The sequence below is a fragment of the Bartonella sp. AA16NXGY genome, from assembly GCF_042197325.1.
Taxonomy (GTDB): Bacteria; Pseudomonadota; Alphaproteobacteria; order Rhizobiales; family Rhizobiaceae; genus Bartonella.
Window position 1 is genome coordinate 1 of record NZ_JBHIRR010000005.1, and the last position, 57,671, is coordinate 57,671.

At 37.0% G+C, this 57,671-nt stretch carries 47 protein-coding genes, 3 tRNA genes and 8 pseudogenes (1 of these 58 running past the window's edge); 30 read left to right on the forward strand and 28 right to left on the reverse strand.

Translation table 11 applies throughout. The features are described 5' to 3' along the window. The 4 genes and pseudogenes from ACFINK_RS04095 to rpsL all read right to left on the reverse strand — a co-directional run. Window positions 1-76, reverse strand: a pseudogene (locus ACFINK_RS04095) (GTP-binding protein); the annotation flags it as partial. 62 nt (window positions 77-138) lie between these two features. Beyond that, window positions 139-2,223, reverse strand: a complete 2,085-nt coding sequence (gene fusA, locus ACFINK_RS04100; protein ID WP_375607436.1) for an elongation factor G — start codon at window positions 2,221-2,223, stop codon at window positions 139-141. A gap of 24 nt (window positions 2,224-2,247) precedes the next feature. Then, window positions 2,248-2,718, reverse strand: a complete 471-nt coding sequence (rpsG, locus tag ACFINK_RS04105; RefSeq protein ID WP_015856589.1) for a 30S ribosomal protein S7 — start codon at window positions 2,716-2,718, stop codon at window positions 2,248-2,250. An 18-nt stretch (window positions 2,719-2,736) separates the two neighbouring features. Beyond that, entirely contained in the window at window positions 2,737-3,108 is a 372-nt protein-coding gene (gene rpsL / locus ACFINK_RS04110) for a 30S ribosomal protein S12 (RefSeq protein ID WP_005773262.1), read from the reverse strand. 485 nt (window positions 3,109-3,593) lie between these two features. On the opposite strand from rpsL, the gene xth reads away from it, so the two are divergent. The 5 genes from xth (at window position 3,594) to ACFINK_RS04135 (ending at window position 7,776) form a co-directional block, all read left to right on the forward strand. Next, entirely contained in the window at window positions 3,594-4,376 is a 783-nt protein-coding gene (gene xth / locus ACFINK_RS04115; RefSeq protein ID WP_375638315.1) for an exodeoxyribonuclease III, read from the forward strand. A 123-nt stretch (window positions 4,377-4,499) separates the two neighbouring features. After that, window positions 4,500-5,405 (forward strand): transporter substrate-binding domain-containing protein, encoded by a 906-nt coding sequence (locus ACFINK_RS04120; protein WP_375621442.1) that lies wholly within the window; start codon window positions 4,500-4,502, stop codon window positions 5,403-5,405. Window positions 5,406-5,546: 141 nt separating this feature from the next. Beyond that, window positions 5,547-6,299, forward strand: a complete 753-nt coding sequence (locus ACFINK_RS04125; protein ID WP_375612442.1) for an amino acid ABC transporter permease — start codon at window positions 5,547-5,549, stop codon at window positions 6,297-6,299. A 2-nt stretch (window positions 6,300-6,301) separates the two neighbouring features. Continuing rightward, complete coding sequence (locus tag ACFINK_RS04130) at window positions 6,302-7,018, forward strand: amino acid ABC transporter permease (RefSeq protein WP_375612443.1); 717 nt, start codon at window positions 6,302-6,304, stop codon at window positions 7,016-7,018. Between the two features lie 11 nt (window positions 7,019-7,029). Next, window positions 7,030-7,776: an amino acid ABC transporter ATP-binding protein gene (locus tag ACFINK_RS04135; protein WP_273791447.1), complete on the forward strand. Its 747-nt coding sequence runs from the start codon at window positions 7,030-7,032 to the stop codon at window positions 7,774-7,776. Window positions 7,777-7,878: 102 nt separating this feature from the next. On the opposite strand, the pseudogene ACFINK_RS04140 reads toward ACFINK_RS04135, so the two are convergent. The 6 genes and pseudogenes from ACFINK_RS04140 to ACFINK_RS04165 form a co-directional block, all read right to left on the reverse strand. After that, window positions 7,879-8,669, reverse strand: a pseudogene (locus tag ACFINK_RS04140) (tetratricopeptide repeat protein). Between the two features lie 1,040 nt (window positions 8,670-9,709). Next, entirely contained in the window at window positions 9,710-12,433 is a 2,724-nt protein-coding gene (locus tag ACFINK_RS04145; RefSeq protein WP_375638316.1) for a valine--tRNA ligase, read from the reverse strand. Between the two features lie 137 nt (window positions 12,434-12,570). Further along, window positions 12,571-13,125 carry a DUF2497 domain-containing protein gene (locus ACFINK_RS04150; protein WP_375612445.1) on the reverse strand — a complete coding sequence of 185 codons (555 nt, stop codon included), beginning with the start codon at window positions 13,123-13,125 and terminating at the stop codon, window positions 12,571-12,573. Window positions 13,126-13,378: 253 nt separating this feature from the next. Next, a complete protein-coding gene (locus tag ACFINK_RS04155) occupies window positions 13,379-14,671 on the reverse strand; it encodes a TolC family outer membrane protein (RefSeq protein WP_375613721.1) in 1,293 nt (430 codons plus the stop codon). Window positions 14,672-14,737: 66 nt separating this feature from the next. Continuing rightward, on the reverse strand, window positions 14,738-15,412 hold the full coding sequence (locus ACFINK_RS04160; protein ID WP_375613722.1) for a protein-L-isoaspartate O-methyltransferase family protein: 675 nt from the start codon (window positions 15,410-15,412) through the stop codon (window positions 14,738-14,740). A gap of 220 nt (window positions 15,413-15,632) precedes the next feature. After that, window positions 15,633-15,706 (reverse strand) — tRNA-Cys (locus ACFINK_RS04165). A 184-nt stretch (window positions 15,707-15,890) separates the two neighbouring features. On the opposite strand from ACFINK_RS04165, the gene ACFINK_RS04170 reads away from it, so the two are divergent. Beyond that, a tRNA-Asn gene (locus ACFINK_RS04170) sits at window positions 15,891-15,965 on the forward strand. Window positions 15,966-17,337: 1,372 nt separating this feature from the next. On the opposite strand, the gene ACFINK_RS04175 is transcribed toward ACFINK_RS04170, so the two are convergent. The 3 genes from ACFINK_RS04175 to ilvA all read right to left on the reverse strand — a co-directional run bounded on the left by ACFINK_RS04175 (window position 17,338) and on the right by ilvA (window position 20,854). Beyond that, window positions 17,338-18,720 (reverse strand): DEAD/DEAH box helicase, encoded by a 1,383-nt coding sequence (locus ACFINK_RS04175; RefSeq protein WP_375638317.1) that lies wholly within the window; start codon window positions 18,718-18,720, stop codon window positions 17,338-17,340. A gap of 290 nt (window positions 18,721-19,010) precedes the next feature. Beyond that, window positions 19,011-19,541 (reverse strand): hypothetical protein, encoded by a 531-nt coding sequence (locus ACFINK_RS04180; RefSeq protein ID WP_375638347.1) that lies wholly within the window; start codon window positions 19,539-19,541, stop codon window positions 19,011-19,013. A 35-nt stretch (window positions 19,542-19,576) separates the two neighbouring features. Further along, entirely contained in the window at window positions 19,577-20,854 is a 1,278-nt protein-coding gene (gene ilvA / locus ACFINK_RS04185; protein ID WP_375612449.1) for a threonine ammonia-lyase IlvA, read from the reverse strand. Window positions 20,855-21,000: 146 nt separating this feature from the next. Between ilvA and ACFINK_RS04190 the strand changes: the two genes are divergently transcribed. The 11 genes and pseudogenes from ACFINK_RS04190 (at window position 21,001) to ACFINK_RS04240 (ending at window position 26,761) form a co-directional block, all read left to right on the forward strand. Next, window positions 21,001-21,086: transfer RNA gene (locus tag ACFINK_RS04190), tRNA-Leu, on the forward strand. A gap of 527 nt (window positions 21,087-21,613) precedes the next feature. After that, a pseudogene (locus ACFINK_RS04195) lies at window positions 21,614-21,928 on the forward strand (hypothetical protein). Between the two features lie 198 nt (window positions 21,929-22,126). Beyond that, the gene (locus tag ACFINK_RS04200) at window positions 22,127-22,372 is read left to right on the forward strand and encodes a hypothetical protein (RefSeq protein WP_375613727.1); all 246 of its coding nucleotides are present in this window, start codon (window positions 22,127-22,129) and stop codon (window positions 22,370-22,372) included. A 95-nt stretch (window positions 22,373-22,467) separates the two neighbouring features. After that, window positions 22,468-23,043: a hypothetical protein gene (locus ACFINK_RS04205; protein ID WP_375638318.1), complete on the forward strand. Its 576-nt coding sequence runs from the start codon at window positions 22,468-22,470 to the stop codon at window positions 23,041-23,043. Window positions 23,044-23,047: 4 nt separating this feature from the next. After that, on the forward strand, window positions 23,048-23,236 hold the full coding sequence (locus tag ACFINK_RS04210) for a hypothetical protein (protein ID WP_375613729.1): 189 nt from the start codon (window positions 23,048-23,050) through the stop codon (window positions 23,234-23,236). Window positions 23,237-23,512: 276 nt separating this feature from the next. Continuing rightward, window positions 23,513-23,858: pseudogene (locus tag ACFINK_RS04215) on the forward strand (hypothetical protein). A gap of 233 nt (window positions 23,859-24,091) precedes the next feature. Beyond that, window positions 24,092-24,310, forward strand: a complete 219-nt coding sequence (locus ACFINK_RS04220; RefSeq protein ID WP_375613730.1) for an AbrB/MazE/SpoVT family DNA-binding domain-containing protein — start codon at window positions 24,092-24,094, stop codon at window positions 24,308-24,310. A gap of 79 nt (window positions 24,311-24,389) precedes the next feature. Continuing rightward, on the forward strand, window positions 24,390-24,641 hold the full coding sequence (locus ACFINK_RS04225) for a type II toxin-antitoxin system PemK/MazF family toxin (RefSeq protein ID WP_375682744.1): 252 nt from the start codon (window positions 24,390-24,392) through the stop codon (window positions 24,639-24,641). Between the two features lie 167 nt (window positions 24,642-24,808). Beyond that, window positions 24,809-25,128: pseudogene (locus ACFINK_RS04230) on the forward strand (hypothetical protein). A 42-nt stretch (window positions 25,129-25,170) separates the two neighbouring features. After that, a pseudogene (locus tag ACFINK_RS04235) lies at window positions 25,171-25,711 on the forward strand (hypothetical protein). 592 nt (window positions 25,712-26,303) lie between these two features. Continuing rightward, window positions 26,304-26,761, forward strand: a pseudogene (locus ACFINK_RS04240) (antA/AntB antirepressor family protein). A 103-nt stretch (window positions 26,762-26,864) separates the two neighbouring features. Here the strand turns inward: ACFINK_RS04240 and ACFINK_RS04245 are convergent. The 5 genes from ACFINK_RS04245 to ACFINK_RS04265 all read right to left on the reverse strand — a co-directional run bounded on the left by ACFINK_RS04245 (window position 26,865) and on the right by ACFINK_RS04265 (window position 28,433). Next, window positions 26,865-27,146 carry a type II toxin-antitoxin system YafQ family toxin gene (locus ACFINK_RS04245; protein WP_375628908.1) on the reverse strand — a complete coding sequence of 94 codons (282 nt, stop codon included), beginning with the start codon at window positions 27,144-27,146 and terminating at the stop codon, window positions 26,865-26,867. Beyond that, window positions 27,133-27,396 carry a type II toxin-antitoxin system RelB/DinJ family antitoxin gene (locus ACFINK_RS04250; RefSeq protein ID WP_375628888.1) on the reverse strand — a complete coding sequence of 88 codons (264 nt, stop codon included), beginning with the start codon at window positions 27,394-27,396 and terminating at the stop codon, window positions 27,133-27,135. The genes ACFINK_RS04245 and ACFINK_RS04250 overlap by 14 nt, the downstream gene beginning before the upstream one ends. A gap of 124 nt (window positions 27,397-27,520) precedes the next feature. Further along, the gene (locus tag ACFINK_RS04255; protein ID WP_375628886.1) at window positions 27,521-27,730 is read right to left on the reverse strand and encodes a hypothetical protein; all 210 of its coding nucleotides are present in this window, start codon (window positions 27,728-27,730) and stop codon (window positions 27,521-27,523) included. A 75-nt stretch (window positions 27,731-27,805) separates the two neighbouring features. Further along, window positions 27,806-28,102 carry a HigA family addiction module antitoxin gene (locus ACFINK_RS04260; protein ID WP_375628884.1) on the reverse strand — a complete coding sequence of 99 codons (297 nt, stop codon included), beginning with the start codon at window positions 28,100-28,102 and terminating at the stop codon, window positions 27,806-27,808. A gap of 16 nt (window positions 28,103-28,118) precedes the next feature. Next, on the reverse strand, window positions 28,119-28,433 hold the full coding sequence (locus tag ACFINK_RS04265) for a type II toxin-antitoxin system RelE/ParE family toxin (RefSeq protein WP_375638319.1): 315 nt from the start codon (window positions 28,431-28,433) through the stop codon (window positions 28,119-28,121). A gap of 60 nt (window positions 28,434-28,493) precedes the next feature. Between ACFINK_RS04265 and ACFINK_RS04270 the strand changes: the two genes are divergently transcribed. The 7 genes and pseudogenes from ACFINK_RS04270 (at window position 28,494) to ACFINK_RS04300 (ending at window position 35,914) form a co-directional block, all read left to right on the forward strand. Next, a complete protein-coding gene (locus ACFINK_RS04270) occupies window positions 28,494-29,075 on the forward strand; it encodes a hypothetical protein (protein ID WP_375638320.1) in 582 nt (193 codons plus the stop codon). Next, window positions 29,068-29,616 (forward strand): annotated as a pseudogene (locus tag ACFINK_RS04275) (phage terminase large subunit family protein); the annotation flags it as partial. The gene ACFINK_RS04270 and the pseudogene ACFINK_RS04275, both read left to right, overlap by 8 nt. Window positions 29,617-30,132: 516 nt before the next feature. Beyond that, window positions 30,133-30,741, forward strand: coding sequence for a fumarylacetoacetate hydrolase family protein (locus ACFINK_RS04280; RefSeq protein WP_375628879.1), 609 nt, complete (start codon window positions 30,133-30,135; stop codon window positions 30,739-30,741). 62 nt (window positions 30,742-30,803) lie between these two features. Then, window positions 30,804-31,001 (forward strand): hypothetical protein, encoded by a 198-nt coding sequence (locus ACFINK_RS04285; RefSeq protein WP_375638321.1) that lies wholly within the window; start codon window positions 30,804-30,806, stop codon window positions 30,999-31,001. Further along, complete coding sequence (locus ACFINK_RS04290) at window positions 30,967-31,383, forward strand: LysE family translocator (protein ID WP_375638322.1); 417 nt, start codon at window positions 30,967-30,969, stop codon at window positions 31,381-31,383. Before ACFINK_RS04285 ends, ACFINK_RS04290 begins: the two co-directional genes overlap by 35 nt. Window positions 31,384-32,117: 734 nt before the next feature. Beyond that, the gene (locus ACFINK_RS04295; RefSeq protein ID WP_375612030.1) at window positions 32,118-33,518 is read left to right on the forward strand and encodes an amino acid permease; all 1,401 of its coding nucleotides are present in this window, start codon (window positions 32,118-32,120) and stop codon (window positions 33,516-33,518) included. A gap of 1,004 nt (window positions 33,519-34,522) precedes the next feature. Next, entirely contained in the window at window positions 34,523-35,914 is a 1,392-nt protein-coding gene (locus ACFINK_RS04300) for an amino acid permease (protein ID WP_375612029.1), read from the forward strand. Between the two features lie 115 nt (window positions 35,915-36,029). On the opposite strand, the gene ilvC is transcribed toward ACFINK_RS04300, so the two are convergent. From ilvC to ACFINK_RS04315, 3 genes are all read right to left on the reverse strand, one after another. After that, window positions 36,030-37,049: a ketol-acid reductoisomerase gene (ilvC, locus tag ACFINK_RS04305; RefSeq protein ID WP_375612028.1), complete on the reverse strand. Its 1,020-nt coding sequence runs from the start codon at window positions 37,047-37,049 to the stop codon at window positions 36,030-36,032. A 1,067-nt stretch (window positions 37,050-38,116) separates the two neighbouring features. Then, window positions 38,117-38,851, reverse strand: coding sequence for a pyridoxine 5'-phosphate synthase (locus ACFINK_RS04310; RefSeq protein ID WP_375612027.1), 735 nt, complete (start codon window positions 38,849-38,851; stop codon window positions 38,117-38,119). Window positions 38,852-38,937: 86 nt separating this feature from the next. Then, entirely contained in the window at window positions 38,938-40,059 is a 1,122-nt protein-coding gene (locus tag ACFINK_RS04315; RefSeq protein WP_375612026.1) for an ATP-dependent DNA helicase, read from the reverse strand. Between the two features lie 1,040 nt (window positions 40,060-41,099). Here ACFINK_RS04315 and ACFINK_RS04320 point away from each other — a divergent pair. The 4 genes from ACFINK_RS04320 to ACFINK_RS04335 all read left to right on the forward strand — a co-directional run bounded on the left by ACFINK_RS04320 (window position 41,100) and on the right by ACFINK_RS04335 (window position 44,478). Next, window positions 41,100-42,026, forward strand: a complete 927-nt coding sequence (locus tag ACFINK_RS04320; RefSeq protein ID WP_375612025.1) for a D-2-hydroxyacid dehydrogenase family protein — start codon at window positions 41,100-41,102, stop codon at window positions 42,024-42,026. Window positions 42,027-42,256: 230 nt separating this feature from the next. After that, window positions 42,257-42,685 (forward strand): MFS transporter, encoded by a 429-nt coding sequence (locus tag ACFINK_RS04325; RefSeq protein WP_375638323.1) that lies wholly within the window; start codon window positions 42,257-42,259, stop codon window positions 42,683-42,685. Window positions 42,686-43,645: 960 nt separating this feature from the next. Then, complete coding sequence (locus ACFINK_RS04330; protein WP_375638324.1) at window positions 43,646-43,942, forward strand: hypothetical protein; 297 nt, start codon at window positions 43,646-43,648, stop codon at window positions 43,940-43,942. 122 nt (window positions 43,943-44,064) lie between these two features. Then, complete coding sequence (locus ACFINK_RS04335) at window positions 44,065-44,478, forward strand: TauD/TfdA family dioxygenase (protein WP_375628865.1); 414 nt, start codon at window positions 44,065-44,067, stop codon at window positions 44,476-44,478. Between the two features lie 659 nt (window positions 44,479-45,137). On the opposite strand, the gene ACFINK_RS04340 is transcribed toward ACFINK_RS04335, so the two are convergent. From ACFINK_RS04340 to ACFINK_RS04370, 7 genes are all read right to left on the reverse strand, one after another. Then, window positions 45,138-46,937 (reverse strand): acetolactate synthase 3 large subunit, encoded by a 1,800-nt coding sequence (locus tag ACFINK_RS04340; protein WP_375613385.1) that lies wholly within the window; start codon window positions 46,935-46,937, stop codon window positions 45,138-45,140. A gap of 270 nt (window positions 46,938-47,207) precedes the next feature. Then, window positions 47,208-48,080, reverse strand: coding sequence for a tRNA (adenosine(37)-N6)-dimethylallyltransferase MiaA (gene miaA / locus ACFINK_RS04345; RefSeq protein WP_375613384.1), 873 nt, complete (start codon window positions 48,078-48,080; stop codon window positions 47,208-47,210). Between the two features lie 705 nt (window positions 48,081-48,785). Continuing rightward, on the reverse strand, window positions 48,786-50,309 hold the full coding sequence (locus tag ACFINK_RS04350) for a Do family serine endopeptidase (RefSeq protein WP_375638325.1): 1,524 nt from the start codon (window positions 50,307-50,309) through the stop codon (window positions 48,786-48,788). 151 nt (window positions 50,310-50,460) lie between these two features. Next, the gene (gene hflC, locus ACFINK_RS04355) at window positions 50,461-51,399 is read right to left on the reverse strand and encodes a protease modulator HflC (RefSeq protein ID WP_375638326.1); all 939 of its coding nucleotides are present in this window, start codon (window positions 51,397-51,399) and stop codon (window positions 50,461-50,463) included. A 2-nt stretch (window positions 51,400-51,401) separates the two neighbouring features. Continuing rightward, window positions 51,402-52,529, reverse strand: coding sequence for an FtsH protease activity modulator HflK (gene hflK / locus ACFINK_RS04360; protein ID WP_375613382.1), 1,128 nt, complete (start codon window positions 52,527-52,529; stop codon window positions 51,402-51,404). Window positions 52,530-52,648: 119 nt separating this feature from the next. Beyond that, the gene (locus ACFINK_RS04365) at window positions 52,649-53,158 is read right to left on the reverse strand and encodes a dihydrofolate reductase (protein WP_375628859.1); all 510 of its coding nucleotides are present in this window, start codon (window positions 53,156-53,158) and stop codon (window positions 52,649-52,651) included. Next, on the reverse strand, window positions 53,155-53,949 hold the full coding sequence (locus ACFINK_RS04370) for a thymidylate synthase (RefSeq protein ID WP_273722957.1): 795 nt from the start codon (window positions 53,947-53,949) through the stop codon (window positions 53,155-53,157). The genes ACFINK_RS04365 and ACFINK_RS04370 overlap by 4 nt, the downstream gene beginning before the upstream one ends. 213 nt (window positions 53,950-54,162) lie before the next feature. Here ACFINK_RS04370 and ACFINK_RS04375 point away from each other — a divergent pair, with 213 nt between their 5' ends. Both ACFINK_RS04375 and ACFINK_RS04380 read left to right on the forward strand, forming a co-directional pair. Beyond that, on the forward strand, window positions 54,163-55,470 hold the full coding sequence (locus tag ACFINK_RS04375; RefSeq protein ID WP_375612016.1) for an MFS family transporter: 1,308 nt from the start codon (window positions 54,163-54,165) through the stop codon (window positions 55,468-55,470). A gap of 955 nt (window positions 55,471-56,425) precedes the next feature. Further along, a protein-coding gene (locus ACFINK_RS04380) for an MFS family transporter (protein ID WP_375629940.1) crosses the window boundary here: on the forward strand, window positions 56,426-57,671 show its 5' portion. The gene runs 65 nt beyond the window's last position; the window shows 1,246 of its 1,311 coding nt (coding positions 1-1,246); the start codon lies at window positions 56,426-56,428; the stop codon falls past the right edge of the window.

Consider the following 57,671-nt stretch of genomic DNA (forward strand, 5'->3'; position numbering starts at 1 on the left):
TCTTCCCATGATCAACGTGACCAATCGTACCAATATTAACATGCGGTTTTGTTCGTTCAAACTTGCTCTTCGCCATTTGAGCTCTCCATTTTCCGTCCAAGCCAAGGACTAAGTTAAAAATTAATTACCAACCTGAAATTACGCGTATTTCTTTTGAATCTCCAAAGCAACAGCTGAAGGCACAGGCTCGTAATGATCAAACTGCATTGTATACTGCGCACGCCCCTGACTCATAGAGCGAAGAGTATTCACATAACCAAACATATTTGCCAAAGGAACCATTGCATTCACAACCGTTGCAATGCCGCGCGCTTCAGTTCCTGAAATCTGCCCCCGACGAGAATTGAGATCACCAATAACATCACCAACATAATCATCTGGAGTAACAACTTCCACCTTCATGATCGGTTCAAGAAGCTGTGCACCAGCCTTCTTTGCCCCATCACGAAAAGCCGCACGAGCAGCAATCTCAAAAGCCAAAACCGAAGAATCAACATCGTGATAGCCACCATCAATGAGAGTCGCTTTTACACCAAGCATAGGAAAGCCCGCAAGAGGACCTGACCCCATAACACTCTCAATCCCTTTTTGGACACCGGGAATATATTCTTTAGGAACAGCACCACCAACAATCTTTGACTCAAAAATAAAGTCATCACCATCATGAGGCTCAAAAACAATTTTCACACGAGCAAATTGACCTGCACCACCCGATTGTTTCTTATGCGTATAATCAATTTCCGCCATTTTAGTAATTGACTCACGATAAGCAACTTGAGGCTGCCCAACATTTGCTTCAACCTTAAACTCACGCCGCATACGATCAACAATAATATCAAGATGAAGCTCACCCATTCCAGCTATAATAGTCTGACCAGATTCCTCATCCGATTTAACACGAAATGAAGGATCTTCGGCTGCTAGACGGTTAAGAGCAATACCCATTTTTTCTTGATCTGCTTTTGTCTTCGGTTCAATTGCAATCTCAATAACAGGCTCTGGAAATTCCATCCTCTCCAAAATAACAGGTTTCAAAGGATCACAAAGAGTATCCCCTGTTGTCGTCTCCTTAAGTCCTGCAAGAGCAACAATATCACCAGCAAATGCTTCTTCAATATCCTCACGAGAATTTGAATGCATTTGAAGCATACGCCCCAAACGCTCTTTTTTCTTTTTCACAGTATTCTCAAGAGAAATACCTTTCTGAACTTTACCTGAGTAAATACGACAGAACGTCAATGAACCAACAAAAGGATCATTCATAATTTTAAAAGCAAGCATAGATAACGGAGCATCATCAGAAGATTCGCGTGTCGTCTCAGCCTCAGTCTTTACATCAATACCCTTAATCGCCGGAATATCAATTGGAGAAGGAAGATAGGAAACAACAGCATCCAAAAGTGGCTGCACCCCCTTGTTTTTAAAAGCCGTACCACAAAGAACCGGATGAAACTGAACTTCTACTGTCCCCCTACGAATGAGAGAAACAAGCTGCTCGTTGGTTGGCATAACACCTTCCAAATAAGCCTCTGTCGCAGCTTCATCAACCTCCACAGCCATCTCAATCAATTTCTCGCGATATTCTTCAGCTTTCTCCTTTAAATCAGAGGGAATTTCACTTATCACTGCCGAGGCACCAATAGAACCATCCCACTTTAAAGCCTTCATTTCTACAAGATCAACAACACCTTCAAAGTCATTTTCAGCACCAATCGGCAACTGCAAAACAAGCGCTTTAGCACCTAACCGAGAACCAACCATCTCCACACTACGATAAAAGTCAGCTCCTATTTTGTCCATTTTATTAACAAAAACCATACGAGGCACGCGATACTTCTCAGCTTGCCGCCAAACAGTTTCCGTCTGAGGCTCCACACCAGCATTTGCATCCAACAAGGCTATTGCACCATCAAGAACACGCAAAGAGCGCTCAACTTCAATCGTAAAATCAACGTGCCCTGGCGTATCAATAATATTAAAGCGACGCTTCCGACCGTCCTGCCCTTCCCAAAACGTCGTTGTCGCAGCAGATGTAATCGTAATACCGCGCTCCTGCTCCTGCTCCATCCAATCCATTGTAGAAGCACCATCATGGGTCTCGCCAATTTTATGATTCTTACCGGTATAGAACAGAATACGTTCAGTCATCGTAGTCTTACCGGCATCAATATGCGCCATAATACCAAAATTACGATAATCTTCAATTTTATATTCGCGAGCCATTATATTTGCCTTAGTTTAAAACTTCTACCAGCGATAGTGAGAAAAAGCACGATTAGCTTCAGCCATACGATGAACATCTTCACGCTTTTTCACGGCAGAACCACGATTATTAGCCGCATCCATCAATTCACCAGATAAACGCTCAATCATCGTCGTTTCATTTCGACCACGTGCCGCCGCAATCAACCAACGAATAGCAAGAGCCTGACGACGATCAGGACGAACATCAATCGGAACTTGATAAGTAGCGCCACCAACACGGCGTGAACGAACCTCAATGTGAGGAGCAACATTCTCTAAAGCTCGATGAAATAGAGCCACAGGATCTGTTTTTACTCTTTTTTCTACAGAATCGAGCGCACCATAAACAATACGCTCTGCAACTGATTTTTTACCATCAAACATAATGGCATTCATAAATTTCATAATAACCAAATCACCAAATTTTGGATCTGGATTAATCTCACGCTTTTCTGCTCTATGACGACGGGACATTGGCTTTGTCTCTCAATATTATTTTGGACGCTTTGCGCCATACTTTGAACGACGCTGTTTACGATTCTTGACACCCTGCGTATCAAGCAAACCACGAATAATGTGATAACGAACTCCTGGCAAATCTTTCACACGACCACCACGAATCATTACAACAGAGTGCTCTTGAAGATTATGTCCCTCTCCAGGAATATAACCAATCACCTCGAATCCATTCGTCAAGCGAATTTTAGCAACTTTACGAAGAGCAGAATTAGGTTTCTTCGGTGTTGTCGTATAAACACGCGTACAAACACCACGCTTCTGCGGATTCGACTGCAGAGCAGGAACCTTATTACGTTTAACTGGCGCTACACGCGGCTTGCGAATCAACTGGTTTACGGTAGGCATGCAACCTTCCTCTTTTCGATCTACATTCGTCTCACCCAATCGGGCTTTTCTATTTTCATCTCTATCTACCCCAACAAAATCGGAGCAGATATCTAAGTCTACACACAAAATCGGGCACACCTGCAAAAAACAGTTTACCCGACCACAAGCAGAGAAGGCAATAGCCTTTTGCACTAGCATTTGCTTTTAATCTTCTTAACACCTGTGAATAATCCGGTTCATATCCAAAACACCTGATTACATTCACATCGGTTATGTCCATCTCTAATAGCGAGAACACGTACATTCGTCAAGAACTAAACAGCAGAAAGTTTTTAAAAATGAAAATAAATTAAATTTTAAAGCTTTAAATTTGCTTTTACCGCTACTCTTGATAAATCAATTTACCATAAGTAATATCCCTATAAATAAAAAAGTAGCGATATGACTGTAGTAAAACATAGCAGTAAATTGAATTGCATATTTGATATCTAATGATGAGCACCATGAAAATAGCAACGTGGAATATTGCTGGAATAAAAGCGCGACATGAAACATTATGTCAATGGCTGCAGCAAAGCCAACCGGACATAGTCTGTTTACAGGAAATTAAAAGTATTGATGAAAATTTTCCACGCGATACAATTGAAAATTTAGGTTACCATATAGAAACACACGGACAAAAAAGTTTTAATGGCGTTGCGATTCTCTCTAAAAAAACACCAGATGAAGTGATCCGTCGATTACCAGGCAATGATAATGATAAACAAACACGTTACATTGAAGCTGTTTATTCAACAAACAAAGGTGTTGTTCGTGTTGCATCTCTCTATTTGCCAAATGGGAATCCTATTGAGAGTGAAAAATATTCCTATAAGATAGAATGGATGGAAAGATTATATACACATGCAAAATCATTGCTTGCGTATGAAGAACCTCTTATTCTAGCAGGTGATTATAATGTCATCCCCACTCCATTAGATGCAAAAAAACCTCAAGAATGGTATCAAGATGCCTTATTTCTTGGAGAAACAAGAAAAGCATTCCAACGTATGCTTCATTTAGGTTTTTATGATGCTATCCGGAATGTCACCGATACTCCCTCCTTCAGTTTTTGGGATTTTCAGGCAGGTGCTTGGCCTAAGAATAATGGGATTCGCATTGATCATTTATTATTATCACCAGAAGCTGTTGATCAATTAATTTGCGCTCATAGCCAAACAGAAGTAAGGGGATATCAAAAACCATCCGACCACGTTCCTGTTTGGATTCACCTTAATATCAATTAAGAAAGTAAAATCCTCATTTCATGAGACAACAAAAAAATTCCACTCAAAATAATAACTATGCTACAGCATATAAACAGTATATCTTAAGCAAATAAAATAAAAATAAATGAATGGAGGACATAAATGAAGAAATCATTATTAATGCTTATTGCAGCAACGGCCATTGGATTCTCAAGTTTCGCGCATGCTGAACATGATACTCTTGAAAAAATAAAACGAACAGGGGAAATTACTTTAGGTGTCCGTGAATCATCTGGTTTAGCCTACGCCCTTGGTAATAATAAATATGTAGGTTTTCATACAGAAATGGCAGAACGGATCATTGATGATATCTCAAAAAAAATTGGTAAACCAATTAAAATTCATTATCTTCCCATCACTTCTCAAAATAGAATTCCTCTCTTAAAAAATAAAACCTATGATTTTGAGTGCGGCTCAACAACACATGATATTGCCCGCAGTAAAGAAGCAGCATTTGCTTATACGACATACATTGAAGAGGTTCGGATTGCTGTAAAGAAAAACTCTAACATTAAATCTCTTGAGGATTTAAATGGAAAAACAGTTGCAACGACCACCGGTACAACATCTGTTCAACTTATTCGTAAAAATAAACGTGCAAAAAACATTCAGTTTAAAGTTTTAAAGGGGAAAGATCACGGAGATAGTTTTTTATTATTAGAATCTGGTAAGGCAGATGCTTTTGTCATGGACGCTTCAATTCTTGCTGGACATATTGCTAAATCAAAGAATCCATCTGATTATGTCATTCTTGATACTGTACTTTCAGTCGAACCTATTGCCTGTATGCTCAGATTAAATGACAAAAAATTTGAACAAACAATCAACGATAGTATCGTACGTCAGATTAAAGATGAATCACTGGAAAAGCTTTATAATAAGTGGTTTATGAAACCGATCCCACCTGCTAACACTGTTATGAACCTTCCCTTATCAAAACAAACAAGATATGCTTGGGATCACCCAAATAATAAGCCTCGAGAAAGCTACGCAGAAAAAGATTTATAGAGTTTAATAAAGAAGAACCACACTCTTTTGAAATTGAGTGTGGTTTATATTTTAATTCACTTTTTAATAAATCTGGACTATGTAGATGCGCGTGGTTTATTGTCCTATTTGTGAATGACTAATTTGAGGGAATATCAATTAATGGACTTTTCTTTCCTTTGTAGAGATGACCTTACTCAAACATTGGTAACAGGATGCTTGGGAACTCCCGGCGTAAGTCATACCTATTTAGATACACTTCTCGATGGCTTAAAAAATACAATTATATTGTCTATCACTTCACTTATATTAGCTGTATTGTGTGGTGTTATTATAGGAACAATGCGCACTTTACCCAAAACATCCATAATCAATTATATATTTCGCACTATCGGTACTATTTGGGTAGAGATTATGCGTAATATTCCCCTCCTTGTACAAGTGTTTTTGTGGTATTTTGTTGTTCCGAAGATTTATCCACCAGCGATGAAATTTTCCCCCATTCTCTTAATAACATGCGCATTGGGATTCTTTACATCTGCACGCATTGCTGAACAGGTTCGTTCAGGCATTGAAGCGATTCCTTCTGGACAACGCTATGCTGCTATGGCAATGGGATTTACAACTTATCAAAGTTATCGCTATATTATACTACCACGTGCTATACGTGCAATTATGCCACCTCTTACTTCAGAAGCAATGGGGATTGTGAAAAATTCATCTATAGCATTCGCCGTTTCAATAAATGAGCTCATGCAATTTCAATACCAAACAATTGAAGAAGTAAGCCATGTTTACGAAAATTATTTGCTTGTTACGATCCTTTATATTCTAATAGCCTTATTCGTATTCATTGTGATGACAGTCATTGAACAAATACTCAAAATTCCTAATTTTCAAACAAAGGGAAATTGAATATGGTGAATTTCATAAGCTCTCAGTTTGGACTTTATTTTCCTTTCAATTTTTCCGACTTTGATTTTTCCTTTTTTACCTTTGATGTATTTCGTTCTTACATTTTATCAGGTTTACTCTTTAGCGTTTTTCTAACTCTTTTTGCAACGGTATTGGGGTTTGTTTTCGGCACACTTTTAGCAATGATGCGCCTTTCTTCCATAAAACTTCTTTCTTGGTTTGCAATCAGTTACATAACAGCTATGCGTTCAATACCACTTGTGATGGTTATCTTATGGTTTTTCGTGCTTCTGCCTTTTTTAACTGGTATATCCATTGGTGCAAATAAATCAGCACTCATTACCTTTACCGCATTTGAAACGGCTTATTTTGCTGAGATTATGCGTGCTGGAATCAATTCAGTTCCGCAAGGACAAAAATATGCAGGACAAGCTCTTGGAATGACATATTGGCAAAGTATGTACATTGTCATTCTTCCTCAAGCCTTTAGAGATATGCTTCCAGTCTTTTTAACACAAGTTATTATCCTTTTTCAGGATACAACCCTTGTTTATGCCATCAGTGGTCATAGCCTTTTGAATGGTTTTGATATTGCTGCTAATAATTTTGGTGTAAAGCAAGAAGCTTATATCTTAGCAGCTATTTTCTATTTTGTTATCTGTTTTACACTGTCACAAATAGTTTTGTATTTACAAAAAAAAGTATCCATTATTCGCTAACAGGAAAAAAAATGTCTACTCATATGATCGAAATAAAAAATGTTTCTAATTGGTATGGCGAAATTAAAGTCCTTAAAAACTGTACAACCAACATTAATAAAGGAGAAGTCGTTGTCGTTTGTGGTCCATCAGGCTCAGGAAAGTCAACACTCATTAAAACTATTAACGCTCTCGTCCCTTTTCAAAAAGGTGAAATTTGGATTAATGGAATACCAGTTCATTCAAAAAAAACGAATCTGCCTAAATTGCGAAGTCAGGTAGGAATGGTGTTTCAACACTTCGAGCTTTTCCCCCATTTATCTGTCACAGAAAATTTGACAATTGCACAAATCAAAGTCCTAAAACGAAGCAAAAAAGAAGCACTTGAACGTGGATTGTTATATCTTGAACGCGTTGGACTCATTGAACACAAAGATAAATATCCTGGTCAACTTTCTGGAGGGCAACAACAACGTGTTGCTATTGCACGTGCCTTAACTATGGATCCACTTGTCATGCTTTTTGATGAACCAACATCTGCTCTAGATCCTGAAATGGTAGGTGAAGTACTCGATGTCATGATTAGCTTAGCAGAAGAAGGTATGACGATGATTTGTGTAACCCATGAAATGGGATTTGCACAAAAAGTATCGGAGCGTGTTATTTTCATAGATCAAGGAACAATTCTTGAAGACTGCTCATCTAAAGAGTTCTTTTCTGATCCGCAAGCAAGAAAACCGAGAACGCAAGAATTTTTGTCTAAAATCCTAAGTCACTAGCCGTTAGATTATCAAAAAAAGCTATCTTTACTATGAACTTGTATACAAGAAAACAGAGTTTAATATAAGATGAGAGAATGTAAAAATATTACAATCAGATGTTTAAAAACTGTTATTCTTTAAAATCTCAACAACCAGTGAAATTGCTGTACGTCTCTCAGATTCATTACAAAGAGCAAAAGCCTCTTCTTGCAAAGGGTGAATCCAATTTTCGTCTTTTACGTTAGCTTTTTATAGGCAGCAGTTAACATTGCTGCCCCACGGACAATTTTTCCTTCTTTAAGCAGTATATTTCCAAGCATTGCTTGGGCAGAAGGATTTTCTTTTTTTGCTGAAAGTTGAAACCATCGTGCTGCTTGTATAAGATTTTTCTCCCTTCCCTCTCCCTTTAAAAATATTTTTCCTAAATGATACTGAGCTTTAGGATTTCCATAGTTTACCGCAGCCTGCATATAAAGATGAGAAGCATAAGAAGGATCAGGTTTCACAGGTGATTGAGGAATACCTTTTTTTATGTATCCGGCAAGTTTAATCAATGCATCAGAAACATAACTTTCATCCTCTGAACCAAGATCAGCACCTTTTTCAACAATATATGCAAAAAAATTATATGCCTTATAATCATTTTTAGGGACACCATCACCGTTTGCATAGATAGAGCCAAGTTTCCAATTCGCACCAATATAGCCTCTCTTAGCAGCACAACGTAATGCTGCAATAGCCTGAGTTATATGCCCATTTTTATAAACAGACATGCCACGTTTTAAAAAATAAAACGAACCATCATTCGCTTCTTGCAAGCTATTGACATCTATTACATAAACAGTCGAAAAGAATCCCTCTAAAATCACAACAATCGTGACTTTTTTCCATATCTGAAACCTATTAACCATTCCCCCTACCTCAATTTTAATGATTATATCTGTTACAAATTTCTTTGTAGATATTTAAACTCTTTTTCTTAGTAAGAAGCATACGCAATTTTAAAGTAAAAATTTTAAAAGAAAAAACAAATAGATAAAAACCATCCAATAGGATTTATCGATCTTAAAATTTTATACGTATGAGCAAAAATCGTTCAATAGAATAACGTGCATTAAACAGCAACTTGAGAACGAAGAGAATACATGATGAATGGTAAACGTTTGAGTATAAAAAACAATACGAAAGATGGATAAATATAATGATGATAGTTAACTTATAACTTCACGACTGCCTTACCACCTTAAAGATGAAGTTTTTTGCCTCCGTCAATCTATAAACAATACAGCTTTTTGTTTAACGGATTGCACCTAACATCATTTCACATGGGGTTACTTCATACTTTACACACAAGTTCTACCTCAGAATACTCACCACTACATACAAAAATACCACATGTGTAATTTTACATGCCTTATATTGCTACTCTAAATGATGATATTTTACAGAAATAAAACAAGATATTGATTTATAATGATACTTTACCATTTTGCATGTTGAATGAGGACCTCGAATATCGTAAGATTCTCTCATTCCAAACCTGTTCCATGTTAAATCAATCAAAACCATCCGCTTGCACATTACAAGTAGAGAGAGCTATGTGGATAAAAACTCTGTGTAAGAAAGAACTAAAAATGCCTCTTACGAACGGTTTGAGCTAAGGGTTGTCCGGATATTGGACAGAATGGTGCCCCCAGCGCTTGTTACTTCACAAGCATAAAGAAGGGAAGCTCAATAGATTTACCGTTATACCATTCATGATCTACGTCGTGGAATAGGCTTGGATGCCTTAAAAGATGTCTCTTTAATGATAAACATAAAACAATGGATTTCAGTAGAGATTTTATGATCGTTCATGAAAAACTAACAAAAGAAAAAGTTTCCTTTTAAAGAAGATCTATACTAGCCCTACTGGTATGCAATTATCTATCAAAAAAATAAAAAGTTGAAATCAATCTAACCGCTCTAAAGCAACAAATATTTTTTTCTGCGCTGCACGCAGTTCTACAACCCTGTTCCGCTCACGCTCAACAATTTCTGCTTTTGCATTTGCTATAAATTTGGGATTGTTTAACTTAAGCGATATTTTTTCAATATCTTGTTCAATTTTACTGACATCCTTCCTCAAACGAACACGTTCAGCCTCCAAATCAATCAACTGTCCTAATGGTAAACAAAAAACAGCCTCTCCCAAAATCATTTGTGCTGATATTTCCGGAACTTTATCAGAGAAATCAATAACTTCAATACGCGCTAATTTTTTTAGAAGTGCATCATAACGCTTCACACGCTCTCGCGTTACTTCCCCTCCTTCAACAACAACAAGAGGTGCTTGTGTCGCCACTGGAATATTCATTTCAAAACGTACAGACCGAATCCCTGTGACGACATCAATAAGCCAATTAATATCATCAGCAGCTTCTTCATCTATCAATGTTTCCTCTGGCCATTTTGTCAATGCGAGCATATCCTCACGCTTGATGGCTTGCGTTTCTGTAAGATACCACAACTCTTCCGTCATATAAGGCATAAAAGGATGAAGAAGTTTATAAACTTCATCTAAAACCCAAGCAGTACAAGCTTGAGCCTCATTTTTAGCATCTTCATTTTCCCCCTGAAAAATAGGTTTGAGAAGCTCCAAATACCAATCACATAATGTATTCCAAATGAAACGGTAAAGAGTGGCAGCTGACTCATTAAATTTATAGTGTTCAATACCAGTCGTAACTGCTGAAATTGTTTTAGATAACTCTGTTAAAATCCAACGATTAAGCGCCAGTTTTGCTTGTTCTGGTTTAAAAGCTGGATCATGCTTCACACCATTCATCTGTGCAAATCGGGTAGCATTCCACAATTTCGTAGCAAAATTACGATAACCAGCAATACGGGAAACATCAAGTTTTACATCACGACCTTGTGCTGCCATAATAGCTAAAGTAAATCGAAGTGCATCAGCACTATATTGATCAATAAGCTCTAAGGGATCAATAATATTTCCCTTTGATTTTGACATCTTTGCACCCTTTTGATCCCGTACAAGAGCATGCACATAAACCGTTGGGAAAGGAACGTCACCCATAAAGTGAAGTCCCATCATCATCATACGAGCAACCCAGAAAAAAATAATATCAAATCCTGTCACAGATAAAGATGTTGGGTAAAAAGTAGATAATTCAGTCGTTTTATTTGGCCATCCTAATGTTGAAAAAGGCCAAAGAGCTGATGAAAACCAAGTATCTAAAACATCCGGATCACGGATTAATTCAACAACCTCACCATAATGAGCAAAAGCTGAATCTAAAGCCTCTTTTTCACTTTTTTCAACAAAAACCGTTCCATCAGGACCATACCAAGCAGGAATCTGATGTCCCCACCATAATTGGCGAGAAATGCACCAAGGTTGAATATTTTCCATCCAATTGAAGTACGTCTTTTTCCAGTTATCTGGAACGAACTGCGTTTTGCCTTGTTGAACAGCCTCTATCGCTGGCTTTGCTAATTCAGCAGCATGAACATACCATTGATCTGTCAAAAAAGGCTCAATAGGGACACCACTGCGATCTCCATGAGGAACCATATGGGTATGATCATCAACAGAAGCTAAATATCCCTGTTCTTCCATCAAAGAAACAATCTTCTGGCGAGCAACAAAACGATCAGATTTATCGAGATTTTCTACTAACATTTTTAATTCATCTGATAAAATCAAACCATCGAAAAATGCTTCATTTTCACGAAGAAAAATCTCGGCTTGCTGGGTAAAAATATTGATCAAGCGTAAATGATTACGCTGTCCTACTTCAAAGTCATTAAAGTCATGAGCCGGTGTGATTTTTACAGCACCACTTCCAGCCTCAGGATCAGCATGGCTATCACCAACAATTAATAACCTACGACCAACAAGCGGCAAAAGAGCATTTTTACCGATAAGATTTTTATAACGCTCATCTTCAGGATTAACAGCAATTCCTGTATCACCAAGCATTGTTTCTGGTCGTGTTGTCGCCACTGTTATATAAGTTGTCGCATCATTTGGATCAAAAATTTTACCTTCAAGTGGATATCTAAAGTGCCACAAATGTCCTTGAACTTCTTTTTGCTCAACTTCAAGATCTGAAATAGCTGTCAACAATTTAGGATCCCAATTGACGAGGCGCTTATCCCTATATATCAACCCTTGCTTATAAAGCGTGACAAAGACTTCACGAACCGCCTGCGACAACCCCTCATCCATTGTAAACCGCTCACGCGACCAATCACATGAAACCCCAAGGCGACGCAACTGGTTTGCAATAACGCCTCCAGTTTCATAACGCCATTCCCAAATACGCTCAATAAACTTTTCTCTCCCCATTTCTTGACGCGTTGGCTCTTGACGTTCTGCAAGTTGACGTTCCACAACCATTTGCGTAGCAATCCCAGCATGATCCATACCAGGCTGCCACAACACATTTTTGCCACGCATCCGCTGAAATCTAACTATTATATCTTGAATTGTCGTATTGAGCGCATGCCCCATATGAAGTGAGCCTGTAACATTAGGAGGTGGAAGCATAACGCAAAAAGGTTCTGCATCGCTTTTAGAACCAGCTCCCGCTTTAAAAGCCCCACGAGTCTCCCATCTCTTTGCAACCCGTTGCTCTATAGAGGAAGCATCATAGTTTTTTTCTAACATTCTATCCATCCATAACGCCGCTGAAAAACACAATATATGATCAAAACCTGATCAGAATCTCGTGAATCTCAGCCATTCACTAGAGAGCTCGCAAAATCGCAAACAAAATCCCCATAAAATGAAAAACATAAAAATAATTAAGACGATTTTTTAATCGCCTTCACAATCTCTTCACGCAAAATATCTTCCAGCAAAATAGGCAATTTAGACTGTAACCATTCTGCTATAGCCGGACGCAACACATCCTTTGCAATCTTTTCTGCAGAAGAAATACAATATGCAGACAATTCCACATGACCATCCCTTCCTGCGTCTGACTGTGATTTCCTTATCTCATCTTCATATTCTTTTGCTTTATAAACAGAATTCCGTTCTTCAGAAGAAAGCTTCATCTTTTGCATATCCATACCAACTGTATTATTTTCTGCCTCTATATCCTCTTTTTCTTGCGTTATCTTCCCCCCTTGATTTTCAGAAGAAAGACCAATACGATCAGCTAAAGCTTTCATAGCATCATCAACCGATAAGGTTGTATCATAAATACCCTCGGATGCAACTTCTGAAGCATTCACTGCAACATCTTCATTTAAAAAGTGATCAGATTGAACCGCATTTTCTTCGATTATTTCACGAATAGATGTTAAAATTTCATCCATACTTGGCTCACGTAACACGCTTGAACTCTGTACCATACTTTACAACCTCTCAAAGACGCAACAACAAATAGAATCATATTTTCAGTGTATGCAAAAGAATTATAAGATCAACATGCCTCCTACGATATTTTCAAATATGCTTGTCATAAAGAGGGCGCTACACACAGTTTTCTACACTTAGTAAAAATAATATCTCGCCGCAATATCTTTCAACATATTCAACTGTTGATTTACTAATCTTTTAAAAACTAAAATAATTTAATAAGATTCAAAGAGATACTTTTATGTATTATCGGATATATTTAATTGTTTTTAAACCTAAATAACTTGCAGTCAATTTACCAATAGAAGATTGAACACTATAGCTCGCCACAACAGCATTACGCTCTGCCATTGCAAGCGCAATCTGAGCATTAATCAATAGAGTACGAGAATTTAAAACATCCAGCGTCGTTGCTTGCCCTACGCGATTTTCTTGAACACGACCTTTCAGAGCAATTTCAGCAGCACGAACACTTTCACGGTAAGCAACAACAGATGAGCGTGCGCCCTCCAACTGAAACCAAGCAGAAGTAAGTGCTTGTCGCGTATTACTATGCGCCAAATCGAGTTGAAGCTGCGCCTGTCCAAGCTGTTCCCTTGATTGGCGAATTTGCGCAGACGTACGCCCTCCTTCAAAGATTGGGACACTTACTGACAACCCTATCGATTTAGAAACGCCATCTTCTCCAACCCCGCTGTAGATTCGATTATAAGATGCAGTTGCAGAAAAATCAACTTTAGGGAGCAATGCCCCTTCTTTCGCCTTTACATTATAAACACTCGCATCGACTAAATATTTAGCATAAAGGATTGCTGGATGCATCACAACGCTCATTTGGTAAGCCATATCAAGGTTGACGGGAAAATCTTTGGCTACAGGTGGGCGTTTTAACTTTTCAGGATCAGAACCAATAACTTGTCGATACACTGCCTCTGCTGCTTTTACATCAGAACGAGCAAGACTCAGCTCTGAAACCGCCACGGAACGTGCAGCTTGAGCTTGAGCAAGATCAACATGCCCTCCTTCACCCACATCAAATTTTGCTTTATTTGAACGAACTTGTTCCTCAAGAGCTGCCAAATTTTCTCTCCGAAGATCGGCAACACGACGTGCGTGATAGACATTAGCATAAGCGGTCACCGCCTCCAGAAACGTATTTTGTTCAACATTACGAAGATATTCACGCTGGGCCTGCAACTTAACTTGAGCTGAAGAAAAGATATTTTGCGTGATAAAACCATCAAATAATCTTTGATTTAATCTCACTCCTATAGATCCAGAAGTGACATAAGGACCTGTAAAAGACTTATTGCGCCCATAGTTCCCAACCCCCTCAACCTGTGGCAATAGCCCCGATCGCGCAATGACAACATCATCACTGGATATACGCACAGCTGCACGTTCACTATTCAACTTAGCATTATATTTATAAGCCTTAGAAAAGGCATCCATCAATGTTTCAGCACAAACAGCCTCTGATAGAAAAACACTCAACACCAGCAATAAACACGCCTGAAACTTCTTGTTTACTCTAAACATAATACACACAATAACAAACCCCAAATAAATTACAAAATTATCTTTTATTCACAAAACAAACAAGCACTAAAACACAAAACCAGGTGTTTTGAAAAAACAAGGAAGAGGCTTTACAGCGAGGTTAAAAGCACGACGAGCCGAGATGATCCCATCTTCTTTTATATAGATTTGTGCAACAGCAGCATTTCCATGCCCTTCAACCACAACAAGACGTCCACAGTCTTTCATTTGATCAAAGATACCTTGAGGAATAAAATCAACAGATCCCTCAATGAAAATCACGTCATAAGGTCCCTCAACGGCATATCCTTTCTCTAATGGACCATGAACGACAACCACATTATCACATTGATTCCGTTCTAAAGCTTCAAGAGCACGTTCAAAGAGAGATTTATCACTTTCCAGCGCAATCACAGACCCTGCAAGTTTTGCAAGCAACGCTGCACAATAACCACTATTTGCACCAATATCTAAAACAACATCTGATGATTTTACAGCGGCAAGCTGTAGTAATTTCGCTAGAGACGCAGGTTTCATCAAATAGCGTGCAGGAACCCCATCTTGCTCTGGACATAGAACAATATCAGTATCAAGATAACTTAACACTTTCATATCTTCCGATACAAAATCTTCACGAGATACCGTTAAAAAGGCTTCAAGAACTGATAAATCCGTTACATCGACTGTACGAATTTGATTGTCAACCATTTTGCGACGAAGCTCAGCAAAATCTGCAACCATAACGAATATTTTCTCCTAACCTACAAAAAACAAACAAAACAGCGACAATAAGGGATAAAGATCTCTTAAACTATGGGCGTTACAAAAAAGGATACTACAGTCAACAATTAGATTTTAACTGTATAATCTCTCATACAAAAGTGTCTTCACAAGAATAGAGGGAAATAATCTATTTTCCTATACCTCATCTCCCTTAAAAGCCGTTTCGTTTAAAATCGGCTGGAGGCCTCGCCCGGAATCGAACCGGGATACAAGGATTTGCAGTCCTCTGCGTAACCATTCCGCCACGAGGCCTCGTCAACAAACATAAAGGTTTCAATAAGGGAAGGCAACGCATCCGTCAAGGTGTAGAAATATTCTCTCGCCTTTTTTCCTCTTATTACACAATTTATCATATTTTTTTAAAAAAAGTAATTTTATCCTTTGCAAATCAGTATTGCTTTGCTATAGCCTTTTCAACGAGATGATTGGGCACCATTCCCCGGTAGCTCAGCGGTAGAGCAACCGGCTGTTAACCGGTTGGTCGCTGGTTCGAATCCGGCCCGGGGAGCCACTTTTCTTTTATTCCACGTAGTTTATTGTTTTTTCTAAAGTTTTTAGACATGAGGGATTCGTTAATAAAAGTAATGGAATAGGATTTTTGCAATAAAGTAGAAACGCAATATCCTACGGGATGTGTTTTTTGCAATGAACGCAAAAAGCGATTGATTCATTTTAAATACTTTTTTCAAACTACCGCGCCTTTATAAGAGGACACAGCAATTATTTGCACATTATAAATTACGATTTCTTTCATCAGAGATGAGTTATTAAGCTCCATCAGCAATGAATCGGTCTCATATATTTTTTTCCAAAGAAAGAATGATTTCTACTTAATAAAGGAGTTAAACTTAAAAACCTGCTCATGAAGCAATCATTTTGAAAAATGGAAGAAACAATAATCAAGGTCATATATTATCTCCATACACCCCACATAACCCCCTCCCCATCCTAAAAGCAAAAAAACATAAAACAAGTCTGTAAACACTCCGACGTCTTATCTAACAGGTTATTTCTCCTACTAACCACTTCAACGCTTTACAAACAACCTTGCCTTGTTCACCACACTGTCATAAAACATTTAATACATAAAATCTTATAGGCTTTATATCCCCCAAATACTTTATATCCCACAAATAATAGTTTTACAGTAAAAACCAAAATAACGAGCTAAATTGTTAAGAATCCTGAGAAAGCCTTCAGAAATCATGACATTCTCGCTATTGTATTATGCAGTCACATGCTTTTTTAAAGAGATATCTCTTAAATCCGCCAAGACTCTTTCACAATGACACCCCCGTAAATGGTATAAAATGAAATCGATTGATCAGCCCCATCTTTATTTATAATAAAAGCCATACCATCGTACTATTTTCCAACTCTCAATCTCAGCAATCCCCCATTGCCTTGGAAAGAGTTTATAAAAATTATTTTATTTATTTTTCAAATGATTATCTATATGACAACTTCACACATAACGTGCAAGCGAATACTTTTGATTGATCCGCATAAATAACTTCAAAATGAAAAAAATACGATATAATGAATTATTCAATATATAAAACAATGAGTTATTATTAGACATCAATTTTTAAAATTAAAAGTTATCATTAAAGATAAAACACATCCTTTATAAAAATAGTTTTATATAAATAAAATCTACTTTTATTCCCATTTAAAAAAATAGGAATAAAGCAAATAAATAATTGCCTCTACAATAAAGATTTTTAATAAATCCAAAAAGTTAGAAGTTTTCATTTCTAAAAAATGAAAACCTCTAAAGGATCTTCTTACTTTGACAAGAGTATTTTATAGCTCTTTTCAATTGAGAATAAATCAACAAAAGTAAAAAATCTCCAGTACATGATCTTTTTTCAAGACTTTATCTAAGCAGCCCTCTTAACTGATTTTCGAAAACGAAGAGGCTTTGCACGCTTTACTACTGTTTTTGCTTTTTTATGCCTCTCATTTTGAGGTGAAGAATTCTTCCGCTGCAACTGTGCGGTATCATCTTTTCGACCTAAAAACTGTTTTTGACGTTTAGATTTTTTAAAACGGCGTTCCTTATCGTTTTCTTTTTCTTTACTTTCTCGTACAATTGGCTTTTCTGGAAACGCTGCAAATTGTTCTGGAACAGCCTCAGCCACCAATTTCATACGAATCAAGCGCTCTATAGCACACAGGCGAGACCTTTCTACCTTCTCATCAAAAAGCGTAAGTGCTACACCAGATGCGCCATTACGTCCTGTACGACCAATACGATGTACATAACTTTCAGCTTCATCTGGTAAGTCGTAATTAATAACGTGGCTTATCCCTGGTATATCAATACCGCGTGCAGCAATATCTGTTGCCACTAGGATCTGCACAGATCTTTCACGAAAAGCTTTTAAAGCAGACTGGCGAGCACCTTGTGATTTATTTCCATGAATTGTTGCGACTAAATATCCTACCTTTTCTAAACTACGTGTGACAGCATCTGCCCCATGTTTAGTTCGAGTAAAAACAATAACCGAATCAAAAGCTGGATTTGTCAAAAGTTTACTTAAAACATTCTTTTTTTCATTCGTAGGAACACAATATAATTTTTGGCAAATCTCTACAGCCGTAGTACCTTGAGGAACAACTTCAATTTTAACCGGATCATTGAGTAAACATTTTGCAAGCACAGCAATTTCCCTCGGCATTGTTGCAGAAAAGAGTGCTGTCTGACGTTCTTGATGCAAAAGCTTTGCAATTTGCTTAACATCATGAATAAAACCCATATCCAACATACGATCTGCTTCATCCAAAATCAAAAAACGAGATTGGGAAAGATCAACACACTTTTCACGAACAAGATCTCTCAAACGCCCTGGAGTCGCTATCAAAACATCCACACCTGCTTCCATACGTTTAATTTGTTTTAAACGTGATACGCCCCCAAAAATAAGACATGTTGAAAGATGTGCTCCTTTCGCCGCAGTGCAAATCGTTTCATCAATCTGAACAGCAAGTTCACGCGTTGGAGCTAAAATCAAAGCGCGTGCAGTTTTAGGGCAGCGTTTATCACCTAAAGCCAAAATCTGACTTAAAATAGGCAAACTAAATGCCAAGGTTTTTCCAGAACCTGTCTGAGCAACACCTAAAATATCGTGTCCTTTCAACATAACTGGAATAGCTTGTTCTTGTATAGGTTTAGGTTTACTCATCCCAGCAATGAGTAAATTTTTAATCAAAAGAGTAGGCAAACCTAACTTTGTAAAAACATTTTCTTCTTTTATAGGCAAAATAAAATCTTTCCTTAGCTGAAGAACTCAAAAGAAGTAACCATCTGAACTCTCCACTCAAGAATCCGCGCAAGAGAAATCCCTGACATTTTAAATGAAGCAACGCCTAAAAAGCGGCTTGCGCAACTCATGAACACCTTGAAATCAAGATAAAGGCGTATAAACTTCACTTTACAAAAAGCCAACAAACCAGCCTAAATGCCTTCATCTCTATTATCTTTGGATTATGATAAAAAAGCAAGAACTTTACGAAATACATTTATCATGAATAAAAACAATATTTAGATCGTTTACTTTTTGATGATTGTGTCCATCGGTAAATGTACCTTGATAAAATCAGGATAAATCTCGAGAAAAACTGGATTTTGTAAAGTTTTTTGACCGCCATAAATTAAATACCATTGTGTTTTATCAAAAATCGCCAAAGTTTTATATTGAATGATGCGATCTTTCATCTCAAGAACTGTTGGAATTAAAGCATACAAAGTACCGTTATCAGTTTGTAAATACTCTATATTTTCTTTATCTAAATAATAAGCACCAGAAGGCACCCCCTCAAATTTCTTATGCAACTGTTGAAGAAAATCACTACGTAAAGCACTCTCTGTTGTATTCAATCGATGTGCCATCTCTTTATAAAGCCGCTCAGGCATATAACGAGAAATGGGCATAAAATCCCCATTTTTTATAGCATTATTGACATCAACAACGACTCTTGAAAGTTCATCTTTTTGTACTATTGTTGGCTGAGATGCTAAACTCTGTTGATTAACAATCAAAAAGAAAAATAGACTCAGCACCGAATAAAAAATAGGTTTCATCATTATACTTCTTGTTTTAGTAAAATTTCAGTTTCTCAAATAACAAAATCAAATAACGTTTGATCATCAGTAATATCACGATAACGCCAACCTAACGCTTGAAATTTTTCCTCTAAAAGACAAAAATTACCGTATTTTTTTGTTTCAATCGCAACCAATACAGAACCAAAGTTTCTCGCTGACTTTTTAAGATATTCAAAACGTACGATATCATCATCTGGTGATAATGTGGAAAGAAAATGACGCAATGCACCAGGATGTTGCGGAAAACTAAAAATAAAATATTTTCTCAACCCTTGGAAACGTAAAGAACGCTCTTTAATTTCTGGCAAACGCTCAAAATCAAAATTACCTCCTGAAATAACGAGAAGAATTTTTTTCCCCTTTAACTCTTGAGGAGGAATACTGTTAAGCGCATCAATCGATAAAGCACCAGCCGGTTCAAGAACCACACCTTCAACATTAAGCATTTCAACCATCGTAGAACAAACGCGGTTTTCAGGAACCGTAATGACAGAATCAGGGGGAAATTGCTTTAGAATTGTATAGTTTAGAGCACCAATTTCAGCCACAGCAGCACCATCTACAAAAGTGTCAATGCTTTCAAGCTTGACGCGTTTTCCACTCTCCAAACAAGCAAGCAAACTTGCAGCTCTTTGCGGCTCAACAAAACGAAGCTTTGTTTTCCAACCATATTCATGTAAAAACTTGCTCACTCCACTTGCCAAACCACCACCCCCTACCGGCACAATCATCAAATCTGGCTCACTTTCTCCATTGAGTTTTTTCCATTGTAAAGCTGCTTCACAAAGCACTGTTGCCTGCCCTGTAATAATGCGAATATCATCGAAAGGTGGAGCCATTACACCACCGCTCTCTACGACAAAGGATTGCGCAGCTTCATAACATTGATCAAATGTTTCACCAACCAAACGAATATCAATGAATTCTTTACCAAAAATACGTGTTTTTTCAATTTTTTGTTGTGGCGTTGTCATAGGCATGAAAATCACGCCTTTACGTTTAAAATAACGACAAACAAAAGAAACCCCTTGCGCGTGATTCCCCGCTGAAGCACAAACAAATGCAGAATCTGGTGATATACAGCTAAGCATTTCTGAAACAAAATTGAAAGCACCACGAATCTTATAAGACCGCACCGGTGTTAAATCTTCACGCTTTAAATAAATTTCTGCATCATACTTTTGACTAAGAAAATCATTTCTTTGAAGTGGTGTTTCAGCAAACACGTGATGCAATCCCACCATAGCTTTTGTGACGTCTTGAATAAATTGACTCATAACACTAATCATTTCATACTTTATTTACATTATAAAAGCTTTTTCTATCGATAAAGGAAACTATTGTCAGTCAAAATTTCACTAAAAAATGAAAAATGTTTCTTTTGTCATTAATTCTTGATTCAATAAAAGATATAGCTTATGAGAGAAATCACATCGCGGACGTGATGAAAACGGTAAACATAGCAGACTTAAAATCTGCCGGTCGAAGACCTTGCGGGTTCAAGTCCCGCCGTCCGCACCAGATTATCTTAATCTCTCTTATTTTCCAATGATTTATTAAAAATCAAAAAAAATTAAAGCACCTTCTAAACCACCTTTCGTAACTTTATTATAACGCTATAAGACGGCACCGCGGTGGTACTAAAATACGAATCATTGCTGCTTTTTGAGATACCTTTTTAGCACTTTGACCTCCTCCTCGTCTTTATAGGATGGAGAGGCAATCAATATTGCTAATTTGGGATTGACTTATACTCTTCATGACTCTTGTAAAACGACGCAAAAGCTCAGAAAAGAGATAGATGCAAAAGACAAAATAATAGATAAAGAAGCTGAAATAATACGTGCACAAAAAGATGTGATTCAAAAACAAGAAGAGTTAATTCGAAAATCAACTGCTTCTAAGATTATTTTTCCTCGAATGGCAGTAAAAAATTGGCCCAAAAGTAGTTTCAAGTACTTTCTCACGACCATTTTTTCAAAACAGGCAATCACAACACGCTCTGTCATAGCGCACATATAAATACGCAACAGCCTTCATGGGGGAAGATGATCATCAATACACAAACCGTTCTCTACCTTGATCTAGATCTAAGACAGGCTGGGCGATTTCTCGTGTAGACAGCAGTATAACAAGTGGCACTTGTCAATTTTGAATTTTTTCGTTTTCAAGGCGATAGTAGGCGCTATTTGCGTTTTCAGCAATGGCTTACAAAAATGAAGATCACAACAGATAAAGTCAATGCCTCACAAGAAAAGATGATTAAGACGGTGTGTGCAAAAGAATACAATCCAAAAGATGACAACGAAGCAAATGCTTTAGCAATTTTATATTTAGTTAAAGAAGGGAATGCGCATGTCTAATGCAATGCCATGGATAAGATTCCTTTTGAATGACTGGAACAGTGAGATAGATGGAATGACATGAGAACAAAGGGGCATTTATATAACGCTTTTCATTCGCATATATGACAAAAAAGCACCAATTAAAACAGATTTTGAAATGCTTGCCCGCGCTTGCAATTGCTCGCAAAAAAGTTTGCAACTATTGTCGAATATCTCATGAAGAATGGTAAATTTCTTGAGAAAGATAATGGTTTGTCGAATACGCGCATTGAAGAAGAGCTAAAAGATTTTACTGATAAAAAAGCGCCCATATCGCAAATTCATAGTGAGGCTGGAAAAAAGGTGTACAATAAAAAACGCTATAAAAAACATTTTAATGATTTTGCTGAAGCAAACGCTAAGCAAAATCAAGCTATAAAGAACCAGAATAAGAATATATATAAACTAAAACTATCATTTTAGCAAAAAAAACTGCTTCTGAAAATTTAGAAACAAACGAACAGGTTGACGAACTAACATAGGTTGCTGCTGTTGAGACCACATCAGAGCAAATCGAAATGGGTGTAGAAAACCAACCTTCCATTCACGAGCAAGAGAACATTACGAAAAAAGCTAAACGGGTTAGAAATGACAGTGGCTGTCGTACCCCTGATGATTTCGAACCTGTTTATGATTTCGCAATCGAAGAGGGATTGCCTCCAGAGCGTATCAAAGCCGAAATGGCAAAATTTCGAGATTTTTGGAAAGCTAGAACAGGCAAAGATGCACGCAAAACGGATTGGAAAGCAATGTGGCGCAACTGGGTGCAAAAAGCTATCGAGGATTTAGAGAACGGAAAAAACTATGGAAATCACTCTCAAAGGCAAAAAAGTGTAGATGAACGCATCTCAGACAGTATCCTTGATATCGGGCCTCGAGGTCACTTTGAAACACATTCACGAGATGATAACTCTGGAGTTTCCTTTAGTTTTGAAAAGTGGCAAGCATTGACACAACAGCAGGAAGCGATTGCCTTAGAAGCGTGTGATCAACTTCACGAATTGTTTTCAATAAAAGTGAGTAAAGAGGACATAACCAAGGCAATTCGGATGCTTTCGGTGTGGTTTAAAAATTTCGCAACAGACAGATCATGAAGGTATGGCGCTTACCTATGGAATGGTTTTGGAAAGTGTTTCTGCGTGGTCACTCATAAAAACGGTTAAACGGATTTTATGCGATGAGTTAGAAGGTTTATCGGATACGTTTTTTCCAAGCACTCGTGAGTTAGTAAGATTATGTCGTGATTTGAAAAATAGTCTTTTGACGAAAGCCAATCTTGTACACTAGGCTGTTTTGAACACCCGTGAAAAAAGGCTGAAAGAAAAGGCAATGAGAGAGAATTCAAGACCACTCACGTTGGTTGAAAAGCAAGTGAAAAACACTGCAAATTAGCAAACTAATGAAAATTGCTGATCGTTTTGTGATTGGATGTGCATTTAAATCGACAAAATGGCACCGTACAGAGTGATTTAAAGATTTTATGATAAAAAACCTATCTTATAAAACGCTCTGTACGGTCAAATTTGAGGCAAATAGACAAATTTGTAAAATTAGGATTAAAGTATGTTCATTTTAAAACATCTATTCTTAAAAAACCGTAAACAACCCATGCGAAAGAGGTTTGTTGCAACGGCAGTGGGTATGCCCCATGGGGGATGGGACAGAGGAGTATTTTTACAACCTCTACGAATACGAAGACGGCACAAGAGAGTGTGAAAAGTTTGATGGTGGTCAGTATTACAAAACACCTAAGAATGCGGATTTTAGTACCAAAGCGCAAGTAAAAGCATGGGTTTACGGTGGTGATATTCCGAAAAGCATTCTCAATTACGAACCTCTTATAGACGAGATCAACAGAGAGATCAAAAAATTATCGAAAACCGCAAGAAATAAATATGTTTACAGATAAGCAGCTAAGAGCCTTGTTTGGTATTATAACTTTTATATTTTTATGTTTTTCAGAAATTAAAAAAATATTGACTTTATTCAGAGTATATTGCGTATTGCTCTAAATGCGCTTCTTAAACATTTGCACAAAAGCATTAAAAGCTATTGAATCATGGACTTTATGTTATATTTTTATATAATATTAGAGAGGGCGTTTTATGCACAACAAAATTACGTAAAGTTGGAGGATCCGTTATGCTCTCTATACCGCCTGCATTGTTTGATGTTCTTCATCTTACTGAAAATATGCAAGTGGGTTTGGCTATTGATAATGGACAATTGGTTGTAAAACCACAAATATCGCAAAATTACACTCTTGAAGAATTGTTAGCCGAATGTAATCCTTCGGACGATTTTGCGGATAAAGATGTAGAGTGGTTTGATGCTAAGCTTATTGGCAGAGAGCTCTTGTAATGAAGCGAGGTAAAATTTGGTTTGTATCGCTTGACCCAACCTCTGTCTATGAGAAAAAGGAACGCGTCCTGTACTGATTGTGTCACCGGAGGCGTTTAATCGTTTAACAAAAACACCCATTGTTTTGCCCATTACGAGTGGAGGAAATTTTGCTAGAATAGCAGGCTTTGCTGTTTCATTGGTGGGAACAGGGCTGCATACAACAGGTGTGATACGCTGTGACCAACCGCGTGCTTTAGATATAGTAGCGCGTAATGGAAAAAGAATGGAAACTATTCCATATATAATTATGGATGAAGTCTTAGCAAGGTTATCAACATTTCTTACTTGAATTTTTTCTACACTTTTAAATGTTTAAAAACACCAACTTTAGGTAAAAAGTAAAAAAGCATAAGATCATGATTTTTTTCTGCTGACAATCAGCTAATCAATTTTTCACAGAATAAAAATCAATATTTGACTAATGATGTCATTAATTATGACTCAAAAGGAGCCATAATGAAAGCTGTCATCACTACGTCAATGTGTGTTGTTGGAGACAATAAAAGCGCTGTTCGCTTTGAACCATTACCCCCAATAATCCATTTGTTGAAGTTTCTAATCAGGTCTACGCACGTCTCAAGCGCGCCAATGCTGCAAAACCTTTTGTTGACGTCAAAACAACAGCAAAACCTAAAAAGACAGTTGAACAAATTAAGCAGATAGAACAAGAAGTAGCACAAACATTATCTGAACCAATGACTGAAGAAACCTTACTCGAAAAACCAAAAGCATCTAAAGCTTCCAAGCCATCAACACCTACTCTTAAAAAGGCTTAGACGTTGAAGTTAATCATCCACCAAAAATGGTATCTTCAACAGGTGAAGGATACCTTCACCAGTCTTCAAGCACCACACCTTAATTGGGCTTTGCGTAATGCTCTAAACACCGCAGCAAAACAGTCGAACGCTTTACTGAAAAGCAAATTGCCGATGTTACATCTGCCCAATCAAAGCATGTTAAGCAAGGTATTTATATTAAAGAAAAGGCGACAGCAAGGTTTCTTGAGACAGATATCATTCGTTCTGGAACACCGATACTTCTTAAATTTTTTAAAGCAAAAGAACAAAACGCGGCGTGACTTACACAACTGTTTGGAAAAAAACAAATCTTGCCCATGTTTTTATCAAGGATGGGAGTTTTCCAAAGCGTGTTGATTTAAAAAAGATGAAGGGTAATGTTTTTCAAAGAGCGGATGGAGATCAATTCCCCATTGCAAAACAAGAGGAACCCTCAATTGCTAGGGTGATGTCAAAGCCAGAGATTACAAGTGCTATTGCACAATATGCCAATGAAAGATTAACCAAAAATATACAGAGACAACTTTCTCGTCAAGAATACGCTGCTAATAAGAAAGGCTAGATCATGTTCTCAAGCTTTATCTATATCTTACATATCCTTATGAGTTTATGCATTACACACTTTGATTGCAATTTTAAAAACAGATTATCACTTATGCTTTGTTTTTCCATAAAAAAGTCAATAAAATCAATGTAAAAAGTACTTCCCAGCGGGTTGGCTTCGTTGCGGGACAGGCTAGTGCGAACTATCGCTAGCGACAGAATTTTCAATTTGACTGTACATTGTACACTTAACTCATTGATAGATAACAATTTCAATATGTACACTGTACAGTATGTGAAACGTTTTCTTAGCAAAAAGTAATTTTTGTTGCTGAACAATTCTATAGTAATAGGTATTTTCGAATCAGGTGCCTCAAAACAACTAGCGGATTAGTTGCCGAAATAACTAATCTTCCGCAATTTAAAAGCTTTAACTCATTGTATGCTACATGCATATAATAGCTTTGTCAGGTGTGGCTATACTATATAACACCCTTCGGGGAAAGGCGTAACGACGGACTAGATGCCGTTTTTCTTAGTGCCCAGCACTCTTTTAGAGTGTCATTAAGGAACGTCTAATCGATAGGAGTTCATTATGAACATTCTTAAAAATATCAGAACAAGTCATTGATCCGAAAACCGTTCAAACTGTTAATGCGCGTGAATTGCATACGTTTTTGGAAGTTAAATCGGAATTTAGAAATTGGATAAAAAATCACATTGAGGAGTACAGCTTCCTAGAAAATAAGGCCTTTATAGGTTTCGCTAAAATTTTAGCGAAACCTAAAGGTGGTCGTCCAAGTACAGAATATCACATCATATTAGACATGGCGAAAGAGCTCTCAATGGTTGAACGCAATGAGAAAGGACGCCAAGCACGCCATTATTTTATTGAATGTGAAAAGAAACTAAAAAGCCAATCTACTAATTATGATAGTGATAAACGCTTTGATGATTTTACTATCTTCGCCAACATGTTTTGACAAATTATTCTAAAATCATAGGTATCATCTTTGGTCGTCTTTTAAAAATAGATGAAATCAAAAAAGAGCTTGATCATTACAAATAAGTTACAAAAGAAGCTAAACGCGTTTTAGCAAGATCTGTCGTGAAACTGCTTAGATTTAAAGGAATATGACATACCTCCCCGTTCTCAAAAATGGGGAGGTGGTTTAAAGATCAAGTTTTGAATGGGAGCCCAAACGCATTAAAATCAATCGATCTTGACCAATCAAGCGATAAATCAACACTAAGTCAGGTCGAATATGGTAATCTCGATAATTGCTCCAATTCCCAGTCAATGCATGGTCATGATATCGAGGTTCTAAAGGCGGGTCATTTGCTAATGCTGCAATGATTTGGCGCAAATCAGTATCTAAAAGATGCCGATACCGTCCTTTCATTTCACGATTGAAATCACGTTTGAAGATGGTGGTACGTTCAATCGTCCGCATAGAGATCATCAAATAATTCATCTACAGAATGAAACTTTTTTAAGTTGCCCTCATCCAATTCAGCAAAAGCCGCTATGGTTTCCGCATTGGGTTGAAACAAAAAGGATGGAATAGCTTTATCTTGCGCAATGCGTGTCATCAATACTCTCACGACATCACTTACTGATAAACCAGAGGCTTGAATAACTTGACTAGCAACATTTTGAATTTCTTCTGGTACACGCGCTTGAACCATACGACTGGCAGCCATGATGACTTCTCCTTTCTCAATTGTATTTCAATGTAATACAATTGAAGTATAATTTCAACTGTAAAGCATCATTTTTTAAAGTGGAGAGGTGGTTGATTTAGCAACCGCTTGCTTTTTTAGACTTTCACCCACGTTTACGGCGTTCTTTTGTTACATATTTAAAGAAAGAGGGTGGTAAAACATCTTTAGCTGGCTTTAGACGTGCACGTTCTTCATCTGTCAATGATGGAGAATCCACAGCTTCCAAATCTTCTTTTGTATAGCCACATCTTATTTTAAAGTTTTTTTTGAAAACCAATAATTCTTGTGTGACTTGAAGCGTTTCCGTTTGCATACCGGAATATACACCCGATTATACCGGATCGTCAATTATCTGTTATGCCGTCAAACCTCAAGAGTGGAAAGATCATTAAACCCTACATTCAAATTTATTGATTTTGGCAAATTCGTCTGCTTTTTCAGTTTGTAATATACTAACGTCATAAGCAGCTTGCATGTTAAGCCAAAATTCAGCAGTAGTATCAAAAAAATAGGCTAATCTTAATGCTGTATCTGGAGTCACTGGACTATTTTCCGCAATAATACGTTCTATCCTCGTGCGTGGAACATTTAATGCTTTTGCAAGGGCATAAGCAGAGAGAGCATATTCTTTTAAATATTCCTCCCGTAAAATTTCTCCGGGATGTATAGCAATATAATTTTTCATCTCGACCTCCTACAGATCAATGATAATCTACGATTTCAACTTCATAGGCGCCATTAGAACGCCATTCAAAACAAATACGAAACTGGTCATTAATACGAATAGAATATTGACCTTTACGCTCTTCTTTCAATGCTTCTAAACGATTTCCTGGAGGACTGCGCAAATCTTTGAGGTCATCTGCTTTATCGAGCATAAACAATTTTCTTTGGGCTATACGTACTAGAGTTGTTGGAAAACCTTTAAGCGGATTACCTTCTAAAAGATCTTTACAACGCTTATCCGCAAAAGATTCAATCACCAAATCACCTTCATTCGCTCTTTTATATATCATAGCATGATACTAATCTAAAAAAAGGATGAATGTTGAAAAATATTTAGCAATAGGTGCAAAATGACCAAGAAGCATCGTGAGGGTCTATCGGTTCGTGCGTTTGCGAAGAAGATGGGTGTTTCACATAATGCGGTGGTTTCTCGGATAAAGACAGGTAAATTTGATGCGGCTCTTTTTGAAGATGGTTCTGTCAATGAAGCCCTTGCCACAAGCATCTGGAATGAGAATCCAACAAAGCGCCCTGCTCCATTTTTAGCGCCTGATGGTCAACCGCGGACAAAGATCAAACAAGCCTCTACAGATGGAACCAATGAATACAAGATAAAACTGGAGCGAATGCAAGTTGCCCTTGAAAGCGAAAAGATTGCACTTGAACGCTTACGCGAAACCACTGTTGATCGAGAAGAAATGAAAAAGGCAGCTCGTGAGTTTGGAAGAGCGCACCGTGATGCTATGTTGAATTTTCCTCATCGTTTTGGTGCAAGCATTGCTGCACAAGTTGGATGTGATGCGGCCAGCCTTATTGGTGCTATTGATTACACTATGAGAACCGCTTTGCTTGAGGCGGTTAATATTCCAGTGCCTTTTCATGATCCTCATTCTCCAGAGTTAGAGAACTTGCAAGAAACGAATAATGGATGACAATGCAGTCGAAGAATTTTTCGCCCATGCCAATAATGCAAGACAACCGGACCCACCGTATACGGTTTCGCAATGGGCGGATAAGAATAGATACCTTAGCACCGTAGCAAGTGCTGAACCTGGATTGTGGAGAACAAAGCGGACCCCCTATTTGCGCGAAATCATGGATAATCTTTCCTCCTACGTGCCAATTGAAACAACTATTGTCATGAAAGGGGCGCAAGTTGGCATGTCAGAGGCAGGATTAAATTTCTGCGGTTATGCTATTCATTATAGTCCAGGACCTGCCCTTTATGTGATGCCAACGGTTGAGACAGCCAAAAAGCTTTCAAAGACGCGGCTTGATCCTATGATTATGGCAAGTGCAGTTTTAAGTGAACGCATAGCCCCAGCACGAGCACGTGACAGCGGGAATACCATGTTTTCGAAAGAGTTTGATGGTGGGGCATTGATGCTTACAGGAGCAAACAGTGCAGCTGGTTTGCGTTCCATGCCTATTCGTTATCTGATTTTAGATGAGGTGGATGCCTATCCTCTCAGTTTTCTTTGAAAGCGATTTTTTGCCTATAGAAATGTCGTTAAAATGTGGCTTTTTGCTTTTCACTTTCAAATCCCCCGCCGGTTGCGAGCACCCTCGCATTAGTATTCCGAGAGCCTGAAAGTATTGAATACGAACCAGATTTTTACTTTTAGTGCTCATAGCACCTAGACATAGAAAAATATCCCATAATTCCGAGACACCCACAGAGTGGGCTCATTTATGATCGAACTTTAGGGCTTTCAGACCCTACTAATCGCTGCGTAGACGAGCAAAATCACTCTTTAAGTAATAAAGTAATTTCAGGAGATTAGCAATCAAAATGAAAATAATCTCAAAAACTATAAGATTGAGCACTCTTCAAAAGAGGATAATGCGAAGGGCTGTCATCGTGGTTAGTCATTAACCCACATAATGCTTCTTTTCCAGAAAACGCAAAACGCGATATAAGAAAAAATGTTGTTTGCAAAGTTTTCTCTTGCCTATACAAAGAGAAAATGAAAAATTTGGAGGGCTCCCATGATAAATGACATCTACTGTGTTGGATACAATTATGTTGAACATGTTCATGAACTAGGTAATGTTGTTGAAGATGAACCTGTTATCTTTAGCAAGCCCAAAAGTTCACTCGTTTTAGGCAATGAAATTTATCTCCCTGATTTTTCCAAAGAAATACATTTTGAAACCGAAATTGTGCTCAAAATCTCAAAGGACGCTTTCATGATCATGGAGGAAGAAGCAGAAGAATGCTATGATGCCGTAGCAATAGGTCTTGATCTCACAGCGCGGGATTTGCAAACAAAACTGAAAGAAAAAAAGCTTCCTTGGCTTTTATCGAAAGGATTTAAAGGCGCTGCATACGTCTCTGACTTCATAAACAAGGAAAAAATAAACAACCCAATAACCTTTGCAATGAAGTTGAATGGCGAAACAAGACAAGTTGGCAATACGAAAAATATGATCTTTAGCTTTGAGAAGATAATATCGTTTTTAAGTCACTACATTCAGCTAAGACGTGGTGATCTCATATACACAGGCACTCCACAGGGTGTAGGAAAACTTTCTCAGTTTGACAGAATAGAATTGTATCTCGAAAATCAATTAATTTCAGAGCTAAAAGTAAAATGAATCATCAAATACTGACCTTTTTCATTGTTTCATTTTTTTTAGTCATCTCACCGGGGCCGAATATGGCCCTTATCATCGATAATGCAACGAGATTGGGAAGAAAGAACGCATTTGTAAACGTTTTAGGATTGTGTACAGCAACATATGTGCATGGGGCATTTTCCATACTAGGTGTATCAGCGCTCATTCTCAACAACAAAACGCTGTTTTTTTTTAGTAAAACTCATGGGTGGCAGCTATTTATTATACATGGGCTTTAAATCAATTAAATCTGGAATACACAGCTTAAATTCAAAAGAAAGAAGTTCAACGAATGAAAAGCATGCTACGAGTGAAACAAAGCTTTTAACCAGCTATATGGACGGTTTTTTGACACAAATACTAAACCCCAAAGTATCTATATTTTACATAGCAGCTTTTCCAAAATTCTTAGCTTCTGGAGGTAGCATTAAAAAAGGTTTTGAACTTGTAACCATACATTCTTTCAACATCTTTGCATGGTTTACTTTAATGACCATTTTTATATCATTTGCCAGTACCGCCTTAAAAAAGCAGCGGGTAAAAGGCTCGATTAACATTGCGACAGGAACAGTTTTATCTTTGATAACAAATTGTAAAGTTAATAGAGCAATCTTTTCCTGATTCTGTCTCTCACTGTGAATAGCTCAATCTCTAACAGAGCTTATACAATCCCCAGTTCTTTTTTTCTTTGTATAACTGAATTACGTTGCATTTCTTTATCATATTCTCAAGGACGTTTGTGTAAACTTTGTGAGTTTCTCGCAATATTTTATAAAATGTTACCAATATCTAAACAAAATCCTTATTCATCACTTTTAAAAAAATAAGCTATGATATTCCTCTTTTCGTTTATGAAACAAAAGTAACTTTTTGATTTATGATAGCACCATACAAACAAAAAAATGATTTTAAAAATCATTTTAATTTTCCATTAAAAATTGTTTCTTAAACTAAGATGAGAACTCTCGAGTACTATTTGAGCAAAAAGTAAAACTCTCACCATTATGAATAATAATAAATAATGTACTGATTACAAATAATAAGTTTCAAAAAATTATAAAAACTCCTGACAACTTTCTGAAATAATTTTAAAAGCCCCACGTCTTTTAATGAACAATTTATTTGTTATTAATAACAATAAAAAGCTCCCTATTCAAATATCTGTTACATTATTTAAGAGGACAACATTCTCTTTTTTCAAAAGCATATTCCTAAAACATATTCTTTTCTTTATCCACACAAAATCATAAAAAACGTTTTTTTCCTTTACACCTCATTTATATCATGCTTCGATACGAAATAATGCTTTTTTAGTGTAATTTAATCTCAAAATAATTAAAGGGAACCCCCAAAAAATGAGCTACAAACAAAATTTAAAAGATAATTCTCAGAATAAGTTACAGCGTGGACTACACAACCGACATGTACAACTTATAGCCATTGGTGGTGCTATTGGAACAGGTCTCTTCATGGGGGCAGGAAAAACAATTAGTGTAGCAGGTCCTTCCATCATACTCGTTTATGCTATTATCGGTTTTGCTCTATACTTTGTCATGCGTGCTATGGGAGAATTGTTGCTTTCTAATTCACAATACCGATCTCTTATTGATTTTTCAACCGATATGCTAGGACCGGGAATCGCTTTCTTTGTTGGCTGGAGCTATTGGTTGAGCTGGGTTGTAACTGGAGCTGCTGACATTATTGCCATCATCACTTATATGAACTTTTGGTGGCCAACACTCAATCCATGGTTTACCGTTTTTACCTGCATTAGTGTCTTTTTAATCTTTAACCTCTTTGCCGTGAAACTATTCGGTGAACTTGAATTCTGGTTTGGTCTTATCAAAGTCGTCGCAATTTTAGCATTAATTGTTGTGGGATTTTATATGATCGTTACGGGCTTTACCTCTCCCAATGGTACGGTTGCTTCTCTCAATCACGTATGGAACGATGGCAATATCTTTCCGCGAGGAATGACAGGTTTTTTTGCTGGATTTCAAATTGCCATTTTTTCTTTTGTTGGTATAGAAATTGCTGGAACAACCGCTGCTGAAGTAAAAGAACCTAAAAAAGTTCTCCCCAAAGCAATTAATGCAATACCGGTCCGTATTGTACTCTTTTACATTTTTTCTCTCGCTGTAATTATGTCTGTCACACCTTGGGATCAAATTGTTCCAGATAAAAGCCCCTTTGTCTCGATGTTTTGGCTTGCAGGCATTCCGATAGCTGCCGGCTTGGTAAACTTTGTCGTTATTACCTCAGCTGCCTCTTCAGCAAATAGTGGTATTTTTTCTACCAGCCGTATGATATATGGACTTGCAACACAAAAAGGTGCCCCTCCAATTTTAGGTAAACTTTCCAGATACCATGTTCCAGCCAATGCTCTATTCTTTTCCTGTTTATGTATTTTAATAGGGTATACAATTGCCTCACTCTCTCCAAGCCTCATAAGTGCTTTTACAATTGTGACAAGCATTTCAGCTATTGCATTTTTATTCGTATGGTCTGTAATTTTGATTAGCTATATTGTGTATCGTCGCAATCGCCCTCATCTACACGCTGAATCCATTTATAAAATGCCAGGAGGTGTTATCATGTGTGGGATAATTTTAGTTTTCTTTGTTTTCATGCTCTATTTGTTGACATTAGAAGCTGATACTCTACTAGCCTTAAAATATAGTATATTCTGGTTTGTTTTCTTAGGTATAATGTATTTTATGTTTGTAAAGAAAAAAATAACTCAAGGTAACAAATAAAGTCTATACATAAAAACATCTCAAAAAAGGGTAATTTTAGTTACCCTTTTTCTACTTAACCTCCTCCCCAAACATCAAAAAACGACGACTCCTACCGGCACCGGTTTGTAAACAAACCGGCTTATTAAGGGGGAATGCTGCTGATCATTTATATGGTTCACCTACATAAGGCTCTATGGGCTAGCCCTGCCCTGAACACTCACCACCCATTCTAAAAATACTTAATGCGTAAAACGTTATATGCTTTATATCACTACTCTACACAACAGTATTTTACTGCACAATAGGATAAGAAACGAGCTATTCTGTAAAAAATTCTCTATAAACTTCACTGACATTGTTTACTAATAAAACATGAGATTTATCTAAAACTTTCCCCCCAAAAAATTTATATTCAATTTTTTATCAAAATTAAAAATATAGCTCTAAACAGAATATATCTTAATAGCTATCTGCAATAAAAAAAGATTCTATGAAAATATTTTTCTATTTGTAATAAATTTTAAATATTAATACTTAAATGTAAATTTTAAATATATTTTTTAATATTTTAAATAATAGTTTAACTATTTAAACTTATTTTATTTATATACAAAGTTTTATATTTAATAAATTTACAATTTTATTTATATTTTTATATAGATAACAATATCTATAAATAAATAATTTTAAATATAAATATATTTATATAAAAATTTACTATAAATAAATATACATAAAATATAAATTATTATTTATATACATATAATAATATATAATATAAATTATATTATATATATTAATTATGTATAAAACATAAAAAATCAAAAAAATATAATACAATTTATCTTTTTTTTCTTATATATAAAATAATTATTCCATTAATTAATAATGTTTTTGCTTTATTCACATATAGTCATAGAAAAAAATTCCTTTACTCCTTAACCATAGCGTGTTCCGATAGAAGGAATTACCTTTTTTAGGGTAATTTTTATTTAAAAATAACTAAGGAGAACTCCCCAAAAATGAACAAACAAAATTTAGAAAAAAAACCTAAGAAGAAATTGCAACGTGGACTACATAACCGACACATACAACTTATAGCCCTTGGTGGAGCGATTGGAACAGGTCTCTTCATGGGATCAGGAAAAACAATCAGTGTAGCAGGCCCCTCAATTCTACTCGTTTATGCAATTATTGGTTGTGCTCTATACTTTGTCATGCGTGCTATGGGAGAGTTATTGCTTTCTAATACACAATACCGATCTTTTATTGACTTCTCAACCGATCTTCTAGGGCCATGTGCCGGATTCTTTATCGGCTGGACATATTGGTTGTGTTGGATTGTCACTGGAACTGCTGAAATTATTGCTATTGTCACTTATACACACTTTTGGTGGCCTGAGCTCAATCCGTGGATTCCTGTTATAATTGGTCTTATGTCCTTTTTAATTCTTAACCTCGTCGCCGTAAAACTATTTGGCGAACTTGAGTTTTGGTTTGGTTTTATCAAAATCGTAGCAATTCTAGTCCTAATCGTTGTAGGATTTTATATGATCTTTACCGGTTTTGTCTCTCCAAACGGTACGGTTGCTTCTCTTAGCCATATATGGAACGGTGGGAATATTTTTCCGCGAGGAATTACAGGCTTTTTTGCTGGATTTCAAATTGTTATTTTTGCTTTTGTTGGCATTGAACTCGCTGGAACAGCTGCTGCTGAAGTAAAAGAGCCTCAAAAAGCTTTACCACAGGCTGTTAATTCAATACCAATCCGCATTGTATTCTTTTATATATTCTCTCTTCTTGTGATTATGTCTGTGACGCCGTGGGATCAAATCAGTCCAGAAAAAAGCCCATTTGTAACAATGTATGCACTTATTGGTATCCCAACTGCTGCAGGTTTGATGAACTTTGTTGTCCTCACAGCTGCCGCATCTTCAGCAAATAGTGGAATTTTTTCTACCAGCCGTATGATATATGGGCTAGCAACACAAAAAGGTGCTCCTAAATTTTTAGGAAAACTTTCTCGTAACCACGTTCCAGCCAACGCATTATTCTTTTCATGTATATGCATCTTATTTGGTTATGCCGTTGTATCGTTATCTCAAACACTCATAGCTGCTTTTACAATTGTTACGACAATTGCCGCAACTTTGTTTATATTTGTATGGTCTATCATTTTGATCAGCTATATCGTCTATCGCCGCAATCGTCCTCTCCAGCATACTGTCTCTCCTTATAAAATGCCAGGAGGTGTTGTTATGTGTTGGGCGCTTCTTGTTTTCTTTGCATTCATTATCTATTTATTGTCATTAGAAGCTGACACTGCCATAGCTTTAAAATACACTCCAGCATGGTTCATATTTTTAGGAATTGTATACTTTCTTTTTGGGAAAAAGAATTATGCAAAAAATTAAAAAATAAAGCTTATGTTTCCAAAAACATATAAAAAAGGGTAACTAAAGTTACCCTTTTTTTGATATTTATCTATAAAATTATAAAAGCTATTGACAAAATATCTCTGTAGAATCTTCAATTACGCTCTTTATCAACCAAAGCATTCGATTTTATCCAAGGCATCATAGAACGAAGTTTTTTACCAACTTCTTCAATAGGATGATTATCATTTAAACGCCGCATACTTTTAAAATGAGCAGCACCAGCTTTATATTCTTGAATCCAATTCGATGTAAATTTACCCGTTTGAATATCTTTCAATATACGTTTCATTTCTGCTCTGGTTTCATCCGTAATCACACGTGGACCAGACATATATTCACCCCATTCAGCTGTATTAGAAATCGAATAATTCATATTTGCAATGCCCCCTTCATACATGAGATCAACAATCAGTTTAACCTCATGCAAACACTCAAAATAAGCCATTTCCGGCGCATAACCTGCTTGTGTTAATGTTTCATAACCTGCTCGAATCAATTCAACAAGACCACCACAAAGAACCGCTTGTTCACCAAAAAGATCAGTTTCGCACTCTTCTTTAAATGTTGTTTCAATCACCCCAGCACGTCCACCACCAAGTCCACATGCATAAGATAATGCTACATTATGTGCATGCCCTGAAGCATCTTGCGCCACCGCTATTAAGCAAGGAACACCACAACCCCGTTGGTATTCATGACGAACTGTATGCCCTGGACCTTTAGGAGCAATCATCACAATATCAACGTTTTTTTTAGGTTCAATCAAGCCAAAATGAATGCTCAAACCATGCGCAAAAGCAATCGCTGCCCCATCGTGTAAATGATCATGAATATGTTCCTTATAAATATCAGCTTGCAATTCATCTGGTGTTGCCATCATGATGAGATCTGCCCATTTTGCTGCTTCAGCAACACTCACCACTTCAAAACCATCAGCCATGGCTTTTTTAACTGTTTCCGACCCTGAACGCAAAGCTATTTGCACATTTTTAACACCAGAATCTTTCAAGTTTAAAGCGTGCGCACGCCCTTGAGAACCATAACCAACAATGGCTACTTTTTTCCCTTTAATGAGATTAACATCCGCATCACGATCATAATAAACACGCATAAAAAATTCCTTCTTTCTCTATTTAAACTGGATTTCAAATTATTTTTATTCAATAAGAAACATTATCTACAGTGCATCACACACTTATAAAGACAAAAAAAAACCGCTTATAAGAACACAGCAATTGAATAATTTTAAAGTTTACATATTGCATAGAAAAAACTGTAGTCCCCAAACATTCCTAAAACATATACGGATCCCCAAATAAACTTCAACTGCTATTCTACAAAAACAATAATTACACAAAATAAGATTTCTAAAGAAAATTTAGCTAATATTCTACTCTTTTATCGTGCAACAACGCTATATTCTAAAAATTAAGATACAACATACAATCTTTAACATGAACCAAATCAATACGGATAGCAAGAAAAATTACAAAATAACAAGTATTGTTTTAATACAACCTTCAAAAGCATATACAACAATATCTTTAGAATAATAGAGAGGATGTTTTTACTTTTTACGTTCTTTTAATATCCACGCCTCTCACACGAAGAAGCCCCCATACGGCTATTATGTTATCCATTTATGGCGCCTTATAAAAAAATTTTAATATGCTCAAGCCCTTTTCAAGAATTCCCTATAATAGTGTAAGATTTATTGCACATCACTCTCTTTACTTCATAAAGCTACAAGTCGATATCATCATTCTATTTAACAGCTCCTATTGCATTAAGCTTATTCATAAGGAGATTTTACGTTATACTATTTACAGATAACCCAAAAATGAGCTCAAATATCAAGAAAATTTGTGTATTAATCCATTAAAATCCTACGCACTCCTTTTATAAGGGAAATACTTTCAAAACCCTACTTCTTCTCCATTCAAAGAAATTATAATAAGAAGATTTTAAAACTTCCTCATAATGGATAGTACAAATAAAAAACATCGCATGCACTCAAAAACAAAAGATAGAAAGCAACCAATAAATAGAGGAACAATAGAATATTTATAATGCACGATAATAGTGCTATTTATATCAACATATATAAAATTGTTTTTTAAGATAAATTGGCAAACCTCTATAAAAATTTCTTTTCCAATTTTTATAGAGAGAAAAAGATTACGATAATAACCGGATAAAACGCTGAACAGTCTCATGTATTCCATACTCTAATGCATCAGCAATGAGCCCATGGCCAATAGAAACTTCATCAAGCCAAGGAATATTTTTGACAAGAGCAGGAAGATTCATAAGTGTCAGATCATGCCCTGCGTTTATACCTAACTGCAATTCTTTTGCTCTTCTTGCTGCTAAAACAAGTTTATTGAGCTCTTGATCTTGTTTTGTTTTATCCTGAAATGCACCACCGTAAGGTCCCGTGTAAAATTCCACACGATCAGCGCCCATTGCTTTAGCAATATCAAGACCATCGACAGTAGGATTAGCAAAAAGGGATACACGAATCTTTCTGTTTTTTAAATTCTGAATAATAGGTGCTAAAAATTCTGCATCATGAGAAAAATTCCAACCATGATCAGACGTTGACTGATCTGGATCATCAGGAACAAGGGTAATCTGATCCGCATAGTTTTTAGCGATATCCAAAAATTGATCACTGGGATAACCTTCAATATTAAACTCAGCAGTAGGAAAAGTGTTCTTTATTAAACAGTATATATCTGGTAAATCCGCAAAACGAATATGCCTTTCATCAGGGCGCGGATGAACCGTCAAACCTGCTGCTCCAGCAGCAAGCGCTATATGCCCAATATTCGTTATACTTGGCCACGGAAGATTACGTCGATTACGCAAAACAGCAACAGCATTAAGATTAACCGAAAGTTTTACCGCCATGCCCATTTCCATTTTTTTATAGTGTGTAACAAGATAGAAAAAAGGCATTTTCCATCTGAAACTTAGATGATATACACATCTTTTTTCTATCGAACAATCGTTAAACGTTCTGCTGCGCGGGTAATTCCCGTATAAAGCCAGCGCGCATACATATCACGAAATGCAAAACTTTCATCAAACAAAACGACATTATTCCATTGAGAACCTTGCGCCTTATGAACCGTTAATGCATACCCATAATCAAAATCATCATATCGCTTTTTTAATTGCCATGAAATTTCTTGATCAGGGTTTTCAAACGCTGCTTTTAAAAGTTTAATCTTTGCTACCCCACGCTCACTTTCTTCTGGTTTCACAAGAAGATTAATACTTGGTTTAACGGTCTCCTTCTGTGAAGTCATCACCTTCCATAAGGAGCCATTCAACAAACCTTTAATCGGATCATTTCGCAAACACACCAGCTTATCTCCCGCTTGTGGATAATCTGCTGTAAATCCCTTTAACACACGCAAACGCTGATTATAAAGGTGGCGTGTACGATTAACCCCTACCAAGACCTGATCAGCATCCAAAACCAATTGTTGATTGACCTCTTTACGTGTCACAACGCGCGCTTCTCCATAGTCACCATAAGCAATATCGCGTCCTTCACGTACATCCATAGCAAGACGTATAATCGGATTATCTCGCGCTTGCCGATGAATTTCTGAAAGAAGAAAATCTGGTTCTCCATTAGAAAAAAAGCCTCCACCTGATATAGGAGGCAATTGACCTGGATCACCAAGAACAAGAATTGGCGTTCGAAAACTCATTAAATCACGGGCCAATTTTTCATCTACCATCGAGCACTCATCAACAATAATGAGTTTAGCTTGTGCAGCAGCACTTCTTCGATTTAACGTAAATGTTGGAGCAATAGATTTTTTTCCTGTTATTTCATCGGAAACTTCCTCTTCACCACGTGGACAATAAATTAGCGAATGAATCGTACAAGCATTGCTTGCACCTTTAGAACGCAAAACCTGCGCCGCCTTCCCTGTAAAAGCAGCAAATTGAACAGAACCATCAACTGTCTCTGCAAAATAGCGCGCAAGCGTCGTCTTACCCGTCCCCGCATAGCCAAAAAGGCGAAAAAGAGGAGAACGCCCTTCCTTCAACCACGCGGCAACAGCCTTCAATGCATTATCCTGTTCCCGTGAAAACTGCATAGCTTACCAACATAAGATTTGCATAAAAAGAGCAGTATTTTGAAAAAAACCAACTATCAAGAAAAATTTTTTTATTAAGAATTGCTGACACACGCCCATCTAACAACTTTCGTAGCACAATTATCAATTATTTACCCATTGTTTTTTCAAGATATTGTAACAATCTAAATTTTATCTATACATCGATCTTCTTGGTAACACCTTATGCGTATCAAATAAAACATCATTTTTTACAACAGTAACACCAACAATGGAAGATGCATATCTTAAATTTAAAATAACACCTATATACGCTTTTTCTAACCAAAATTTAGAATGAGAAAAAGAGTATTGCAATTGCAAAACCCTCACTAGAAAAAATGTCCTTAACAGGATAAAAATAATGTAATTTTTGAACGCTATTTTACACAATCAATCAGCTTTCTTGCACATAAAAATAAAGTACATCCACTATTACGAAATAATAATTAAATATCTCAAAAACCTTTTAGCTGAAATAAAAATAGCTCTCAACAAAACGACTTAATCCTATGATGATACACCTATAAAGTTCCTATCTCCCTCTCATCATGATTTTAATAAATTTACTCTTCATGCTACAAATAAGTGATATCTCAACGAATAAAGAGAGACATCACACTTATATGAAGCACGCTTTATCTCGCACAAATATGTAGCTTTTTCTGTTTCAACAATAAAATATGGTTCGTAAGTATGGCCTTCTTGGTAGTCTATTATAGAAAACTGGGACATGGCTTCAGTCCAGCGTAGCACTTCAGGTTCGTCCTCTAGAATATGAGAAAAGCGCAATTCTCCATCGACTGAGTTAAACTTTTTCTTTTTGTCGCAATGTTTTAAAGTTTATAAAAACTAACTGATTAATGCTATTCTTATTTGCTAGAAATAACAATAAATCAAGGGGTATAATTTGTTAATAGGCTTGGTGTTATATCAAAATATCAGCGATGAGATTGCTTTTTGGTTGTTTTAGAAATGAAATAATGAGCTCAAATATTGATGAATGAAACGGAAGGTTTAAATTGAAAATATTAATTCCAGATGACTATCAAAAAGCCACTCTACCATTACAGTCTATTACAAAATTAATGAAATCGCATGAAGTGCTGGTTATAAATAATTTAGCTAAAGAATATGATTTAGAAGATAGGCTCAAAGAGATAGATATTCTGATCTTAATCAGAGAGCGGACTATAGTTGATAGAAATCTTCTCCTGAAACTGCCAAATTTAAAATTAATCTGCCAAACAGGCCCTATAGGTTCACATATTGATATAGAAGCTTGTAGAGACTTAGGAATTGAAATATTAGACGGTGGTGGAGATCCAACTTCTGCTGCTGAATTTGCGTGGCTCTTAATTATGTCTGCGCGTAGAAAACTCTGTAAATCTGTATCTGATATGAAAAAAGGACGATGGCAAACAACATTTGGCAACCAAATGAAAGGGGCTACTCTTGGAATATTCGGGTTTGGCCGTATTGGTAAAATGGTTGCTCAATATGCTCAAGCTTTTGGCATGTCCATTTTGGTTTATGGGAGCGAGCGTTCAACGCAAGAAGCAAAAAATTTAGGTTATCATTTTACGCATTCAAAAGATGAATTTTTTACACGTCCTGACGTTATATCCGTCCATTTACGTTTAAGCGATAAAACCAGAGAAATCATAAAATTAGATGATCTATTGAGCATGAAACCTCATGCTATTTTTGTCAACACAGCGCGTTCAGCTTTGGTTGAAAAAGGGGCGATAGAAAAAATACTAAGTTTGGAAAATTCAATTTACTTTGCACTGGATGTTTATGACAGCGAGCCAGTATATGAGAGCAAATTATTGCAATCAGATAGAGTTCTTTGCACACCGCATCTGGGCTATGTGACTGAAGAAAGCTTTGAGAATTATATTGAAAAAGCTTGCCAAAATATAGCGTCTTTTATAAAGAGCACTTAATGCCGGCTGAGCCAATGTTTGTAAAATTTATCTTATATCGCTAGCGTATCAAATTTGCACGACACATAATAGCTTATTTCCTTAAATGAAGCATATTCCTTAGCTTTCATATTAATACCAATTGTATTGACAGATTTTTATGTAATCAGCATAAAATACCTAATTTATTGTTGCAAGCATTATTAAAAAGGCTACTTCATTGGAATACAATTTAATTGGAGGGGGGCGGAGTGAGCAATAATAAATTTATAGAAAAGAATTATTATAGATGGATTATATTGCTTGTTGCCACTATCGCTCAAGCATCAGCCTGCTTCTTTGTTCAAGGGATTGGTCCTTTAGCTGAATTTTTTAAGAAGGATTTCTCGCTTAGTGATTCTCAGATAGGTTTACTATCTTCAGCAGCGCAGTTCCTACCTATTATTGGATTACTTGTAGCTGGTGAATTACTAGACAAGTTTAACGAGCACTATATTATTGGAGTTGGCGCGATCGGCGTTTCTGTCGCTCTTTTGTTGGAAGCAATCGCAGATAACTATATTTCCCTTTTGGTTTGTTTGCTAATTGTAGGGGGATTTATAATTCTGCTCAACTCGGTAGTGCTAAATCCGTTTCTTCATGGTTTTCACAATCGCAACGCGGATTTGCAATGGGAATAAGGCAGGCGGGGCTACCATTAGGTAGAGGGCATTAGCTGGGTATAGTTATTCCTGCGAGTGCCCTTGTCTATGGCATACAAGGTGCGTTTTTGGTCGGTACCATAGTTTCTTTTTTAGGTGGATGTATCTTTATTATTTTTATCACTCACCAGCAAAAGTTATCACTATCGTTCCAGAAAGCAAGGCAAAAGTTTCGTTCTATGCAAATGTAAGGTCACGTCTTGCGATGTGGCTGCGCCGCATATGAAGAATAATATTTTTTCAAACGTTTCACTTGTGATCATTTAATATGTTTTAACCATTTTTATAACGATTTATTTTTATAGAATCTATCACCTGTCTCTAGATAAAAGTGCTTATTTATTTTTTGTTTCACAGGCTTCTGGTGCCTTAGGAAGAATTATTTTAGCAGCGTGGAGTGATCATTGTAGAAAAGGACGATTTTTTCCTGTCTTGTTTTGCATGATTGCAATCGTTTTTGGATTTTTAATATTAATTTTGAGCATGAGTGGATCCATAATTTATTTAACTATTTTATCTGCTTGGTTAGTTTTTTGGGAATGGAATGGTATGGCCCTTGGGCTGCTTATATTGTAGACTCTTAAGCCGAAAGAAAGCGTTGTGTTTTCTCTGGGTTTAGCAATATCTGTAAATCAAATCGCAATTATTACTACTCCACCATTATTTGGATTAATCCAAGATTTTACAGACACTTATTTACTAACATGGCTGATTTTAATTATTGTTTTTTCACTTTTTTAATAAAAAAGTAGGGAAATATAATTGGGGGAAATTATAATGATAAATGGAAAATACTTTTTAGTTGAGCAATGTCGAAAGAGACAAACTTTGAGAGGCTTTAGACCATGTTATTTATGATCCATACGGTGGTATTGAATATTCGGTTGAGTTAAAAAAATAGCATTTTCGCTGCTACCACATAGAATATTGACAATTCTTATGAACCAAAAGGTGTCTATTACCCCTAGACCATATTTAATCTTTGAAAACCTTCCTGTTGATAGACAAATTAATATGTCACCTAATCCTTACAATTTAGATGCGTCTTGTAAAAGTGGCTATATTAGCGAAAATTTAATTATGATGTTTTCTTTATTGATCGGAGAGCCTTATTCAATTAAGTTTGAAGGCGAACATATAGTAAATAACCTAGTTCTTTTAGAGGATAATAAAAAAGATTATACAGGATTAGGATCTGAAGTTGAGTTAGATTTTCATATGAAAATGCTGCACTAAAATTTATAACGGATTTAAATTTATCTCCTAAAGGGGATACTTTTATCTGGTGTTCGCAATGGTGTTGATGGTCCGTTAACGATGATGCACGTCTAGCTTTAAAACTTTTAAGTGAGGAGGATTTGAGGAGCTTCAGGGATAATTTATATATAATTAATGTTCCCTATAGATGGAGAAAAAATGGGGTAACTTCTACAAGTAAAGTGCCCCTCGTTCAAGGGGACGGTGAATTCCCAGATATCAGCGCTGTTTTTTATCCAGGCATGTTAGAGCCACAGTCAAAAAAAGCCAAGGAAGCTTTAGATCATTTTTATGAAGCTATTAAGGCTATATCTTTTGGAATTGATGTACAACCAGGAAGATTATTATACATTGATAATAGAATGGCCCTACACTCTAGAGATAAATTTTTTGGATCATTTGATAGTTATGAAAATCCAATGCGATGGATTCAAAGAGTGTTTGTGTCTGCAGATTTATGGAATCATAGATATATAGAACAAATAAAAGAAAGAATATTTAATTTTCAATGTTAATATCCTGATAATGATATGATGTTGAGTATTATTCTGGTTTATATATTGACGATACATCTCATATGTATAGGTTTCTCCCGCATAATCATACCTGATTATAAGCTATGGTGACCTATTGGTTTTCTATGGCTGCATTTGATTTTTGTTATTTTTTCCCTTCCTTTCAAACCGCTAGGGGGATTTTCCTATCAAGCCCCTGAAAGAGCTATTTGGAGTAATTTCATAATGCAAAACCAAAACATAGTAACAAACTTTTCTATTGTTTTCATAGGCATAATGGCTTGCATGGTTGCACCCTTCAAGCAGTGTGGCTTTTTTTCTTGCACGATGAAATCATTCATATATGAGACAACATAATTAATTTATAACAGATAATTCAATGTATTATCTAAAAAATGCAACGAAATAGCTATTAATGTGAACATATGAATTAAAAAAACAAACATCGCGTACAAATAAATTCAAACATAATTGTGCACACGACTTATAACATTTTTTAGATGAACAAATAATAATACACCCCATGTCTTTAAACAAAGAATGAAAATCATAAAATGAGCTCTAAGGATAATAGAAACTCTCCACAAAGAAGAGACAGAGATGAAGACTCCAAAGACTTCATCATCACCATCCTTCACCATTTTGTTAACATATTCATTTTATACAAGAATCTTTCCCTCGGAAGAAATAGCATTTGCAATAGCTTCTTCGCTTGCCTCATCGGGTAATAACATCTCATTATGAGCACATCCCGATGGGATCATAGGAAAACAGTTTTCTAAATGATAAACACGACAATCAAAAAGAACAGGCTTATCACAGTCAATCATCTGCTGAATTTTATCATCAAGTTCATCGGGTTTTGAACAATGAATTCCCACGGCTCCATAAGCTTGTGCCAATTTCACAAAGTCAGGCATAGATTCCGTATAAGAATGAGAAAGACGATTACCATGCAGCAATTGCTGCCACTGGCGGACCATTCCCATATACTGATTATTTAAAATGAAAATTTTCACCGGTGTGTCATGCTGAATAGCTGTTGCAAGCTCTTGAATATTCATCTGAATGGAGGCATCACCAGAAATACACACAACAAGCGCATCAGGATGCGCTATTTGAACACCTATAGCAGCAGGTAAACCATACCCCATCGTTCCAAGACCACCAGAAGTCATCCAATGTTTTGGTTCATCAAAATGATAATACTGCGCTGCCCACATCTGATGCTGCCCGACATCCGTTGTAATATAAGCATTCGCATCTTTGGTAAAAGCATACAGCCGTTCAAGAGCATATTGCGGCATAATGACATCTTTTTTCTCCGCATATGCCAATGAATTACGAGCCTTCCAACGGTTAATTTGCGTCCACCACGCCTCACGGACTTCACTGTTAAACGCTGGTTGCTGTATCTTTAAGAGTTGCGTCATATCTCCTAAAACACAAGCCACATCACCAATAATTGGAACTTCTGCTTTTACAATTTTATTGATAGAAGAAGGGTCAATATCAATATGAATAATACGCGCATGAGGTGCAAATGCATCAAGGCGCCCGGTGATACGATCATCAAATCGTGCTCCAACAGCTAACATGACATCACAATCATGCATGGCCATATTAGCCTCATAGGTTCCATGCATTCCAAGCATTCCAAGCCAATTTTTACCGGAAGCAGGATAAGCACCAAGTCCCATTAATGTTGAAGTAATCGGAAAATCCCCCAATTGAACCAAATTACGTAAAAGCTGTATAGCTTTCATCCCCGATGAAATAACACCACCACCAGAATAAATAATAGGGCGTTTTGCCTCAACTAAAAGAGAAACGGCAGATTCAATAGCCTTAGTATTCCCTTTCAACGATGGAAAAGAATGTAAAGACTCCTGAACTTGAGGTGCTCTATAAAATCCTGAAGCAAATTGAACATCCTTAGGAATATCAATCAAAACCGGCCCAGGACGACCTGATTGAGCAAGAAAAAAAGCTTCATGAATAATAGCCGCAAGATCATTGACATTTTTAACCAGCCAATTACGCTTCGTACAAGGCTTTGTAATTCCAACTGTATCAGCCTCTTGAAAAGCATTTGTTCCAATCACCGTTGTTGACACCTGCCCAGAAAAACAAATAAGAGGTATCGAATCCATAAGAGCATCTTGCAAAGGTGTAACAGCATTCGTTGCCCCTGGACCAGAAGTCACAAGCATAACCCCTACCTTCCCTGTGCTGCGTGCATAGCCTTCAGCTGCATGCCCTGCGGCTTGTTCATGGCGCACCAAAATATGCTGGAGTGTATCTTGGTGATAAAGAACATCAAAAATAGGCAAAACAGCCCCACCAGGATAACCAAAAATATGTTCAACGCCTTGATCTATAAGAGCTTGAACCACTATTTCAGCGCCCGACATTATTTTTCCATCTGCACTCTCTTGCTTTCTTGGATCATTTCTCATTTTTCCCACTCACCTACTTTATAGGACAATAAAAAAGCCCCTAACGGAGCCCATAAAAAAAGCCCCCAAAGGAGCCCATTACACAACACATACTGTATGATTACCCCCATTATTCCAACGTATAAAATATATAAAAAATTCCTTGTAGAGAGATTTCTAATTCCATTGATACCATTCGTCAATAAAAAATTATATTTTCTAAAAAATTTCTTTTTCACGAATTATCTTTTATCTTTCGATAAGTTTCTTTGCAAAGCTCTAACTCTTTTATCAAAAAGTAAGCATCCATTCTTCATCAAATTGATTACGAAACCATGTCATTTGTCTTTTTGCATATCTCCTCGTTTGTATTTTCACCGCTTCAAGAGCACTCTCAAAGCTTCTATATCCATCCAAATAAGCCATAAACTCAGGTATACCAATAGCCTTCATTGCTGGTAATGAAGGGGAAAGTTTAAGTTTTTTCATAGCCACCACTTCTTCTAAAGCTCCTCTTTCAATCATAGAATCCAAGCGTTTATGAATACGTTCATAAAGCAGAGGACGTGGTGGCATGAGAAGAATTTTTTCGGTCAAATTTGGCGCAATGAGAGGTGTTGTTTTTTGTTTCTGCCACCAACTGAGCGACTTACCGGTTGCATCATAAACTTCCAAAGCACGTACAATACGCTGTCTATCGTGCGAAGAAATTTTTTCAGCAACAACAGCATCAATCTGCAACAACTGGCGATAAAGACTTTCAGGTCCCTCTTTATCAAGCAGCAAACGCCACTTCTGCCGCACAACATCTGGAACATGAGGGACTTCCGAAATCCCCTCTAAAAGAGCACGAAAATAAAGTCCTGTTCCACCAACAAAAATAACTGATCTTAAAGAAAAAGTAGCCAATAGCTTCTCGACATCACACAACCATTGCCCTACTGAATAGTTCAAAGTAGGACTCACATGACCATAAAGATAATGGGGAACAATCGCGGTGTCAGCCTCCCTCGGCCGTGCCGTTAAAATATTTAAAACATCATAAACCTGCATTGAATCAGTATTAATAATGAGAGCATTTTTTTCTTGAGCCATTTGCAAGGCAAGTTCTGACTTCCCACTTGCCGTTGGCCCTGCTATTAATGTAACTGTTCTCTGTGTCATGAATAGCAATTTCTCCCAATCAATAACTTATTGCAACATGCAGACACCCCCAAAGCCTTCCTGTATTTTCTCTCCATTATCATAGAGTAAATACTTCAAACAAAAATACGAACACAAATTCCCCTTAAGACAAAGCCCCTTATGAAACTTATAAAAAAGAAAAAATGGACTTAATAACAACACCAAAGGAATTTCCAAGCATTTTTTGCTATCATAATTCAATAACAAACCACAGCTATAATAATTCTGTCCGTTAAGGCCATTAAAAATATACTCTTTGTCATCATTTATGAAAATAATACTAAGTTTAATCTATACAATCAAATAGCTTTATTTTTTCCTATAAAAATAGCATGCTACGCCGGTTTATAATAAGAGCCTCATAAAGTATCATATCAATACCATTTACTTGCGCATCACAAGCAGAGATAAAAATGGACTTAAGAAAGGTGTACCAATATCTCTTATGCAGCATTTCAAAGTCTAGGCTGTTACAATATTGAGAACTGAAAAATACTATGATGACACCAATTTATACTTTGATATTCAGCATAAAGATATAATAATTTCCAATGGATTTTATATTGCACACCCCATACTCTCTATCGTGAAATGAGCTTGAGAAATATTGGACATCACATGGCTGACTTGCAAAATATCCCACACACTAAGGCTGATAAAAAACAAAAAATAATTTTTTAAGGATCAATCCATTAGGAGCGTTACGAACCGTAACTCTCCATCTGGACGCGCTACAATAAATAGAGCATTTTTGCGTCCAGCTTCACGTAATTTATGAATACGTTTTTTAGCCTCATCAATTGTTGTGATAGAACTCTGATTGATATCAACAATCACTTCACCAACGCGAATACGCTTTTTATCCGCGGCACTATTTTGTGCAACAGATGTCACCACTAGTCCTCGAAGTTTATCTGAAATTGAATAACGATGACGCAAATCCTCTGTCAGTTCAGATAACGTCATTCCCATAAATTGCATTGTCACGTTTTTCGACAGATCTTGATTTTTTTTATCATCAACTTCTTCTGTATCTTCATTTGGATCTGTTTCAATCAAACGTCCAAGCTTAACTTTTACTGTTGCTTCTTGCCCATTGCGTAAAATAGTAACGTCCACCACTTTTCCTTCTGAACTTTCTGCAACTAAACGCGGCAAATCACGTGCATGCTTAATTTTGGAATTACCAAAGGAAAGAATAACATCTCCAGTTTGTAACTGGCTATTATCTACATTATTTTCTTCCGTCTGTTCTATTTTACCAGCCACCAATGCTCCCACAGCATTGTCCAATTTTAAACTTTTTGCAATATCCTCTGTTACCGGCTGAATACGAATAGCCAACCAACCACGCCTTATTTCTCCAAAATCACGCAATTGATTGATAACAGAAAGAGCCATATCCGATGGAATAGCAAATCCAATACCGATAGATCCTCCCGAAGGTGAAACAATTGCTGTATTAATGCCAATGACTTCACCATTTCTATCAAATAACGGCCCACCAGAATTTCCCCGATTAATTGCTGCATCTGTTTGAATAAAATTATCATAGGGACCAGCATTAAGATCACGGTTACGTGCAGAAATAATACCAACCGTCACACTTCCACCAAAACCATAAGGATTACCAATAGCCATAACCCAGTCACCAATACGTGCTTTTTCTGAGTCACCAAAACGCACAGCTTTTAATTTTTTACTTCCTGCATCGACTTGAAGCAACGCCAAATCAGTTTTGCTATCCTTTCCAAGAAGCTTTGCCTTTAGTTTTGTACCATCCGTAAAATTAACTTCAATATCATCAGCATCTACAATAACATGATAATTTGTAACAATAATCCCTTTTTGCGCATCAATCACAAAACCAGAGCCTAAAGAACGCACCTTTTGAAATTGACTATCTTTTTGACCATCCTTGGGTGTAAAAAAATCACTGAAATATTCCTCCAGCAATGAATCTTTTGGGATAACGGGTACCGAGGTGTTTGCATCCTGTTCTGTTCCTTCAACAGTCTGCGCCGTGGAAATATTCACAACTGTTTCCAAAAGCTCAGAAGCTAAATCAGGAATAGAAAGCAATGCCTTGCTTGTCTCGGCTCCCCAAGACAAACTCACTGATCCTGATAGAAACAAAGTCACACAAAAAACAACTCTTGTGATAAAAAACTTTAAAAACGTATTTTTACTCACGATACTTCTATCCATGACATGCCTTTAATCAAAGATGCAAAGAGCCCCACTAAATTTATCTACGTAAAACCAGCACGGCTCGATACTCTCTACCACTTTTACCATAAAAGAAAATGGTCACAGATCATTCTTTTCATGCAAAATCTCGTATCTGCAATCCATTATTTTATCTATTCTCTCCCGATTTTGGATCAGTTTTACTGAGGCCAGTATTCATTGTCGGTAAGAATGCTTTATTTGCCTGCGGCGGATTACGAAAATAGAAAAAGAAATCCTCATTTGGAGAAATCACCATCGGTGTTTTCTCTAAATTCTTGTATTGTTCCATCGCCAACCAAAAATCGTAAAAAGACGGATTAGCCTCCCTCGCATTCAATAGAAGACGAATACTTTCAGCTTGACCTTCACCACGGGTAATTTCAGCATCACGCTTTGCAGCTGCTACAATTTCTTCATATTCACGATTAGCTTCTGCCACAATACGATCTCGCTCCTGCTGACCACGAGCCCGGATATTTTCCGCAGCAGCTTCACGTTCAGCTGCCATTTGCCGATAGACATCTTCTGAAACAGCATCAGTCAAATCGGTTTTACGAATACGCACATCAACAATGGTAATACCCAACGAGCCTGCATCTACAGAAAATTGCTTCTGTACTTCAGCCATCATCGCGCCTCGTTCATCCGATAAGGCTGCTTTAAATTCTCGCTTACCATAAACAGCACGCAAAGCGTCAATAAACCGTGGTGCAAGGTTTTCACGTGCCGCAATTTGTGGACGCCCAGAAGCAATGCGCTGTAAAAACAACTTAGGATCTGTAATACGGTAAATAAAGAACGCATCCACCTCATAATACGCACCACCACGAACCTGTACAGATTGTGTAGGAACATCGTAACGCAATAACCGATTATCAACAATGATCATCTTATCGATAAAGGGCACCTTGAAATAGATTCCAGGATTAGATTCTACCTGAACAATTTGTCCAAAACGCTTAATTGCTACTTGTTGACGAGGATAGACGATAAATACGGACATCCACAAAATCATCAAAACAAACACTATAGCACTAAAAACAAACAAAAAGCGAGATTGCTGCATAATTAATCTCCTCCAGAAATACGAGAATCTAAGAGTAACGCAGGACGCGCTGCTGTTGCCTTTACTTTTTCCGATGACTTGCTACGCAACAATTCATTCAAAGGTAAATAAGGCACCGCTGGAGAATTTGCCTGATCAAGAACCAGCTTATTTGGTGAAGAAAGAATCCGCCCCATCGTCTCCATATAGAGACGGTAGCGAGCAGCTTCTGGTGAAATCGCAGCCTCTCGAGCTATCGCCTGAAAACGTTCAGCACGCCCTGTTGCCTCTTCAACCATTTGTGCCTTTTCACCTTTTGCGATTTCCCGTGTGCGTGAAGCTTCACCATTTGCTAAACCAATTTTCGTAAAACGCACACGATTCCCCTCTTCAATCATTCTTCCACGTTCCTGCTCCGCCTGCTGAACAGAATTAAACGCAGCAGCAACCTTTGTCGGAGGAGCAGCTTCACTGATAGAAACACGGCTTATTTCGACACCAAGTTGATATTTATCCACAGTCAACTGGATAATCTTTCTAACGTCATTAGCAACTTCTTCTTTCTTGTCACGTAAAACATCATCAACCGGCCGCGAACCAATGACCTCACGCATTGCACTCTCAGCAACTTGGCGGACAGTTCCCTCTTGATCATTCACATTGAATAAAAACTGACTAGGGTATGAAATCCGATAATAAACGGAAAAATTAACATTAACGATATTTTGATCACTCGAAAGCATTAAACCATCACTTTGTTGCGCCTGACCGGGCTTCCCACCAATCGCGATTGTTTTTTCCGTTAAAGGTACTTTCATATAGGTCTCAATTGGCCAAAAATGAAAATGCAACCCATCACCAATAATGCCTTCTTTAGGGATGCCAAAGCGCAACTCTACCGCTTGTTCATTTTGCTGAACAATATAAATTGACTGGTATAGCCAAAAAAACACAATAAGCAGAAGGAATAAAACAGAAAAACTGCTTCTCCCGAATTGTTTAAACTGATCCTGCCCTTTGCGCAAAATTTCATTAAGATTAGGACCATTTTCGCCACCAGAACCAAAGAGATTCTTAGCTGGTGTCTTTTTGTCACCACTGTTTTTATCGCCACTCCACGGGCCACCACCATTTTGATTTGTCCAGGGCATTATCACCTCTTTAACTGATTACCACTACTCGAACACCAACCATTTGCTTGATCTTATAGGGTGTCTCTTACCTCATTACAATACAACTGATAAACCCTTTCACTTCATATTACAAAAAATTATTTCCGCTCATAAACAACAAAACGTGTCGGATGACTATCTTTATCCCCTTTTGGAATATCTTGTGTTTGCACAATAGTCCACTTTTCTTTATCAAAAACAGGAAAAAAACTATCACCTTCTATAGAAGCTAAAACTTCTGTAAGGAATATTTTATCAGCCATATGCAACCCTTGTTGAAAAATTTCACCCCCACCAATAATAAAAATTTCCTCTACATCATTTTGAGAAGCAACATTTGTTGCAAGAGAACAAGCTTGCGATAAAGAGTGAGCAACATCAGCCCCTTCAGCACAAAAGGTACAATCACGCGTAATGACGATATTTGTACGCCCTGGTAAAGGTCTCCCAATAGAATCCCAAGTTTTTCTTCCCATAATAATGGGCTTACGCAACGTCAAAGCTTTAAAGCGTTGCAAATCCGTCGATAAATGCCACGGCATGGCACCTTCACGACCGATAACACCATTTTCTGCAACAGCAGCAATTAAACAAATGGAAATCGTCATATTGCTACCGGCGCTTTAATATGAGGTTGTGCTTCATAATTAAGCAACTCAAAATCCTCAAATTGAAAAGAAAAAAGATCTGTTACCGCTGGGTTTATGCGCATACATGGCAAAGCATTTGGTATACGAGACAATTGATATTTTGCCTGTTCAAAATGATTAGAATAAAGATGAGCATCTCCCAGAGTATGAATAAAATCGCCTACTTTAAGACCGCTTACTTGCGCAATCATCATCGTTAGCAATGCGTAGGATGCAATATTGAATGGAACACCTAAGAAAATATCCGCCGAACGCTGATAAAGTTGACAAGATAATTTCCCCTCCGCAATGTAAAATTGAAAAAGACAATGACACGGAGGCAACGCCATTTCCTCTATTAATGCAGGATTCCAAGCTGATACAATCAAGCGACGAGAATCTGGCGTCTCCTTAATCATCGTTAAAAGATTGTTAATTTGATCAATATGGCGTCCATCAGGAGCGGGCCAAGAACGCCACTGATAACCATAAACAGGACCAAGATTTCCCTTTTCATCAGCCCACTCGTCCCAAATTGACACACCATGCTCTTTCAACCAAGCGATATTTGTATCGCCTTTAAGAAACCACAAAAGTTCATAAATAATTGAACGTAAGTGTAGTTTCTTTGTTGTCAACAACGGAAATCCTGCTTGTAAATCAAAACGCATCTGATACCCAAAGATAGATCGCGTTCCAACACCCGTTCGATCTGTCCGATCAATACCCTGATTTAAAACATGAGATAAAAGAGCAAGATATGATTTCATGAGGGTATTATGTCCGATTCTTCTTATTATAGAAAATAAAAACTGTAAAATCCGTACAAACATAATTCAAATCTTTTTCCAAAAACATCTTACACAAGAAATTATCATGATCTAACTAAATTTTTGATGCAAAAGATAAAATACTATAGACAGCTTCTAAAAAAATGACATAAATGAACAAAGATGGATGAACATCAAATAAAGGGATCGACTATGGAAAAACAAGAAGCTTTAAAACCACATGATACAAGAAAACGTATCTGGGCTATCGTGTCCAGTGCATCAGGTAATCTAGTAGAATGGTATGACTTTTATGTTTATTCCTTTACATCTATTTATTTTGCATCACAATTCTTTCCCTCAGATGGCAATGACGTTACGCAACTTTTAAAAGCGGCGGGTGTTTTTGCTATTGGTTTTCTTATGCGCCCAATCGGCGGATGGCTTTTTGGCTTCATTGCCGATCGTTACGGACGCAAACGCTCAATGCTTATCTCTGTTTTTATGATGTGTGGTGGTTCGTTCTTAATCGCCCTACTTCCTACCTATGAAACCATTGGAATGGCAGCAGGAATTCTTTTACTTTTACTCAGAATGCTTCAGGGGCTTTCTGTCGGTGGTGAATATGGTACAACAGCAACTTATATGAGCGAAATCGCCCTCAAAAATCGCCGCGGATTTTTTAGCTCTTTCCAATATACCACACTGATTGGTGGTCAACTTCTAGCCAGTCTCGTTATATTCATTTTAGCGCTTTATCTCACCGAAGATCAGCTAAAAGCGTGGGGCTGGCGTATTCCATTTGCCATTGGTGGATGCGGCGCAATTGTTGCGATTTATCTACGCCGCACACTCCATGAGACAACGACCAAAGAAAGTCGTTCTAGTGCACAAGCTGGTAGTATTAGGGGACTTCTGAGCAACCACCGAAAAGCTTTCTTTCTGGTTATTGGCTTTACAGCTGGAGGATCGCTCACATTCTACACCTATACGACTTACATGCAGAAATATCTGATCACAACCACTGGCTTTGATAAACATACAGCCACAACAATCATGACAGCTGCACTCTTTGTTTTCATGTTACTCCAACCCCTCTTTGGTGCTCTTGCAGATAAAATTGGAACAAGAACTTCACTCCTTATTTGGAGTGTCTTATCTATTATCTTTACCATTCCTGGACTTAATATGATTGGTAGTACTGATAGTACATGGATTGCTTTATCAGTCATTACTGGAATGCTCTGCATTATGAGCTTTTATACATCTATCTCTGGCATTGTAAAATCAGAAATGTTTCCTGCTTCAGTACGAGCAATAGGAGTTGGGCTCTCTTATGCTATTGCCAACGCACTGTTTGGCGGTTCTGCTGAATATGTCGCACTTGGATTAAAAGATCTTGGATATGAATCTGTCTTCTATTTTTATATAACCGGCATGATGATTATTGCATTCATTGCTGTTCTCTTAATGCCAGATGCTCGCAAAAAAGGGTATTTACAAGGAGACGATATTCATTAACCTTTAATGTTAACAAACAAGGATTTTAACAAAAAAGCCCAGAGTACTGGGCTTTTTTTTATATTCTTTCCGATAGAAGTTTAAAGCTCACAATTTTTTATCCCTTCAAACACTCTAAAGAAGCAATGTTCCCTCCTGCACACGCCGCTTATAAAAATAAATGGCTTCATATTATTATGTAATAAATACTTCTTTAGCTGAATTTAATTCACTGAAGATAAAAAACGTTTGATTTATTTTAATATTCCCATGCCCACTCAAAATCGAAGAAAAGTGATTATCTTTCAAGATAATTTTATCAATAATAAAGATTACACTCATGATTTTGTTTAATACGTTCTTAATAGTACCCCCTCATGCAAAACAAATTCTTTCATGAAAATAGAAAATACCATTATATTATGAATTCGCACACTTTTTTGAGAAACATTTCTCAATGCACCCAACTCCATTTCACAACGACACCCGTGAATGACATAACGTAAAAGCCCCGTAAAGTATAAACATGAACATTACTCTCTTTACACTTAATAAAAGTGCAAGCCGCTATCATTATACTTTTGACGAACTCTTAATATTGTACTCCCCCTTAACACTTAAGCTCATTCATAAAAAGTATTTTAACAGATACACCAACCTCGCATGAAATAGTCAATAACATCATTTTACGAAACAACATCAAGCATATAAACTAAAGAGTATCATATCTTCATAAACACTCTGCATATGCAAATAATTCACAATCAAACAAAAAATAATATTTCCTTAAGGATAGTAAAAAGCGTATGATTTACGCAATGTAACAACACCATGAGCCCAAAACACCACTGATAGCTCTAGAAAAAATCTTTATGTTTCCCTAAAAAATTATCATGATACAATGGCGTTTTTATAATGCACATCGTAAATAGCTTTAAAAAGAAGAAAAGTTATAAATCTAAAAGGGGAATACTTCATGAATAATCAAACAACTTTAGATCCACATGATACAAGGAAACGTATTTTTGCTATCATATCCAGCGCATCAGGAAATCTGGTAGAATGGTACGACTTTTATGCTTACTCCTTTGCATCGGTTTATTTTGCATCACAATTTTTTCCTGAAGATGAAGATATTGTTACACAACTGTTAAAAACGGCAGGAATCTTTTTTATTGGCTTTCTTATGCGTCCAATTGGAGCATGGCTCTTTGGATACATTGCGGATCGTTATGGACGTAAACGCTCAATGCTTATTTCTGTTTTTATGATGTGTGGTGGCTCTTTTCTCATTGCCATACTTCCCACTTATAAAACCTTGGGAATAACAGCAGCATTTCTTCTCCTTTTAGTCCGTATGTTTCAAGGACTTTCCGTTGGCGGTGAATATGGTACAGCAGCAACTTATATGAGCGAAGTTGCGCCCAAAAATCGTCGTGGTCTCTTTGCTTCTTTTCAATATGCAACAACGATCTCAGGTCAACTTCTCGCAAGTTTTATAATATTTATTTTAGCCATTTACCTTAACGAGGATCAGTTAAAAGCATGGGGATGGCGTATTCCCTTTGTCATTGGTGGCTTTGGAGCAATCGTTGCAATTTATCTGCGTAGTTTGCTTCATGAAACAACAACCCACAAAAGCCGCTCTGAACAACACGCTGGTAGTCTTCGAGAACTTTTTCGCAATCATAAAAAAGCTTTCTTTTTGGTTGTTGGCTTTACAGCTGGTGGATCTCTCACATTTTATACATACACCACTTATATGCAAAAATATCTGATCACAACCACGGGCTTTGATAAACAAACCGCAACAACGATAATGACTGCCGCCCTCTTTGTTTTTGTGCTACTCCAACCCCTTTTTGGTTCCCTAGCCGATAAAATTGGAGCAAGAGCTTCACTCATTAGTTGGGGGGCATTATCCATTATCTGCACCATTCCTGTACTTAAAATGATCGGTAATGCCCATAATCCATGGACAGCACTCTTAATCATTATTGGAATACTCTGTGTTATGAGTTTTTATACGTCCATTGCTGGTATCATAAAAGCAGAATTGTTCCCTGCTTCAATCCGAGCAATTGGTGTTGGATTTGCTTTTGCCATTGGCAACGCACTCTTTGGCGGTTCTGCTGAATATGTAGCGCTTGGATTAAAAAATATGGGATACGAATCTGTTTTCTTTTTTTACATCGTTGGTATGATGGTCATTGCACTCATCT

Bases quoted from the DNA above. Each gene is read 5' to 3' on its own strand.
- ACFINK_RS04285 (WP_375638321.1), top strand. From the start codon at position 30,804: ATGGCCCTTATCATCGATAATGCAACGAGATTGGGAAGAAAGAACGCA.
- ACFINK_RS04310 (WP_375612027.1), bottom strand. From the start codon at position 38,851: ATGGCGGTAAAACTTTCGGTTAATCTTAATGCTGTTGCTGTTTTGCGT.
- ACFINK_RS04280 (WP_375628879.1), top strand. From the start codon at position 30,133: ATGATAAATGACATCTACTGTGTTGGATACAATTATGTTGAACATGTT.
- hflC (WP_375638326.1), bottom strand. From the start codon at position 51,399: ATGCAGCAATCTCGCTTTTTGTTTGTTTTTAGTGCTATAGTGTTTGTT.
- ACFINK_RS04365 (WP_375628859.1), bottom strand. From the start codon at position 53,158: ATGACGATTTCCATTTGTTTAATTGCTGCTGTTGCAGAAAATGGTGTT.
- ilvC (WP_375612028.1), bottom strand. From the start codon at position 37,049: ATGCGTGTTTATTATGATCGTGATGCGGATGTTAATCTCATTAAAGGG.
- ACFINK_RS04200 (WP_375613727.1), top strand. From the start codon at position 22,127: ATGAAGAATGGTAAATTTCTTGAGAAAGATAATGGTTTGTCGAATACG.
- ACFINK_RS04125 (WP_375612442.1), top strand. From the start codon at position 5,547: ATGGACTTTTCTTTCCTTTGTAGAGATGACCTTACTCAAACATTGGTA.
- ACFINK_RS04375 (WP_375612016.1), top strand. From the start codon at position 54,163: ATGGAAAAACAAGAAGCTTTAAAACCACATGATACAAGAAAACGTATC.
- ACFINK_RS04220 (WP_375613730.1), top strand. From the start codon at position 24,092: ATGCTCTCTATACCGCCTGCATTGTTTGATGTTCTTCATCTTACTGAA.
- ACFINK_RS04350 (WP_375638325.1), bottom strand. From the start codon at position 50,309: ATGGATAGAAGTATCGTGAGTAAAAATACGTTTTTAAAGTTTTTTATC.
- ACFINK_RS04180 (WP_375638347.1), bottom strand. From the start codon at position 19,541: ATGAAACCTATTTTTTATTCGGTGCTGAGTCTATTTTTCTTTTTGATT.
- ACFINK_RS04330 (WP_375638324.1), top strand. From the start codon at position 43,646: ATGAACCAAAAGGTGTCTATTACCCCTAGACCATATTTAATCTTTGAA.
- ACFINK_RS04130 (WP_375612443.1), top strand. From the start codon at position 6,302: ATGGTGAATTTCATAAGCTCTCAGTTTGGACTTTATTTTCCTTTCAAT.
- ACFINK_RS04265 (WP_375638319.1), bottom strand. From the start codon at position 28,433: ATGATATATAAAAGAGCGAATGAAGGTGATTTGGTGATTGAATCTTTT.
- miaA (WP_375613384.1), bottom strand. From the start codon at position 48,080: ATGACACAGAGAACAGTTACATTAATAGCAGGGCCAACGGCAAGTGGG.
- rpsG (WP_015856589.1), bottom strand. From the start codon at position 2,718: ATGTCCCGTCGTCATAGAGCAGAAAAGCGTGAGATTAATCCAGATCCA.
- ACFINK_RS04155 (WP_375613721.1), bottom strand. From the start codon at position 14,671: ATGTTTAGAGTAAACAAGAAGTTTCAGGCGTGTTTATTGCTGGTGTTG.
- ACFINK_RS04245 (WP_375628908.1), bottom strand. From the start codon at position 27,146: ATGCGGACGATTGAACGTACCACCATCTTCAAACGTGATTTCAATCGT.
- ACFINK_RS04145 (WP_375638316.1), bottom strand. From the start codon at position 12,433: ATGTTAGAAAAAAACTATGATGCTTCCTCTATAGAGCAACGGGTTGCA.
- ACFINK_RS04370 (WP_273722957.1), bottom strand. From the start codon at position 53,949: ATGAAATCATATCTTGCTCTTTTATCTCATGTTTTAAATCAGGGTATT.
- ACFINK_RS04290 (WP_375638322.1), top strand. From the start codon at position 30,967: ATGGGTGGCAGCTATTTATTATACATGGGCTTTAAATCAATTAAATCT.
- ilvA (WP_375612449.1), bottom strand. From the start codon at position 20,854: ATGATTAGTGTTATGAGTCAATTTATTCAAGACGTCACAAAAGCTATG.
- ACFINK_RS04135 (WP_273791447.1), top strand. From the start codon at position 7,030: ATGTCTACTCATATGATCGAAATAAAAAATGTTTCTAATTGGTATGGC.
- hflK (WP_375613382.1), bottom strand. From the start codon at position 52,529: ATGCCCTGGACAAATCAAAATGGTGGTGGCCCGTGGAGTGGCGATAAA.
- fusA (WP_375607436.1), bottom strand. From the start codon at position 2,223: ATGGCTCGCGAATATAAAATTGAAGATTATCGTAATTTTGGTATTATG.
- ACFINK_RS04160 (WP_375613722.1), bottom strand. From the start codon at position 15,412: ATGGTTGCAGATTTTGCTGAGCTTCGTCGCAAAATGGTTGACAATCAA.
- ACFINK_RS04210 (WP_375613729.1), top strand. From the start codon at position 23,048: ATGGCGCTTACCTATGGAATGGTTTTGGAAAGTGTTTCTGCGTGGTCA.
- ACFINK_RS04270 (WP_375638320.1), top strand. From the start codon at position 28,494: ATGACCAAGAAGCATCGTGAGGGTCTATCGGTTCGTGCGTTTGCGAAG.
- xth (WP_375638315.1), top strand. From the start codon at position 3,594: ATGAAAATAGCAACGTGGAATATTGCTGGAATAAAAGCGCGACATGAA.
- ACFINK_RS04260 (WP_375628884.1), bottom strand. From the start codon at position 28,102: ATGAAAAATTATATTGCTATACATCCCGGAGAAATTTTACGGGAGGAA.
- rpsL (WP_005773262.1), bottom strand. From the start codon at position 3,108: ATGCCTACCGTAAACCAGTTGATTCGCAAGCCGCGTGTAGCGCCAGTT.
- ACFINK_RS04255 (WP_375628886.1), bottom strand. From the start codon at position 27,730: ATGCAAACGGAAACGCTTCAAGTCACACAAGAATTATTGGTTTTCAAA.
- ACFINK_RS04250 (WP_375628888.1), bottom strand. From the start codon at position 27,396: ATGGCTGCCAGTCGTATGGTTCAAGCGCGTGTACCAGAAGAAATTCAA.
- ACFINK_RS04205 (WP_375638318.1), top strand. From the start codon at position 22,468: ATGGGTGTAGAAAACCAACCTTCCATTCACGAGCAAGAGAACATTACG.
- ACFINK_RS04315 (WP_375612026.1), bottom strand. From the start codon at position 40,059: ATGCAGTTTTCACGGGAACAGGATAATGCATTGAAGGCTGTTGCCGCG.
- ACFINK_RS04150 (WP_375612445.1), bottom strand. From the start codon at position 13,125: ATGGTACAGAGTTCAAGCGTGTTACGTGAGCCAAGTATGGATGAAATT.
- ACFINK_RS04300 (WP_375612029.1), top strand. From the start codon at position 34,523: ATGAACAAACAAAATTTAGAAAAAAAACCTAAGAAGAAATTGCAACGT.
- ACFINK_RS04120 (WP_375621442.1), top strand. From the start codon at position 4,500: ATGAAGAAATCATTATTAATGCTTATTGCAGCAACGGCCATTGGATTC.
- ACFINK_RS04340 (WP_375613385.1), bottom strand. From the start codon at position 46,937: ATGAGAAATGATCCAAGAAAGCAAGAGAGTGCAGATGGAAAAATAATG.
- ACFINK_RS04295 (WP_375612030.1), top strand. From the start codon at position 32,118: ATGAGCTACAAACAAAATTTAAAAGATAATTCTCAGAATAAGTTACAG.